Annotated in this window: 50 protein-coding genes and 4 pseudogenes (1 of these 54 cut by a window edge); 28 read left to right on the top strand and 26 right to left on the bottom strand. The window is 70.4% G+C overall.

Annotated elements, in window-relative coordinates; translation table 11 throughout:
• Positions 1-1,169, bottom strand: partial view of a SulP family inorganic anion transporter gene (locus ACWGI6_RS15045; RefSeq protein WP_453267899.1) — the 5' portion only. 337 nt of this gene lie to the left of the window's left edge; 1,169 of the gene's 1,506 nt are visible here — the first part of the coding sequence; the start codon lies at positions 1,167-1,169; its stop codon lies beyond the left edge, outside the window.
• A 405-nt stretch (positions 1,170-1,574) separates the two neighbouring features.
• On the opposite strand from ACWGI6_RS15045, the gene ACWGI6_RS15040 reads away from it, so the two are divergent.
• Positions 1,575-1,979, top strand: a complete 405-nt coding sequence (locus ACWGI6_RS15040) for a MerR family transcriptional regulator (RefSeq protein ID WP_453267898.1) — start codon at positions 1,575-1,577, stop codon at positions 1,977-1,979.
• Between the two features lie 233 nt (positions 1,980-2,212).
• On the opposite strand, the gene ACWGI6_RS15035 is transcribed toward ACWGI6_RS15040, so the two are convergent.
• Positions 2,213-2,749 (bottom strand): MarR family winged helix-turn-helix transcriptional regulator, encoded by a 537-nt coding sequence (locus ACWGI6_RS15035; RefSeq protein WP_453267897.1) that lies wholly within the window; start codon positions 2,747-2,749, stop codon positions 2,213-2,215.
• Here ACWGI6_RS15035 and ACWGI6_RS15030 point away from each other — a divergent pair.
• From ACWGI6_RS15030 to ACWGI6_RS15005, 6 genes and pseudogenes are all read left to right on the top strand, one after another.
• A pseudogene (locus tag ACWGI6_RS15030) lies at positions 2,696-2,962 on the top strand (hypothetical protein); the annotation flags it as partial. The gene ACWGI6_RS15035 and the pseudogene ACWGI6_RS15030 overlap by 54 nt on opposite strands.
• Positions 2,963-3,173: 211 nt before the next feature.
• Entirely contained in the window at positions 3,174-3,638 is a 465-nt protein-coding gene (locus ACWGI6_RS15025) for a CBS domain-containing protein (RefSeq protein ID WP_453267896.1), read from the top strand.
• Positions 3,639-4,151: 513 nt separating this feature from the next.
• Positions 4,152-4,701, top strand: a pseudogene (locus ACWGI6_RS15020) (LacI family DNA-binding transcriptional regulator).
• 345 nt (positions 4,702-5,046) lie between these two features.
• On the top strand, positions 5,047-6,288 hold the full coding sequence (locus ACWGI6_RS15015; protein ID WP_453267895.1) for a serine hydrolase domain-containing protein: 1,242 nt from the start codon (positions 5,047-5,049) through the stop codon (positions 6,286-6,288).
• Between the two features lie 291 nt (positions 6,289-6,579).
• Positions 6,580-7,662 (top strand): IS630 family transposase, encoded by a 1,083-nt coding sequence (locus tag ACWGI6_RS15010; RefSeq protein ID WP_453267894.1) that lies wholly within the window; start codon positions 6,580-6,582, stop codon positions 7,660-7,662.
• 618 nt (positions 7,663-8,280) lie between these two features.
• Positions 8,281-9,477 (top strand): aromatic acid exporter family protein, encoded by a 1,197-nt coding sequence (locus ACWGI6_RS15005; protein ID WP_453267893.1) that lies wholly within the window; start codon positions 8,281-8,283, stop codon positions 9,475-9,477.
• 60 nt (positions 9,478-9,537) lie between these two features.
• Here ACWGI6_RS15005 and ACWGI6_RS15000 read toward each other — a convergent pair whose 3' ends face one another.
• Positions 9,538-9,771 (bottom strand): hypothetical protein, encoded by a 234-nt coding sequence (locus ACWGI6_RS15000; RefSeq protein ID WP_453267892.1) that lies wholly within the window; start codon positions 9,769-9,771, stop codon positions 9,538-9,540.
• A 465-nt stretch (positions 9,772-10,236) separates the two neighbouring features.
• Here ACWGI6_RS15000 and ACWGI6_RS14995 point away from each other — a divergent pair, with 465 nt between their 5' ends.
• From ACWGI6_RS14995 to ACWGI6_RS14980, 4 genes are all read left to right on the top strand, one after another.
• Positions 10,237-10,392 carry a DUF6131 family protein gene (locus tag ACWGI6_RS14995; RefSeq protein ID WP_453267891.1) on the top strand — a complete coding sequence of 52 codons (156 nt, stop codon included), beginning with the start codon at positions 10,237-10,239 and terminating at the stop codon, positions 10,390-10,392.
• A 135-nt stretch (positions 10,393-10,527) separates the two neighbouring features.
• Positions 10,528-11,085 carry a hypothetical protein gene (locus ACWGI6_RS14990; RefSeq protein WP_453267890.1) on the top strand — a complete coding sequence of 186 codons (558 nt, stop codon included), beginning with the start codon at positions 10,528-10,530 and terminating at the stop codon, positions 11,083-11,085.
• Positions 11,086-11,298: 213 nt separating this feature from the next.
• Positions 11,299-11,631, top strand: coding sequence for a hypothetical protein (locus ACWGI6_RS14985; protein ID WP_453267889.1), 333 nt, complete (start codon positions 11,299-11,301; stop codon positions 11,629-11,631).
• 627 nt (positions 11,632-12,258) lie between these two features.
• Complete coding sequence (locus tag ACWGI6_RS14980; protein WP_453267888.1) at positions 12,259-12,543, top strand: aldehyde dehydrogenase family protein; 285 nt, start codon at positions 12,259-12,261, stop codon at positions 12,541-12,543.
• A gap of 77 nt (positions 12,544-12,620) precedes the next feature.
• Here ACWGI6_RS14980 and ACWGI6_RS14975 read toward each other — a convergent pair.
• Positions 12,621-13,166 (bottom strand): annotated as a pseudogene (locus ACWGI6_RS14975) (carbonic anhydrase); the annotation flags it as partial.
• A complete protein-coding gene (locus tag ACWGI6_RS14970; protein WP_453267887.1) occupies positions 13,082-13,384 on the bottom strand; it encodes a hypothetical protein in 303 nt (100 codons plus the stop codon). The gene ACWGI6_RS14970 and the pseudogene ACWGI6_RS14975, both read right to left, overlap by 85 nt.
• A gap of 754 nt (positions 13,385-14,138) precedes the next feature.
• Here ACWGI6_RS14970 and ACWGI6_RS14965 point away from each other — a divergent pair.
• Positions 14,139-15,269, top strand: a complete 1,131-nt coding sequence (locus ACWGI6_RS14965; RefSeq protein WP_453267886.1) for a polyprenyl synthetase family protein — start codon at positions 14,139-14,141, stop codon at positions 15,267-15,269.
• Between the two features lie 147 nt (positions 15,270-15,416).
• On the top strand, positions 15,417-15,656 hold the full coding sequence (locus ACWGI6_RS14960; RefSeq protein WP_453267885.1) for a hypothetical protein: 240 nt from the start codon (positions 15,417-15,419) through the stop codon (positions 15,654-15,656).
• 214 nt (positions 15,657-15,870) lie between these two features.
• On the opposite strand, the gene ACWGI6_RS14955 is transcribed toward ACWGI6_RS14960, so the two are convergent.
• The 4 genes from ACWGI6_RS14955 to ACWGI6_RS14940 form a co-directional block, all read right to left on the bottom strand.
• Positions 15,871-16,092: a hypothetical protein gene (locus ACWGI6_RS14955; protein ID WP_453267884.1), complete on the bottom strand. Its 222-nt coding sequence runs from the start codon at positions 16,090-16,092 to the stop codon at positions 15,871-15,873.
• Between the two features lie 112 nt (positions 16,093-16,204).
• Positions 16,205-16,360, bottom strand: a complete 156-nt coding sequence (locus ACWGI6_RS14950) for a hypothetical protein (protein ID WP_453267883.1) — start codon at positions 16,358-16,360, stop codon at positions 16,205-16,207.
• A gap of 819 nt (positions 16,361-17,179) precedes the next feature.
• A complete protein-coding gene (locus ACWGI6_RS14945; protein ID WP_453267882.1) occupies positions 17,180-17,539 on the bottom strand; it encodes a DUF6233 domain-containing protein in 360 nt (119 codons plus the stop codon).
• Between the two features lie 542 nt (positions 17,540-18,081).
• Entirely contained in the window at positions 18,082-18,684 is a 603-nt protein-coding gene (locus ACWGI6_RS14940) for a TetR/AcrR family transcriptional regulator (protein WP_453267881.1), read from the bottom strand.
• Positions 18,685-18,754: 70 nt separating this feature from the next.
• On the opposite strand from ACWGI6_RS14940, the gene ACWGI6_RS14935 reads away from it, so the two are divergent.
• The 9 genes from ACWGI6_RS14935 to ACWGI6_RS14895 all read left to right on the top strand — a co-directional run bounded on the left by ACWGI6_RS14935 (position 18,755) and on the right by ACWGI6_RS14895 (position 31,112).
• Positions 18,755-19,648 carry an NADP-dependent oxidoreductase gene (locus ACWGI6_RS14935; protein WP_453267880.1) on the top strand — a complete coding sequence of 298 codons (894 nt, stop codon included), beginning with the start codon at positions 18,755-18,757 and terminating at the stop codon, positions 19,646-19,648.
• Between the two features lie 253 nt (positions 19,649-19,901).
• Positions 19,902-20,354 carry a Ku protein gene (locus ACWGI6_RS14930; protein WP_453267879.1) on the top strand — a complete coding sequence of 151 codons (453 nt, stop codon included), beginning with the start codon at positions 19,902-19,904 and terminating at the stop codon, positions 20,352-20,354.
• Between the two features lie 1,441 nt (positions 20,355-21,795).
• A complete protein-coding gene (locus tag ACWGI6_RS14925; RefSeq protein ID WP_453267955.1) occupies positions 21,796-23,034 on the top strand; it encodes an IS110 family transposase in 1,239 nt (412 codons plus the stop codon).
• Between the two features lie 46 nt (positions 23,035-23,080).
• On the top strand, positions 23,081-23,440 hold the full coding sequence (locus tag ACWGI6_RS14920) for a hypothetical protein (protein WP_453267878.1): 360 nt from the start codon (positions 23,081-23,083) through the stop codon (positions 23,438-23,440).
• A 170-nt stretch (positions 23,441-23,610) separates the two neighbouring features.
• Positions 23,611-24,084, top strand: coding sequence for a TrmO family methyltransferase domain-containing protein (locus ACWGI6_RS14915; RefSeq protein ID WP_453267877.1), 474 nt, complete (start codon positions 23,611-23,613; stop codon positions 24,082-24,084).
• A gap of 1,198 nt (positions 24,085-25,282) precedes the next feature.
• Positions 25,283-25,465, top strand: coding sequence for a helix-turn-helix domain-containing protein (locus ACWGI6_RS14910; protein WP_453267876.1), 183 nt, complete (start codon positions 25,283-25,285; stop codon positions 25,463-25,465).
• Between the two features lie 45 nt (positions 25,466-25,510).
• Positions 25,511-26,716 carry a tyrosine-type recombinase/integrase gene (locus ACWGI6_RS14905; RefSeq protein WP_453267875.1) on the top strand — a complete coding sequence of 402 codons (1,206 nt, stop codon included), beginning with the start codon at positions 25,511-25,513 and terminating at the stop codon, positions 26,714-26,716.
• Positions 26,713-27,879, top strand: a complete 1,167-nt coding sequence (locus tag ACWGI6_RS14900) for an exonuclease SbcCD subunit D (RefSeq protein WP_453267874.1) — start codon at positions 26,713-26,715, stop codon at positions 27,877-27,879. Before ACWGI6_RS14905 ends, ACWGI6_RS14900 begins: the two co-directional genes overlap by 4 nt.
• Entirely contained in the window at positions 27,876-31,112 is a 3,237-nt protein-coding gene (locus ACWGI6_RS14895; protein WP_453267873.1) for an AAA family ATPase, read from the top strand. The genes ACWGI6_RS14900 and ACWGI6_RS14895 overlap by 4 nt, the downstream gene beginning before the upstream one ends.
• A gap of 31 nt (positions 31,113-31,143) precedes the next feature.
• Here ACWGI6_RS14895 and ACWGI6_RS14890 read toward each other — a convergent pair whose 3' ends face one another.
• Positions 31,144-31,590 (bottom strand): Lrp/AsnC family transcriptional regulator, encoded by a 447-nt coding sequence (locus ACWGI6_RS14890; protein WP_453267872.1) that lies wholly within the window; start codon positions 31,588-31,590, stop codon positions 31,144-31,146.
• Between the two features lie 214 nt (positions 31,591-31,804).
• Between ACWGI6_RS14890 and ACWGI6_RS14885 the strand changes: the two genes are divergently transcribed.
• Positions 31,805-32,671, top strand: coding sequence for an SDR family oxidoreductase (locus ACWGI6_RS14885; protein ID WP_453267871.1), 867 nt, complete (start codon positions 31,805-31,807; stop codon positions 32,669-32,671).
• Here ACWGI6_RS14885 and ACWGI6_RS14880 read toward each other — a convergent pair.
• The 5 genes from ACWGI6_RS14880 to ACWGI6_RS14860 form a co-directional block, all read right to left on the bottom strand.
• A complete protein-coding gene (locus ACWGI6_RS14880; protein ID WP_453267870.1) occupies positions 32,643-34,082 on the bottom strand; it encodes a GNAT family N-acetyltransferase in 1,440 nt (479 codons plus the stop codon). The genes ACWGI6_RS14885 and ACWGI6_RS14880 overlap by 29 nt on opposite strands.
• 78 nt (positions 34,083-34,160) lie before the next feature.
• The gene (locus tag ACWGI6_RS14875; RefSeq protein WP_453267869.1) at positions 34,161-35,855 is read right to left on the bottom strand and encodes a DUF885 domain-containing protein; all 1,695 of its coding nucleotides are present in this window, start codon (positions 35,853-35,855) and stop codon (positions 34,161-34,163) included.
• Positions 35,856-36,013: 158 nt separating this feature from the next.
• Complete coding sequence (locus ACWGI6_RS14870) at positions 36,014-37,411, bottom strand: GNAT family N-acetyltransferase (RefSeq protein ID WP_453267868.1); 1,398 nt, start codon at positions 37,409-37,411, stop codon at positions 36,014-36,016.
• 84 nt (positions 37,412-37,495) lie between these two features.
• On the bottom strand, positions 37,496-39,151 hold the full coding sequence (locus ACWGI6_RS14865) for an alkaline phosphatase D family protein (RefSeq protein ID WP_453267867.1): 1,656 nt from the start codon (positions 39,149-39,151) through the stop codon (positions 37,496-37,498).
• A gap of 357 nt (positions 39,152-39,508) precedes the next feature.
• Positions 39,509-40,351: an alpha/beta fold hydrolase gene (locus ACWGI6_RS14860; RefSeq protein ID WP_453267866.1), complete on the bottom strand. Its 843-nt coding sequence runs from the start codon at positions 40,349-40,351 to the stop codon at positions 39,509-39,511.
• Positions 40,352-40,530: 179 nt separating this feature from the next.
• Here ACWGI6_RS14860 and ACWGI6_RS14855 point away from each other — a divergent pair, with 179 nt between their 5' ends.
• Positions 40,531-41,424 (top strand): RNA polymerase sigma-70 factor, encoded by an 894-nt coding sequence (locus ACWGI6_RS14855; protein WP_453267865.1) that lies wholly within the window; start codon positions 40,531-40,533, stop codon positions 41,422-41,424.
• On the opposite strand, the gene ACWGI6_RS14850 is transcribed toward ACWGI6_RS14855, so the two are convergent.
• Positions 41,376-42,041, bottom strand: coding sequence for an aspartate/glutamate racemase family protein (locus tag ACWGI6_RS14850; protein ID WP_453267864.1), 666 nt, complete (start codon positions 42,039-42,041; stop codon positions 41,376-41,378). The genes ACWGI6_RS14855 and ACWGI6_RS14850 overlap by 49 nt on opposite strands.
• A 327-nt stretch (positions 42,042-42,368) precedes the next feature.
• Here ACWGI6_RS14850 and ACWGI6_RS14845 point away from each other — a divergent pair, with 327 nt between their 5' ends.
• On the top strand, positions 42,369-43,115 hold the full coding sequence (locus tag ACWGI6_RS14845) for a GntR family transcriptional regulator (protein WP_453267863.1): 747 nt from the start codon (positions 42,369-42,371) through the stop codon (positions 43,113-43,115).
• 129 nt (positions 43,116-43,244) lie between these two features.
• Here ACWGI6_RS14845 and ACWGI6_RS14840 read toward each other — a convergent pair whose 3' ends face one another.
• Together ACWGI6_RS14840 and ACWGI6_RS14835 are read right to left on the bottom strand one after the other, a co-directional pair.
• A complete protein-coding gene (locus ACWGI6_RS14840; protein WP_453267862.1) occupies positions 43,245-44,432 on the bottom strand; it encodes an ROK family transcriptional regulator in 1,188 nt (395 codons plus the stop codon).
• A gap of 416 nt (positions 44,433-44,848) precedes the next feature.
• The gene (locus tag ACWGI6_RS14835) at positions 44,849-46,549 is read right to left on the bottom strand and encodes a CocE/NonD family hydrolase (RefSeq protein ID WP_453267861.1); all 1,701 of its coding nucleotides are present in this window, start codon (positions 46,547-46,549) and stop codon (positions 44,849-44,851) included.
• 90 nt (positions 46,550-46,639) lie between these two features.
• Here ACWGI6_RS14835 and ACWGI6_RS14830 point away from each other — a divergent pair, with 90 nt between their 5' ends.
• Positions 46,640-47,377, top strand: a complete 738-nt coding sequence (locus ACWGI6_RS14830) for a TetR/AcrR family transcriptional regulator (protein WP_453267860.1) — start codon at positions 46,640-46,642, stop codon at positions 47,375-47,377.
• Positions 47,378-47,467: 90 nt separating this feature from the next.
• Positions 47,468-47,899: a hypothetical protein gene (locus tag ACWGI6_RS14825; protein WP_453267859.1), complete on the top strand. Its 432-nt coding sequence runs from the start codon at positions 47,468-47,470 to the stop codon at positions 47,897-47,899.
• A 13-nt stretch (positions 47,900-47,912) separates the two neighbouring features.
• Here ACWGI6_RS14825 and ACWGI6_RS14820 read toward each other — a convergent pair whose 3' ends face one another.
• From ACWGI6_RS14820 to ACWGI6_RS14795, 6 genes are all read right to left on the bottom strand, one after another.
• Positions 47,913-48,929, bottom strand: a complete 1,017-nt coding sequence (locus ACWGI6_RS14820; RefSeq protein ID WP_453267858.1) for a TolB family protein — start codon at positions 48,927-48,929, stop codon at positions 47,913-47,915.
• Between the two features lie 11 nt (positions 48,930-48,940).
• Positions 48,941-50,269, bottom strand: coding sequence for an MFS transporter (locus ACWGI6_RS14815; RefSeq protein ID WP_453267857.1), 1,329 nt, complete (start codon positions 50,267-50,269; stop codon positions 48,941-48,943).
• A gap of 1 nt (position 50,270) precedes the next feature.
• Positions 50,271-51,194 (bottom strand): alkaline phosphatase family protein, encoded by a 924-nt coding sequence (locus tag ACWGI6_RS14810; RefSeq protein WP_453267856.1) that lies wholly within the window; start codon positions 51,192-51,194, stop codon positions 50,271-50,273.
• A 174-nt stretch (positions 51,195-51,368) separates the two neighbouring features.
• Positions 51,369-51,926: a G/U mismatch-specific DNA glycosylase gene (gene mug, locus ACWGI6_RS14805; RefSeq protein WP_453267855.1), complete on the bottom strand. Its 558-nt coding sequence runs from the start codon at positions 51,924-51,926 to the stop codon at positions 51,369-51,371.
• Positions 51,927-51,937: 11 nt separating this feature from the next.
• Positions 51,938-53,380, bottom strand: coding sequence for an adenylosuccinate lyase (gene purB / locus ACWGI6_RS14800; RefSeq protein WP_453267954.1), 1,443 nt, complete (start codon positions 53,378-53,380; stop codon positions 51,938-51,940).
• A gap of 113 nt (positions 53,381-53,493) precedes the next feature.
• Positions 53,494-54,264 carry an SGNH/GDSL hydrolase family protein gene (locus ACWGI6_RS14795; protein WP_453267854.1) on the bottom strand — a complete coding sequence of 257 codons (771 nt, stop codon included), beginning with the start codon at positions 54,262-54,264 and terminating at the stop codon, positions 53,494-53,496.
• Between the two features lie 125 nt (positions 54,265-54,389).
• Here ACWGI6_RS14795 and ACWGI6_RS14790 point away from each other — a divergent pair.
• A pseudogene (locus ACWGI6_RS14790) lies at positions 54,390-54,500 on the top strand (TetR/AcrR family transcriptional regulator); the annotation flags it as partial.
• Between the two features lie 97 nt (positions 54,501-54,597).
• On the opposite strand, the gene ACWGI6_RS14785 reads toward ACWGI6_RS14790, so the two are convergent.
• Together ACWGI6_RS14785 and ACWGI6_RS14780 are read right to left on the bottom strand one after the other, a co-directional pair.
• Positions 54,598-55,617, bottom strand: a complete 1,020-nt coding sequence (locus tag ACWGI6_RS14785; RefSeq protein WP_453267853.1) for a hemolysin family protein — start codon at positions 55,615-55,617, stop codon at positions 54,598-54,600.
• Positions 55,614-56,957 carry a hemolysin family protein gene (locus tag ACWGI6_RS14780; protein WP_453267852.1) on the bottom strand — a complete coding sequence of 448 codons (1,344 nt, stop codon included), beginning with the start codon at positions 56,955-56,957 and terminating at the stop codon, positions 55,614-55,616. Before ACWGI6_RS14780 ends, ACWGI6_RS14785 begins: the two co-directional genes overlap by 4 nt.
• Positions 56,958-57,265 lie beyond the last annotated feature (308 nt).

The raw sequence follows: 57,265 nt of genomic DNA, 5'->3' as shown, positions 1-57,265 counted from the left end.
GTGATGGAGCCGATGACGACGCCGATGGCGAGGTTGCCGGTGGCGACCACGCAGGCGACGGTGATGATCATGACGGTGATCTCCCCAACGGGCAGCCGCTTGAGCGTCTTGGGAGCGATGGAGTGCCAGTCGAAGGTCGCGAAGGAGACCATCACCATCACGGCGACCAGGGCGGCCATGGGGATGTCGGAGACGACCGGGCCGAAGACGATGCACAGGACCATCAGGAACGCGCCCGCAAGGAAGGTCGACAGGCGGGTGCGGGCGCCGGACACCTTCACATTGATCATCGTCTGGCCGATCATGGCGCAGCCGCCCATGCCGCCGAAGAAACCGGTGACGATGTTGGCGATGCCCTGGCCGATCGATTCGCGGGTCTTGGAGGAGTGGGTGTCGGTGATGTCGTCGACGAGCTTGGCAGTCATGAGCGACTCCATCAGGCCGACCAGCGCCATGGCGAGCGCGTAGGGGGCGATGGTGGTCACGGTGTCCGCGGTGAAGGGAACATCCGGCAGGCCCGGTACCGGCAGGGAGGAGGGCAGGTCGCCCTTGTCGCCGACGGTCGGCACCGCGATGCCGGCGGCGACCGTGATGACGGTGAGGATGACGATGGAGACAAGGGGGGCCGGGATCACCTTGGTGACCTTCGGGAAGAACACCATGAGCGCCAGGCCACCGATGATCAGCGGGTAGACGGGCCAGGGCACGCCCGTCATCTCCGGCACCTGGGCCATGAAGATCAGGATGGCGAGGGCGTTGACGAAGCCGACCATCACGCTGCGGGGCACGAACCGCATCAGCTTGGCGACGCCCAGCGCGCCGAGGACGATCTGGAAGGCGCCCGCCAGGATGACCGCGGCGACCAGATAGCCCAGCCCGTGTTCGCGGTTGAGAGAGCCGATGACCAGCGCGACGGCGCCGGTCGCGGCGGAGATCATCGCGCGGCGTCCGCCGACGATCGAGATGGTCACGGCCATGGTGAAGGAGGCGAACAGACCGATGGCCGGGTCGACTCCGGCGATGATCGAGAACGAGATCGCCTCGGGGATCAGCGCCAGCGCGACGACGAGGCCGGCCAGGACCTCGGTGCGCCAGACCTTCGCGTCGGACAGCCAGTCGGGACGCAGGCCGCGCAACCGCGCGGCCGGGGACAGTGTGGACGTTGACAAGAGGAATACCTGTCGGGCTCGGGCACGCCCGGCGTCGTGGGGGCGTGCAGGAAAGCGCGGGGAGGCCGGGCGGCCCTCCGCGAAGCCCACGTACCGCGGGCCGAAGTCAGAAGGCAGCCGTGTGCGCGAGCTGGAATGTGCGCAGCTGCTCAGGGGCGAAGGATCACGGCGGGCAAGCGGCGGCGCTGGGCGTCATGGGCATGCGCACGCTCTCTCCTGCGGGCATCGGTCTTCGCCGGGGGCGTCGTCGGCCCCGACACGGCAGAGGTCGCGGAGGTATCCCGCACCATGGAGTGGGGACGGCACATGAGCCGACCCCGGCATCTCATGACTGTACCCTAACGTTACGGTAGAGATCGATGCTGGCCGCCTGTGGCCTCGGCGACAGAGAGGAAGGGCGCCCGCGTGAGCAGCGAGCACATGCAGATCGGCGAGGTCGCCGCACGGACCGAGCTGTCGCTGCGCACCATCCGGCACTACGAAGAGACCGGCCTGGTCCACCCCTCGGCCCGCTCCCAGGGCGGCTTCCGCCTCTATGCCCAAGCCGACGTCGCCCGCCTGATGGTCATCCGCCGGATGAAACCACTCGGCTTCACCCTGGACGAGATGCGCGCCTTGCTCGCCGCCACCGACCGGCTCGACTCCGGCGAGGAGTTGTCCGCCGCAGCTCGCGAGGAACTGCTCGAGCGGGTGCGTGGCTTCGAAGAGGCCGCACAGCAACGAGTGGACAACATGCGTACGCAGCTGGCATGGGCGGAGGAATTCGCGTCCACCCTGCGCGAGCGCCTCACACGAGCCTCCACCGTCTGACCTCCGCCCTGGGGAGGGCCCGCAACCTGTCCGGTGGTGGGTCGGCCGCTTCAACCCGCATGTTCGGCTGGGCTTTCGGAAGCTGTGCGGATGGCTTCGACTCGTCCGGTGGATCTCGCTGTACGCGAGTCGGCCGTGGTCGTCGACGCACAGAGCCCTCGGTCCGGACCGCCGTGCCGTGCGGCGCTGTCCGGGGCGGGCCTCTCCGGTGGTGCGGGGCGTGCCCGGATGCCTCAACTACGCCGCTCCGGCGCGGCGTCGGCCCATCCCAGGGGATGCAGTTCCAAGGCATCCACAGGCGGCTCGCCGCCCGCGTCGTTGAAGGCGGTGAGCGCGTCGATGAGCGCGGAGCGCTGCGCGGGAGCGAGGCGTTCGACGATGGTGCTGATCTCCGCACGACGGCGGGCGGTGACGTCCTCGACCGTGCGCCGCCCCTCGTCGGTGAGCTGGAGCAGGGTCTCGCGCCGATTGTCCGGGTTGGCCTGGCGGTCCGCCAAACCGGCCGCAATGAGCCGGTCCACCATGCGCATCGCGGTCGAGGGAGCGACCTGGAGCAGTTCGGCGAGCGCGACCAGCTTGGTGGCCCCCCGGGTGGAGAGCACCACCAGCATCCGGAACTGGGGAAGCGTCACCCGTTCCTCCACCTCGCCGAGTGACCGCGCGGACACCGCGACCAGCAGCCTTGACGCCGTGAGCACCGCTCGGGTCACCGCATCCTGGCCCCCATCACCAGCGACCTCGTCACGGCCATGGGCGGCTCCGGCGACCACGTCATGTGGTGGGCGCTCGCCATCGGCGCGGACCTCGGCGGCAACGCCACCGCCATCGGTGCCAGCGCCAACGTCGTCGTCCTCGGCATCGCCGAACGCAACCACACACCCGTCTCCTTCTGGCAGTTCACCAAGTACGGCCTCGTCGTCACCGCGATCACCGTGGCGGTCTCCGCGGGGTACGTATGGCTGCGCTACTTCGCCCTGGCCTGACCGATGACCACACGGGCGCAGGCAGCCGTGTCCGGGCCGGCGCGGCCGCAGGCCGGGGCGGCGTCAAACGGATGGGCCGGCAACGCGAGGACCGGAGCAGGCACCGCCGGGCCGAGCGTGCGGCGTATGTGTCGCGTCAACGTCATCGCCGGGAGCCCGGCGATGGGCGACGCTGGGACCAGGGACATTCCAAACAGACGAGGAGCCGACCGTGCGCGCACGAGATCTGGCCGTTGACTACGAATCGGTGAACGTCGACAGCGATGCCCTGGCAGCGGCGCGCCTGATGGCCGAGCACAAACTCCCCGGACTCCTGGTGCTCGACGAGCACGGCGAGCCCAGGGCGATCCTCCCGGCCTCCCAGATGGTCAAGGTCCTGGTGCCCGAGTACGTGATCGAGGACCCGACCCTCGCCGCGGTCGTCGACGAAAAGCACGCCGACCGGCTCTGCCGGGCCCTGGCCGGGCGCAGCGTCAGCGACTGCCTGCCCCGCGACGCACCCCCGCCCCCCATCGCAGATTCCGACGACACCGCACTGGAAGTGGCAGCCCTCATGGCCCGCGTACGCAGCCCACTGGTCGCCGTTGCAGAGAAGTCCAAGGACGGCACACACCTGCTCGGTGTGATCACCGCGTCCCATCTTCTGAACGAGCTTCTCGAATCATCCGGAGGCTGAGGCCGCACCCCCCTTGTCCGGGGATCTTGGCGCCGTCGCCGCTGACGGCTCCGGCAAGATGCTGGACGCTAAGGCCACCTCACTCCTGGCCATGACACTGATGATGCGGGCCGCCGGACTGGAGTTCGGTCAGCAGGGCGACGTGTGGGGACAGGCAGAAGCACACCGCCCCCTGGCGGACGATGTGACTCCGGATCAGGTCAGCGGCATGGTGAGCACCATGCGCCGCCTCCTTCTGATCGAGGCCCCCCTCATGCCTGTGCGCACCTGGACCGAAGGGCTGGAACACAACGGTCGTGCTCTCGCAGAGGCCGCGAGCGACGGGCGACTCACCCTGGGCGTGCGCGGGATCCTCGCGCGCCACGTCTTCTTCCACTGGAATCGCATGGGGTTCACGCCCCGGCAGCAGTCCATCTGGTCGCCCGGGAGGCCGTTCTCGGCTGCTGACCCACGCCGCGGCGCAGCCGGGCCCACCGGCTGCGTCGTCTCGGTGGCCCGCCGGCTGCGCCCGGCGTGGACGTCGTACGGACCGCCGACGACGAGGGCGCCCGCCAGGCCGTCGACCACCTGGCGGCACTCGGACACCGCGACATCGCTCATATCGACGGAGGCAGGGCACCGGGCACCGCCGACCGCCGCCGTGGCTACCGCACCGCGATGACCCGCCACGGCCTCGCCGACCACATCCGCGTCCTGCCCGGCGGACTCACCGAGGAGGACGGCGCCACGGCCGCCCGCACTCTGCCGGCCGCCCGTCCACGGCCCAGCGCGGTCCTCGCCTTCAACGACCGCTGTGCGACGGGCGTCCTCGACGCCTTCCTGCGCGCCGGTGTCCCCGTCCCCGACGAGATCCGTGGTCGGCTTCGACGACAGCCGCCTGGCCCGCCTCGCCCACATCGACCTGACCACTGTCGGACAGGACATCCCGCGCCTGGCGGAACTCGCCGTCGGCCAGGCCATCACCCGGATGGAGGCGGATGCGGTGCCGGGCCCCGGGACCGTCATCGCGCCGCGACTCGTGGTCCGCGCGACAACGGCGGCGCCGCGCCGGGCCCTGTCGTAACTCCCGTCGTCCGCCCGAGGGACAGGCCAGGCGTCGCCCGGCAGGCGCGAGGCCGACAACAGGGCCCCAGGGCTCCGGGCTGAGGGACCAAGGCTGAGGGGATCACCCGAACGGCGCCGACCGGATTGCGCCGGGCGCCGACGCGCGGCAGGGCGCGGGCGCTCCTATGCTGGAGGTTCAGGACCTTGCGGCCCGTGTCCCATGGCACTGTCGTGACCTGCGGCTTCTGTGCAGTCGCGCCGTAGGCGGACACATGTTCATCCCGCGCTCGCGCTCACACGGGTGTGCACACACGCTCGCGCTCGGAGTTGCGGAACGTGGCCTCGCATGGTGGGGAGTCACTCCATGACGCATTCCCGAATACGTTTGCGTCGGGCGGCCGCGACGGCTGCCGCGGCAGGGATGTTCGCACTGCCGATCGCGGGCGTGGCCGGATGCGGTGGCCCCGCCGCGTCGGCGAAACCGTCGCCGTCCGTTTCCACATCGGCGTCCCCGGACGAGGTCCGTGACATCACCCCTGGCGTGACGCGGCAGCTCGACACCGTCGTCCGGCGGATCATGCAGGAGGCGAACATCCCGGGTGTGACCGTGGGACTGTGGACGCCCGACGGTAACTATGTGCGGTCCTTCGGGCTCGCCGACCAGAGCAACGGCCAGGCCATGTTGCCGGATCTGCACATGCGGATCGGGAGCGTGACAAAGACGTTCACCGTGACGGCGCTGCTGCAGTTGGTCGACCGGCACAAGGTGAACCTGGACGATCCGATCGGGAAGTACGTCGAAGGCGTACCCAACGGAAGCAAGATCACCCTGCGCGAGCTGGCCGGGATGCGCAGCGGTCTGTTCAACTACTCCAAGGACGAGGCCTTCTACGAGGCGCTGACGAACGACCCACACCAGCCGTTTACCCCGAAGGAGTTGCTCGGCTACGCCTTCCAGCACCATGTGCTGTTCCCGCCGGGAAAGAATTTCAAGTACTCCAACACCAACCTCATCCTGCTCGGCCTCGTCATCGAGAAGGTCACCGGTCAGCAACTGCACGACTACATCAAGAAGGACGTCCTTGAACCGACCGGCCTGGACCACACGCTCCTGCCGGTCGACGCCACGTTCCCGGTCCCGCACGCGCAGGGATACACGACCCAGACCGCGAACGGCGACGTCCAGGACGCGGCCGACTGGAACCCTTCATGGGCCTGGGCGGCCGGCGCGATGATCTCCAATCTGCAGGACCTGCGCGTATGGGCGCGTGCGGTGGCCACGGGCAAACTGCCCGGCGGCGGCGACCTGATCAGTCCCGACCTGCAGAAGCAGCGGCTCACCACACCCCCGACCCCCATCCCGGGCATCGGGTACGGCCTCGGCATCTTCAGCGTCCAGGGGTGGATCGGGCACAACGGTTCGCTGCCGGGCTACGAGTCCCTGGTGGTCTATCTGCCGTCGGCACGGGCGACCCTCGTCGTCCTGTTGAACACCGACATCGACCATGACAACCAGGAGCCCACCACGCTTTTCGGCGAGGAGATCACGAAGATCGTCACGCCGGGCCACGTCTTCAACCTGCCCGCGGAGCCCGCGGCCAGGTAGACAAGGATGCCGGGGCCGGTGCGGGCGGGAGAGAGAAATCCAGTGCCCCGCCGCCGACCGGTTCTCACCAGGCAGTGCGCGCCGCCCCGTTCTCGCGGCGCGCGTTCCGTGACGAGTGAGGGTAGCCAGGCCGTGCGTGAGCGCATCGCTGTCGTCGTTCCCCGATCACGGTACGAGGCGATCCTACTAGTGAGCTGGTCTTGAGTTCTCGGGTCGCCACGTGAGTCGTGTTCTGTTTCAGATCTTGGCGTTCGGCTGAGGGGGTCGGTCTTCCCGCGCTGTGCTGGGGAGATGGGCGATACGAGGTTGGAGCCGTTGGTGTTAACAGGTGTCGAGCGGCTGATCTTGCAGAACTGGGCCAGGCGCCGCACGACCGCGCAGGGTCTGGCGAAGCGGGCACGGATCGTGTTGGCGTGTGCTGACGGGCTGAACAACACCGCGGCAGCCGCACGGCTGGCCACCGACCGCAAAACGGTGCGTCGGTGGCGCACACGGTTCCTGCGCGACCGGCTCGACGGGCTGTCCGACGAGCCACTGCCCGGTGTCCCGCGCAGCATCACTGACACCCAGGTGGAGGAGGTGGTGGTACGCACCCTGGAAGAGGCCCCGCAGGGGGCGACGCACTGGTCGAAGCGGGAGATGGCCCGGCAGGTGGGGATCTCGCCCATGAGCGTGCTGCGGATCTGGCGGGCGTTCGGCCTCCAGCCGTGGCGGACCGAGGTCTTCAAGATCTCCCCGGACCCGCTGCTGATCGACAAGATCCGCGACGTGGTCGGTCTCTACCTGGCTCCGCCGGCGAACGCGGCAGTGTTCGCGGTGGACGAGAAACCGCAAATCCAGGCACTTGAGCGGACCGCTCCGATGCTGCCTGGAGTGCCCGAGCGACGCAGCTTCGACTACGTCCGGCACGGCACCATCGACTTGTTCGCGGCGCTGAACACCGCGAGCGGAAAAGTGATCGGAAAGCTCTCGGCTCAGCACCGGGCCGTGGACTTCCGCGACTTCCTCGACGAGATCGACCGCCAGACCGAGCCCGGCCTGGCGGTCCACGTCATCTGCGACAACCTCCGCACCCACAAAGCACCTGTCGTGCACAAGTGGCTGCTTGCGCATCCCCGGTTCGAGCTGCACTTCACACCCACGTACTCATCCTGGATCAACCAGGTCGAGCGGTGGTTCGCCGAACTGCAACGGCGCTGCCTCGAACGCGGCGTGTTCTGCTCACCGGACGAGCTGACGGCCACGCTTGAAGACTGGATCAAGACCTGGAACGACCAGGCCCGGCCCTTCAGATGGACCAAGACCACAGACCAGATCATCGACCGCATCTGCCGCTACTGCGACAGGATCTCCGGACCAGCTCACTTGTCCTGAGTCGGGAATTCGCTGCGTAACTTGGTTCCCGTGTCGGCATCATGGGTGGATGGCGAGGATGGGACGGCCGAAGGCCGAGCTGGTGCTGACCGACGATGAGCGTGAGAGCTTGACCCGCTGGGCCAGGCGCCGGACTCGATGACCTTCGTGAAGCGCTGCACGTCGACTGTCCAGCCCCACTCCACGGCCTGACACCCGGCTGCTCGCTCATGTGGCGGTATGGCACTGGCCCGCTTCGGCGTGGGCGGAAGAGCGCAGACGCTTCAGCGCTCTGCCCGCAAGTGTGCGGTGCCCCAGCCCGTTCGGGATCTCGCCGCTGTGATCGCTGCTTCACTGGCACGGCACGGCACGGCACGGCACGGCACGGCACGGCACGGCACAGCACGGCACGGCGCGGCGCGGTGACGCCTTGCGCCCGGTGCATGGCAGCCCCGGAAATCAGGCCGTCACTCGTGGCCCGGCCAGTGTGCTGTTCACCGCCACCGACGCACGCAGGCCCAACCGACGTGACCCGCGATGGAGGACAACACCCTCCGATGTGGGTGTGTCTGATGTGGCGGGGCACGAGCTGGGCCGGGAGACTTGGCGCCTGGTCGGGCGCAGAAGCGGAGGGTGTGGATGGCTGGCTGCGCGGGCCAGGCGGAACCGTCGGAGGCAGGGCGGTTCGCCCGGATCGGTCAGTGGTGGAGTCGGGCGCTGGGGTCGGACGGCTATGAACGTCATACGGCGTTGTTGGTCGGCAAGAGCACGCTGGCCGCGACGATCGCGTGGGTAATCTCCTACAACCTCTTGAACGCACAGTCGCCGGCGTTCGCGCCGTTCTCAGCGGTGCTGATCATGCACGTCACCATCTACCAGACGCTGGTGCAGTCACTGCGTTATGTCGGTGCGGTGGTGGCCGGAGTGGCCGTGCAGATCGCCCTGGGCTTCCTGGTGGGGCCTGAGGTGGTGACGTTCGCGTTGGTGGCTCTGCTCGCCCTGGTGATCGGGCGGTGGCCGGCCTTGGGAGCTCAGGGCGGTCAGGTGCCCACGGCGGCGTTCTTCGCCTTTGCCACATACACCTCCGCCACGGGGTATCCGGAAAAGATCACCCAGCTGGGACAGATCGTCCTCCTGGTCCTCATCGGGTCCGTCGTGGCCCTCGCGGTGAACCTTGTGGTTTTGCCGCCGATGCGCTTCCGAAGCGCCGAATACAGTGTCCGCACCCTCGCGCACGCCTTGTGCGATCTGCTCGGAGACATCCATCCGGTGCTGTCAGCAGGCGAACTGGAGGAGGAGCAGACCGAGCAGTGGCGCGCTCGGGCTGCTCAGACCGGTGAGCTCATCACCCAGGCCCGGGCCGGCATGCGCACGGCGCGGGAGAGCCTCTATTACAATCCGCGCCGCCTCTTCCGCCGCCATCGCGGGCGCACGGGTTTCGAAAACTACGGGGCCGTGCTGGAAGCGCTGGAGCGGACGCTGTACCAGGCTGCCTCTCTCACACGCAGCCTCGACCAGTGGCGCGACACCGAGACCAACTACAACTACCGCATATTCCTCGAGCGCTATGGCACGTTCATGGCGGCCATCGCCGACAGCGCCCGCCTCCTCAGTGCCCTGGACGAGGACCACTTGGCCGACCAGGCCGAAGAACTGTGCCAACTGGCGGACCGGGCCCAGCACTGCCGCCGGCAGGTAAGTGAACAAGCCGAGAGCGACGGCCTGCCACTCGCCGACCCCACCCGCCCGTACGGCGTACTCGTCGTGGAGGCCACCCGGCTGATGGAAGAGTTCCAGCACACCAGCGACGTACTCCAGCGCTACGCCGACAAGTAGTACAGCAGCGATTCCTCACCGCCTGAGTCACACGGGACGGCTCTCATCCGGGCGTCGCGCTCACGCGTTGTCGGCGAGGCTGGTGTGGCCCTGGACGCGTGCACAGTGGGCGCAGCAGAAGAACTTGCCGTCGGTCTGGTGGCCGTGACCCAAAATGCGGCAGCCGCAGTTGTCACATACGGGCGCAAGCTTATGTGCCGCACACTCGAAACTGTCAAAGGTGTGAACGGCGCCTGCTGCATGGACCTCGAAGGCCATTTCATAGTCGTTTCCGCAGACCTCGCAAACAGCCATCACTCTCTCCTTCGTGAACATTTACTTGATCGAATCGACTGTGGGAGTAGTTCCCCCATGGCCGCACGGATTCTGGCGACCGGCGCGCCGAGAGGCCGGATGGCGTAGCGGTCTTTCGACGGCAGCCGGATGGGGGATTTGATGCCGCATCTGCCTAGGCAGGCGCGGGACGACTAGCCATTGCCGACCACCCGCGCTCATGCTGTCGGCGGGGGCTCATGCCATCGCCCAACCCGACCTGACCGGTGACCGCTTGGCCCGGAGATCGAGGGGTGAGCTCGTTCGCCGGACATGCCGGTGGCGGTGGAGGGTAGGCGACTTGTGACGAGGGCTGCGCAACCGGAAGGAGCCAGAGCAGCTACGGCCCTGCGCCCTCGCCTGATTGTCCCCGTCGGCACCAGTTGCCGTTGCCGAGGCCCGGGCTCAAAGTAAAAAAAGAACACCTATGCGAGATCGGAGCTGTCAATGGTCCTTCTCGGCATCATCCTTCTCGTCGTCGGATTCGTTACGGGTCTATCGATCCTGTGGACCATCGGCATCGTGCTCGTGGTCGTCGGCGCGATTCTGTGGCTCCTGGGTTCGACGGGGCACGCCGTCGCGGGGCGAAAGCACTACTGGTAGCGGGATCCCGCTGTCGGCAGCCACCGAGGCGAAATGTGCCGAAAATCAGCTACCTACCGACCGCGACGCTCAGCTACATCCGCCGATCAGGAATCGATCGGCTTTTCACGTCAGAAACTGCAAGCGGAGGACTCGATGTCCACTGGGACACTCATAGCCATCATTGTGGCTGTCGCGATCGTGCTTCTGGTGTGTGCACTGGCGGCATGGGTGATCATGCGACGCCGCCGGCTGCAGGCACGGTTCGGGCCGGAGTACGAACGGACCGTGGAGGCCAAAGGCAGCCGCCGGGCGGCCGAGCGCGATCTGCGCGAGCGCGAGGAGCGCCACGATGCGCTGCACATCAAGCAGCTGTCGCCCGGGGCCCGGGACCGGTACGCCCAAGAATGGGACCAGGTGCAGGAACGGTTCGTGGACCAGCCCGAGGACGCGGTCCATGAGGCCGACCGGCTGGTGACCTCGCTCATGAGCGAGCGCGGTTACCCGACCGAAGGGCATCACCAGCAACTGAGTGATCTGTCGGTGGAGCACGGGCGCACCCTGAAGCACTACCGCGCCGCCCACGAGGTCAATGGCCGCAGCACGCGGCACGAGGCGACGACGGAGGAGCTGCGGGGCGCAATGGTGCATTACCGCGCGCTGTTCACGGAACTGCTGCACAACGGCCAGAACTCGCGGGAGAGCGAGGCCTGATCCTGTTTGAGGCCGACAGGCAAGTGCGGCCCTGACGAAAACGGAGGCGGAAACATGAGGCGCAGAGATACATCCGAACCTGGAGCGGGCGGCCCGTCCACCGAAGACCTGGCAGGCACGCGACAGGACATGGGCAGTGCGGCCCAAGAGCCCCCGGTCGAGGCGCCACCGACCTTCCCGGGGGAGGCCACAGCAGCAGACCGGGGAGCCTCCATGCCCGAAGGCAACGGCCGGGGCGCCTCATCGGAGAGGAACCGGGATACCGAGGCCCAGGAGCCGGACGCTCCACTGCTCGGGCCCGAGCAGGAAGAGTTCCGCAGTCGATGGCAGCGGATCCAGAGCGAGTTCGTCGACGATCCGCGCGAGGCGGTTGGTGCGGCGGACACGCTGGTCGCCGAAGTCATGCAGGCGCTGGCCACGACGTTCTCCGAACACAAGCAAGGACTCGAAGGCCAGTGGCACCGCGGCGAGGAAGTAGCGACGGAGGAACTGCGCGTCGCCCTCCAGCGATACCGCTCATTCTTCAACCGCCTTCTCAACACCTGACGCGCCCCACCGGGCCGCCTCGCAGCGCAAGGGTGTCCGGTCGCCAGAGCCGACGGAGCGGAGCCGAGGCAGTAAAAACCTCGGTCCCGGGATGCGTCGGCACCAGGTCCGCAATGGCTACGGCGGTGGGGATATGCGCCACGCTCCGTGCTGCCCGCTCCCAACTTCGAGCCATGGTCAGCGCTCGCGACAGCGGCAGTCTGTGGCCACCTCCCTTCGCGCCCCGCCAGTCTCCGAACTGGCGGGGCGCGTGCGCTTTACGGAGTCACCGTGTTCATGGCATTGACCAGGTGGCGGATCGTCTCGTCTCTTTGGCTCAATACGCGTCGCAATGTCGCGCATGCGCTGCATTCACCCGCCGCCGCACGGGGTCCTGACCTGCCTTCTGTTCGGCGCTGGGAGAGGAGGTACTCGGCGGTGCGACGGGGGCCTCTTCGTCAGCCTGCTCGGGCAACGAGCGCCCTGCCCGGTCGTCACGGACTTCGCCTGAGCCGAGCAGCAGACGCACGCCATCCCCTGGGATACGTCGGCAGCGGTGGCCCCGTCTCTTGGCAGTGCGCCGCAGAGTGGGCAGTGAACAGGCGGTTCGGCGCCGGTGGGGTCCGCTTCGCTGCTGGAAGAGGCGAGGTGGTGTCGTCGTGTGGGCGAGTTCGTCTCGCCAGCCCACGCGATGCCGAATACCTGGACGGGGCGTACTGCCCTCCCACGGCGCTGGCCCGGGTGCCGGACGGCTCCGGCATCCTCACCGCGGAGCTGTTCGGCCCTGTGGCCACCGTGCAGGTCTTCGATGCCGAGGAGGGACTTCACCTCCCCGGAACGGGCCCGTTCCTTGCTCACGGTGAGGGCGGCGACTTCCTTGGCACGCTTCTCGGACGTGCCGCGCTCCTGGCCTGCTCCTTGATGTGCCCGTAAGGGCCCGGTTCGGGGTGATGTCTCCCGGCTGCCGAACCGGTGTAGCCCTGGGCCCTCCGGTGCGGCAGCCGAGCTGTTCAGGCGGCCGGGCCGGTGGTGGCCGCTTCTGTCTGCAAACCGTGAGAGGTGACCAGGCGGGCGCTGCCGTCGGCCAGCCGGTACGACAGGCCCACCACGGCCGCCCGTCCGGCGGCGACTTGGTCGGCGAGGGCCCGAGAGCGGTCCAGGAGCAGGTCGACGGTGTGCCGAATGTGCTCGGCGATGAGGTCGTCGTCGCTGGTGAGCCCGGCCGCGCGAGCGGCCAGGACGCTGGGCGTGACGCGTTCGATGACGTCGCGCACGTACCCGGAGGCGGCGACGCCGTCGGACAAGGCTGCACGGGTAGCTGCGACGGCGCCGCACGAGTCGTGGCCGAGCACCACGACGAGCGGGCAGTCCAGCACGCTCACCCCGTACTCGATGCTGCCCAGCACCTCGGGCCCCGCGACGTGGCCTGCGGTGCGGACTACGAACAGGTCGCCCAGGCCCTGGTCGAAGATTATCTCTGCGGCCAGGCGTGAGTCGGAGCAGCCGAAGAGCACGGCGAAGGGGCGCTGGCCGGGTGCTGTCTCGGCACGGCGTGCACCCGGCCCACCAGCCCCAGCGCCGGCGCGAGACCTTGTTGGCCGGTTGGGGTACTTGGGGCAGCGGGGTGCGGGCGGATGGAGGCGGTTTTCTTCGTCTGGCGGATCTTGTCGCCCAGGCCATCCAGGAAGGCTGCGTCGACGTTGTTGCGCATCGGGGGGAAGAGGTTGTTCTCCTCGTCATCGACGTGCGCGTTCACCTCGATGCGCAGTTTCACTATCAGCCGGTCGAAGTCCTTGTCCGTGGGCTCGTGATGCTGAGGCCGTTGAGCAGGTGCTCGATGCGGGCGTGGTCGGCGAGCTCCTTGGCTGCCAACAATCACATCCCCGCCATGCCCATGGCGCATCGCCCCTCCTCCGGACAGCCGGGCCCTCCGACTGACGCACCACGAGTCCCCGGACTCCACCCCCCAAGCCGACCTAGCCGGAATTGACCCAACTGCCTGACGTGCGGGCGTGGCACCCACACACTGCGGCTCGAAAAAAGGACCCTCAGGGCGGGTGCGATCCGTTCCGTGCCCAATGTCCCGGCCACCCTCACCGGCCGGCGGCCCTGTGCCCACCCCCACTCCCCGGGGCGCCCGGCGGCACAGGGCCGACAACCACCCCAACGGACGCCTCCTCTCTTCGAAGTAGCAGGCCCGCAGGCCGCACGGTCGGCGCAGTGCGACGTGGGGCCTCGCCAGAAGCCCGCATGCCGGAATGCGCCCACCGTGATCGACTGCGTAACGGCGCTGCGTTGCCTTGCCCTGCTGCCGCCAGCGCCGAACGCGCTCTCACAGAGGAGAGGGAATGCACCACACGGGGGCAGAGAAACCCTCCCGCACCCATCGTTCCCCGGGTTTTCCCAGGGGCTCGCAGCAGCCGGACCGTCTGGGCCGGGCCCGTGCCCGCGGTACCAGGCGCCGCCGCGCAGTCACGTGGCGAGGAGCAGCATCCGTCGACCGGGACGTGCCGGCCGCCGTCGGTTCCGTGCTCGCTGACGTCCTGCGCGACAGAATGGCTTCAGCCTGTGCCCTGGACGGGGTCTTCGGACGTGATGTCGCCGAACGCATCGCCCGGTTCACGCTCGACGGCGGCAAACGCATGAGGTCACAGTTCCTGTGGTGGGCCTTGCGGGCCTGCCGGGGAGGCCAAGACCACGATCAGATCCACCGCGCTTTGCGCATCGCTGCCGCACTCGAACTCATCCAAACCGGCGCACTCGTGCACGACGACCTGATGGACGCCTCCCGACTACGCCGCGGCAGACCCACCCTGCATGCCGACATCACCAACCAGTACGCCGCCGCTCATCGGCCGGGAGCAAGCGAACCTCTGGGTTCCGCTGCAGCCGTCCTTGGTGGTGACCTCGCGCTGGCCTGGGCAGACGACACCATCGCCCACCTCCAACTGCCACCAGAGACCGGCCGCCGGGTCCGGGACATGTGGACCGCCCTGCGAACCGAGATGGCCGCAGGCCAATACCTCGACCTGCACGCTCAGGCCACCGGATCGATGTCCCTGTCCGAGGCGATCCGCATCGCCTACCTCAAGAGCGGTTTGTATTCGGTGGAGCGGCCCCTCGCGCTCGGTGCCGCCCTGGCCGGCGCCGACGAAGCCATCACCCGGGCGCTGCGCGCAGCCGGCCGCAGCGCCGGAATCGCCTTTCAACTCCGCGATGATCTCCACGGCGCCTTTGGTGACCCCGAGCAGACCGGAAAGCCTTCGGGCGACGACATCCGGGAGGGCAAGCTCACCACTCTCGTTGCCGTCGCCCGCGCACGCGCCGTGGCCAACGGCGACGAGGGATCCCTTGCTGTGCTGGAAGGTTGTGTGGGTGCCCGCGACCTGACGCCCGCCGACCTCGCCGCGGTACGGCACGTACTCGTCTTCACCGGTGCCCGAAGTGCGGTCGAGACGAAGATCGTCCGGCTCGTCAGGCAAAGCATGAACCACCTGACCTCAGCCATTTTGGAACCCAGCGCCCGCCGCAGACTTCGCGGCCTGGTGTGCGCAGCGGCCGGCACACCCGCAACCACCGGATCATTCACCTCGCGGCCGACGGAAGAGGCGGGCCCGCCATCACCACCGTCAGGCAGTACCGCCGAAGCCGACCGCTAGTGACTGGCAGAGCGCGATGGCGATGGGGCAGGGGATTGCTTCCTGTCCGCGCCCGACCTCTTTCCGTGCATTCGGCGCAGCACGAGGAGCGCGGCCCGTAGCACGGTGATCTCCTTTGAGGACCGACGCCTGACCGAGGAGAACGCTGTGATCATCAAGAAGCTGCACGAAGCCGGGCTGCGCAGCGAGCACGCCTACTGCGCCGCTCTGGGTTCCATCGGCATCTCTTTCTTGAGCTGGGCCACCTCCGCCAAAATGGAGAAGTCGGCGGACGTGGACCGCGCCGACCGGTGGGGCATCTTCGTCGGCGAATGGGCCCCCACCTTCTTCGGCCTCGGTCTGGCGTTGGCACAGTATGAGAAGGACGGCCTCCTGCACCGGCGCTGACGGCACCGGCCGGAGCCGCTACCACGGGTTTGGGGTACACGCCGGTGCGCGCCTTGGCATCCCGGGCACCGGTCGGCCGACGGGAGCGCCCCTTGGTGCCGGTCTTCCTCCACGGCGGGACCGCCTCCATGTGGCGGCAGTGCCAGTCACGACTGCGACACATCGAAGAACCGCGGTCCGCACGGCCAGGCTGCACTATGCGCTTGCCGAGCGGTCAGACGGCTTCCGTGCCCCAGATGTGGGGCCCGCCCCCGCGCCATTTGATCGCTGGGTCGTTCAGCCGCACTTCCTCGGGGTCCAGACCGGCCCGGCGCAGGAACTCCAGCAGATCCACCACACCGTAGGCGACACCGAGGTCCACGTCAGCGACGCGCACCCAACGGCCGCCGGAGGGACTGGGCGGGTGCACCACGATGAGGGGCAGAGGCTTGGGCATATTCTCAGTCTGCCCAAACGCGGCCGCGGACGCCCTCCACGGACGCCAGCCAGGCGACGCCGTTCACCAGCCAGCAGGCTCGCGCGCGCGACGGCATGAAGTCGGCCGCCGGTTAGCCGACCCGTCCGGGGCGGTGCTTGACCGCGCACAGCCGGACCTCGCCCGGCAGCCGGTCGAGCCCGGCTGAGCGGCGGCCGTGCACCACCGCCTCGTCCGACAGCCGTCGGACGACGGTTTCCGGGTCGGCGCGCGGGGAGAGCGCCAGCACGGCCCGCACCTGCGGTTCGCCACGGCGGCTGGTCGGTCATCAGCACACCCGCCCCGACGCCGTCCAGCGCCTCTGATTCGACCGTGAGGGCAGCCTCCAGCGCCCGGCTGCGCAGCAGAGCGCACTCCTCATCGCCGCCGTCGACGAGGTTCGTGTGCAGCCGGGATTCCTCCGCCGAAACCGGAGCACCCCACAGAGTCGGATGAGAAGAGGCCCTCGGAGAAGAACGATGAGCCACTTCTCGGGCCTGGGCGGGAGGACTTCCGGATCACATGGCAGCGCCCTCAAGGCGAGTTCGTGGATGACCCACAAAAGGCCGTGGGTGCGGCTGATCAATTGGTTGCTGACGTCATGCACGCGCTCACCGTGATCTTTTCGGACCACAAACAGGGGCGCGAAAGGCCGTGGCAGGAGAGAAACCAAGTCGCGACAGAGCAACGGTGCGTCGAAAATCAACTGTACCGTTCGTTCTTCAACCGCTTGCTGAAGACGGGACTACCTTTCCGTGATCCTGGGTGTCCTTCATCGCGGAGGCCCCCGGCCTGGACGCGAGGCCGCGCCGCTCGTAGGAGGGCGTGCTGCTGACGCTGACGGGTGCCAGGGCCGTGTTGTCTCCGCACGCCGGCAGGAGGCTCCGATTGCGGCCGTATATCGCCGGGAGTACGTGACAGGCGCGGGGCTCTCCTTCATGCTGCCCCGGCGGGCGGTTCCGGACCACGTCAGGACCGACTCCGCGTGTGGCGGCAGCAGGAGCTTTCCGCTCGGAGCGGCTGGGCTCCATTCGCTCGACCGTTCGGGGTTCACGGCAATGGCTGGAGGCTAGGTGTACCCCTCGCCGAGTGCCAGCGCGGGAACGAGGACTGCAGCTGCGTCACACTCCTGGCAGGCTCGTGCGCCTGGCCGCATCAGGGCATCCAGAGGCTCCATGGCGCCCAGCTCCATCCCCCCTCCCTCCGCGTCCGGGCACCCCGCGTCGTGGACCAGGGTGCCGCCTCGGCGTACGGGGTCGGGTCGTACGACCCACCCCGACGGCTGGGGTGGGGGAAGCTCGCGAGGCAGCCGGTGGGTCGGGACCGAGGACAGGTCCACACCGTCAATCGGCTGGAGCTGCCCGGCTGTGACCCAGACCCGGTATTCGGCAGCCTCCACGCCGTCCTGCGTTGTCACCCATGACGGCATTCCGATGCGGTACCGCCATGGTGACGACCCCGTCGTCTCCTGCCGCTCGTATAGATGCACCCGCAGGGTCTGCTCGTCGGGCAGGACCAGCAGGTTCGGAGCGGGTGGCGGGCCGTTCACCACTGCCGAACCACTATGGTGCTCCGCTCTCCAATGCCCGGGCCCTGCTGCGCAGTGCGACACGGCCTGCGGTGGAGGCGGAGCGGGTCGACCAGTACGGATGCCAGAAGACCCGGCAGGATAGGTGGAGGAGTCGGCGGCGCAGAACGGTGGTGCCAGCAGTGGGCGGTGCAGCGGCCAGGGTGCGATATGTGCGGTGCCGGGCGCGGGCGGCGTCCAGCAGGTCATCTGGGTAGGCGGCGGACTCCATACCATTAATTCAATCAGATGTTCGAATTGCGTCGCATCCTGCCTGGTGAACGCCAGCCGATGCATCTGTGACTTAGCACTTCATCTGGCGGATGGGCGGTCGAGTTGGCGGGGCTGAGCGCATGAGATGGCGGGCCGCTCTCTCACATGCGCCGGGCCGCCCCGGAAACCGGCTACGATCCGGCTGCGCCGGTGGAGTTTCCGGAGGGGTGGGTGACGGCCCATGCCGCCTCGATCATCCGGAAGGTCTCGTCGAGCGCGGCCTGTGGGTCGGCCGCCTCACGGGCCAGCGAATAGGCGTCGATCACGAATCTGGCGATGGCCCGGCAGGCCGTGGTGGTCCGTGACAGGGCGGGATCGGCGGCCATGGCCGTTGCCAGTGCCTCTGCATGGCGCAGCCTCATGGACTCCTCGTACTCCCGCAGGGCGGGTGATGCGTCGATCATGTGCCAGATCGGGGTGGCGCTGTCCGCCGTGCAATGTCGCACCAGGGCCTGGACCTCGCGGCGCAGTGCAGGGATGAGCGGCTCGTGCGCCCGGTCGGTGACCGCCCGCGTGAGGCGTAGTTCGAAGTCTTCGTCCTGCTCGAACACCAGGGCCTCTTTCGAGGCGAAGTGGGAGAAGACCGTGGTGACGGCCACGTCGGCCTCGGCGGCCACGTCACGGATGCCCACCGCGTCGAAGCCGCGTTCCAGGAAGAGCCGCAGGGCGGTGTCGGCGATCTTCTGGCGCGTCGCGGCTTTCTTGCGCTCACGGCGCCCGTTCGGCACGGTCATGATCTGACACTACCAGATACAAAACCACAACAGATTTGAAACGCTACCCGTTAGTGTTACTGTCTGCCGCATGAGGAAAGTGAGCTTCGCCGAGTTCGGCGGTCCGGACGTGCTGCAACTCGTGGACGCCCAGGAACCCCACGCGGACCCCGGTCAGGTACGTATCGCCGTGCGGGCGGTGGGCGTGAATCCCGTCGACTGGAGGATCCGCGAAGGCCAGATCCTGGGGGCGCATCCGATCGAGTTGCCCTCCGGAGTCGGGCTGGACGCCTCCGGGGTGGTGGACGAGGTCGGCGAGGGCGTAGAGGGGGTCGAGGTCGGCGACCATGTGTTCGGCGAAGGATCAAGCACCTATGCCGAGTTCGCCGTGCTGTCGGCCTGGGCCCGTATGCCCGAGGGGCTGACGTTCGAAGAGGCGGCCGGGTACCCCTCCGTGGTGGAGACGGCGCTGCGCATCGTCCGCGAGGTCGGCGTGCGGTCCGGACAGACACTGCTGGTCAGCGGAGCGTCCGGGGGAGTCGGATCAGCGGTTCTGCAGATCGCCCACGCCCGCGGCATCGTGGTGATCGGCACAGCTGGGGCCGCGAACCAGGGCTATTTGCGCGGCTTGGGTGCCCTCGCCACGACATACGGCGAGGGCTGGGTCGAGCGAGTGCGGCAGCTCGGCCGTGTCGACGCAGCTCTCGACCTGGCCGGCTCGGGTGTGATCCGCGAGCTCGTCGAGCTGACCGGGGATCCACAGAAGGTGATCTCCATCGCCGATCTCGGCGCGCCGGCGCTCGGTGTCCGGTTCTCCGGCGTAGCCGGGAGCGTGCCGGAAGCGCTCGCCGAGGCCGTCGACCTCATCTCGCGGGGAAAGCTCCGTATCCCGATCGAGAAGTCGTACACGCTGGCCGAGGCCGCGGCGGCGCACATCGACAGCCAGGCCGGCCACACTCGCGGGCGCCGGGTCCTGATCATCTGAAAGCCAGCCCTGCCCTGCCCGCCGACTCATGTGCTCAGCCCCGCCAACTCGGCCACGCATCCGCCAGATGAAGGGCTCAGTCACAGCATCGTCTGCGGCCATCCGTACTCGATCTAGTCGAGGCGAGGCCCGGTTCACGCTCTGCGTGACGGCCACGATTCGCGACCGAGGCCCCGGCCGGCCACGAACCGGTCCGGGGCCGGAGGCTGGCGGTCGGGGTGCGATCAGCCGGGATCGGCGGTGCGATGGGGTCATGGCGCAGACCATCGCGAAGCGGACGATCACCTGGGGCCTGGTGAACATCCCCGTGACCGTCCACGCCGCGACTGCCCCGCATTCTGTCCCTCTCCACCAGGTGCACACGCGGTGCGGCGGCGGCCGGATCCGGCTGCGGCGCGTCTGCGAACGGGAGGGGGTGGAGGTCCCTTACGAGGAGGTGGCCCGCGGTTACGATGCCGGCGACGGGCGCGTGGTGGTGCTTTCGGAGGACGACCTCGCCGACCTTCCGCTGCCGGCCTCGCCCCGCGCTATCGAGGTCCTGGCCTTCGTGTCGGCGGACCGCATCGACCCGCTGCTGCTGCACAAGCCCTATTACCTCGGCCTCGGCGACCCCGCCACGGCCAGGCCGTACGCCCTCCTTCGCGATGCCATGGACGACGGCGGCCTGGCCGCCGTCGCCAGGGTCGCTGTGCGCACCCTTCTCTGAACTACGAGTGGTGCCGGGAGGTGTGGTCGCGGGTAAGAGCACTGCGGCAGCGGACGGAGCCTGGGTGGTCTTCGAAGACGAGGCCGGCCACACGATGACGCCGCCGCGCGCCGGGGGTCATGTGCGCCCCATTCCTGAGGTGGCACCACAAGCGAGTTCGTACTGGGCGCCCTGCCCGGTGTCAGGATCCGAAATTTGAAGCACCGAACCGGCATTGGTACGCAAGGAGGCGGAGGGGGAACTGTCGGCCGGATTGCCTCGGACCGGGTGATTTCTCGCCACCTCACCAACATCAAAGGCCAATTGAGCAGTACGTTGGATCGATATCCGCCCGAGATATCCACTGGGCGAGTTGGTCAATGTGGTCAAAGATCGCTTTCAGTGGTGGGGGCGCAGGATGGCGCGCGAGAGAAATGAGCGGCTGGTCGCACTCCTCCTGCAAGCTGACTGGTCACGGGCACAGGCCGCCGCCGCGGCCGCCGAGACGCTGAACGGCGAGGTGCGGGAGAACTCCAGGATCGGACGCTCCCACGTGAGCATGTGGGTGGGAGGCGTCCAACCGTCGGGGATCGCGCCCGCTATCTTGTGCCAGGCGCTGTCCCGTCGATTGAAGCGTGAGATCACGCCACAAGAGATCGGGTTCGCAGCTTCCACCTCGCCAGCGCAGGAGGCGCTGGACTGGCGCGTCGATCCGTTGATAGCGCTGAACGACTTTGGGAGTGGCGTGGACACGGACCGGCGTCGGCTGTTGGCGGGTGGGGTGTACTCCGCGGCGGCCCTGATCCTGCCAGACGAAACGTGGTGGGACGCCATGGCCCAACCGCCGGCCGAGGATCACCCTGCGGGTAAACGCGTCGGCCGCGGAGATGTCGAGACCGTACGGGAGCTGACCCAGGCGTTCTCGCGCATGGATCAGCGGCGCGGCGGCGGCCACAGACCGAGGCGCTCGACTTCCTCCGGGGCCGCTTCGCCAACGACCAGACGCGGCGCGCCATGTTCTCGGCCTCCGCCGAGCTTGCGTACGTGTCCGGCTGGATGGCCTTCGACAACAGCGAGCACACGGTCGCGCTCCAGCGCTTCAACACCGCGGTGAAGCTGGCGGCCCGATCCGGCAACGCCCCCCTGTGCGGGCACATCCTGCGAGCCATGGCACACCAGGCACTAGACATGGGCTTTCGACGCGAAGCCCTCCAGATCGCGCAGGCTTCAGTGCACGGCGAGCGGTACGCGGCCGCCACCCCCCCATTACCTTCTTGGTGGCCCCGCAATGGGGCGCCCGGCCTCCGGAGTTGGCATGACTTTCTCCCCCTGTCGAACGCATCGCCTGGGGGGTGGTGTCACCGGCTCCGGAGGCACTGACAGACCGCTGATTAGGGGCATGACCACCGGCCTCTTCGCAGGTCGGGAGGCTCTTCGTAATGTGGATGTGGCGATCGGTGCCATGGGACGGCCGGGCGGGAACGACCAGAGGACGCACGTGATCGACGTCAGCGAGATCGGTGCCTTCCTCGGCCTGGACGTCGGCAAGGGCGAACACCACGCCACCGCCGTCACCCCGGCCGGGAAGAAGGCCTGCGACAAACGGCTGCCCAACAGCGAACCCAAGCTCCGCGAGGTCTTCGCCAAGCTTCAGGCCAAGCACGGCACCGTGCTCGTGGTCGTCGACCAGCCCGCCTCGATCGGCGCCCTGCCGCTGGCCGTGGCCCGGAACATGAACTGCGAGGTCGCCTATCTGCCGGGCCTGACGATGCGGCGGATCGCCGACCTCTACCCAGGCGAGGCCAAGACCGACGCCCGCGACGCGTTCATCATCGCCGACGCTGCCCGCTCGATGCCGCACACGCTGCGGTCCATCGAGCTCGCCGACGAGACCGTCGCCGAGCTGGAGATGATCGCGGGCTTCGACGACGACCTGGCCGGCGAAGCCACCCGCATCAGCAACAGGCTGCGCGGGCTGCTGACACAGATCCATCCGTCGCTGGAACGGGTACTGGGCCCGCGAGTACAGCACCCAGCCGTGCTCAAGCTGCTCGATCAGTTCGGTTCCCCGGCCCAGATCCGCAAGGCCGGACGGCGGCGGCTGGTTGGCCTCATGCGGCCCAAGGCACCGCGGATAGCCGAGCGGCTGGTCGAGGACATCTTCACCGCGCTGGACGAGCAGACCGTGGTCGTGCCCGGCACGGACGCGGCCGCACTGATCGTCCCCAGCCTCGCCAGTTCGCTCCAGGCGGTGCTTGACCAGCGCAAACTCCTCGCCACCAGGATCGAGAAACTGCTGGAGGCCCACCCTCTTTCCAAGGTCCTGACGTCCATGCCGGGAATCGGCGTCAGGACCGGAGCCAGAATCCTCATCGACGTCGGCGACGGATCCGGCTTCCCGTCCGCCGCCCACCTCGCCGCCTACGCCGGACTCGCACCGGCAACCAGAAGCTCGGGCTCGTCGATCCGAGGCGAACAGCCCTCCCGGCGAGGAAACAAGCAGCTCAAACGAGCCTTCTTCCTCTCCGCGTTCGCCGCCCTGGCCGACCCGGCATCCAGGGCCTACTACGACAAGAAGATCGCCCAGGGAAAACACCACACCCAAGCCCTCCTCTGCCTCGCCAGACGACGAGCCGACGTGCTCTTCGCCATGCTCCGCGACGGCACCCTCTACGACCCCCAACCCGCCCCCACAGGTTGACGAAACCCATAGGGGCACCCCCCCCCGCGAGCGAGCGCTCCTCGGCGTGGTGCACGCGCGAACCCTCGCGGCGAACGGCCGCAACCATGAGGCTGCACAGGCCCTCCTGCGCGCTGAGGACGATCTGTCGAAAGCACACGACGGAATCATGGAGCCGGACCGGACGTTCTTCTTCGGCGAGGCGTCCTTGGCGCACGAGACCGCATGCACCCTGCGGGACCTTGGCGATCATCAGCGGGCGGTCATGGAGTTCCGGCGCTCCGTGCGCACGCGCGGGGCTGCGTTCCGGCGTACGCACGCGGTCACTCTCGGGTACATGGGCGCGACGCAGATCGCCCAGGGCGGTGTCGAGGAGGCGTGCGCGACGTGGACCAGCGTCTTGGATGCGATGGAGGATGGGATCTGATCTACTCCGGCCGGGCCCGGCAGAGGGTCGTCGACATGCGGCACCTGCTGTCGCCCTACCGTAAGCGCGGCATTCCTGCCGTGGGCGTGCTCGATGCCCGCGCGGCCTCGTACCTGGCCCAAGTAGATTGATCACACATGTCGCTGCGATCGAGTCGAAGGGCTGGGGCCATGGCTTTGGAGATCAAGCCGATCGGGGAAGTTGTCGCGGGCAGCACCGAGGTCGCCGATGACTACTGGGGCGGCGTCGAATCAGTGATCCAGCTCGACGAGGACGAGTTCCCCACCGACTCCGTACAGGGCCTTGAGGAGTTTTCCCACCTGGTGGTCGTGTGGCACTTCGATCAGGCGTCACCCGATGATGTCGAGTACTACGCCCGCAGTCCGCGGGGAAACACGCAGTGGCCGGCCACCGGGACGTTCGCTCACCGCAACCACCGGCGCCCCAACCAACTGGCGCAGAGTTTCCCGCGCCTGCTGGAAGTCGACGGCCTCCGACTCCGGGTTACCGACCTGGACGCCGTGGTCGGCACGAAGATCTATGACGTGTCGCCGTTCTTCACCGAGATGGGGCCACGAGGCACGGTCCGCGAGCCCGTCTGGCCCAGCGAGATGCTGGCGGACTACTGGGCAGCCAAGGGCTGAGCCGGCCGCGTGGCAGAACTGGCTGCCTCACAGCGGATCTTCCACCTCTGTCTGTTGCGCCTTGTGGCCGTACATCGGGATCTTGGCGAAGGGATCGTTGGATGACTAGGGGCAATCCGCCCACAGCAGACGAGAAAGAGGGCCAAGAGACTGGAACCCTCCCCCGGACCATGTCAATGTACAACGTCCCCGAAACACCAGGTCAGCGAAGGGGTAGAGCTTAAGCCCGCACACGTCGAACAAAGACCGACAGACAGCTGGGCATGCTCGCATGCGACCCCTTTCGCAGTTCATCGCCTATCCGAGCCCCGACATGAGGAGTTCAACTATCCCGCACTTCGTTCCTGGCGCCTGACTGCCCCCAACCCTTGGCGCCCGCGACCCTGAACCACGCACGAGCGAAAGGGCTACTGCGCCCTCCACGGCACTGTGTCTCTGTATCTGAGCGGCCGGACTGTTCGGCGAGGACCCGGTGCAGTGCTGCTGCCCGTGCTCGAGAGGTCCACGCGCACTTCACGGTCCGCCCCGGAGCCGCAACGCGACACGTGGCCCGAGCCGTTGGAGCTTCCGAACGCGTTGTGACCTCGACCCACTCACCGACCACGGGCCGCTGGTGTTCGGACGGCGCGACTTCCGCTCACCAGCCCTACCGGCTAGCCCCCTGAACTCCGTCCGCGAGCAGCGGCCAGTGAATGTCCCGGTGCAGGCCCGCAACATAGACCACGTTCGCCGGTTAGCCAAACCGGCGAACGTGACGACCATTGAGGGTGTTCGCATTCGCCTGCACTTGGCGGTGGAGCTGTGGCGGATGCAGGTGACGGTGCCGCAAAGACGCAGGGAGGTAATGCGCGGCTCTCGGCGACTGCTGCCCTGAAAGAAGCGCGTGTTTGCTGAAAGGCGGCGATGTCTCGCCGAACCGGCGGGGAACTCTGCGTTGTTGATTCCGCTCTGTCGCCCCGCGCGCTCTCCGCAAGGAACCCCAGCTCATGTGCCGATCCGCAATTTCCCCTGCCCTAGTTCGCCCAGGAGTGCCCTTTGGTGAATTTGTCGAAAGAGCCTCAGAGGGGCGGTTGCTCCGCCCACTGAAGCATGTGCACGTGCGCGGAGTTGAATCCGGTATTCCGCTAGGAGTCGCCTGGGTGGAACTAAATTCAGTTTGGCTGATTGATTCTGTAGAGGTGGATGCGCGGGTGGCGCCTTGACCGCCGGGGGGAGTAATCGGCTGCTGACCCCGGAAGAGGTGGCGTCCTGGCTCAAGGTCAGCGAGATCACCGTCAAAAACAAGTACCGGTCATGGGGGCTCAAGGCTCAGAAGGTAGGCCGCCTTCTGCGATTCCGTGAGCGCGACATCGTCGCCTACCTCGAGGAAAACTACGGGTAACGGCTGATCAGCCATGCCTCGGCAAGGAAAACTGCAAGGAGTGTAATGGCAACCATTTTCCAAAAATGCAGGATCAAGGGTGACCCTTGTGGGCGGTCAAGGTGTGGTCACCCCTGGACCGTCCGCTACCGGGAGCCGGGCGGGAGATCTGGGAGTCAGCGTGAGAAGACTTTTCCTACCAAGAGGGAGGCACGGGACTATGGCATCAAGGCCGAAAACGATAAGAGGGAGGGAAGCTATCTGGATCCCAATGCAGGAAAGATCTTGGTGAGGGATTATTCCCGCGAGTGGCTGTCACGGCGCGCGATTAAAGAGACGACGCGGAGGAATTATAGAAACTTCTTCGAGAATCATTTGATCCCTAGGCTGGGTTCGAAGATGCTATTTAATGTCATATCGTCAGACATCGAGAAAATGTGTCACGCGATGTGTGAATCTGGTCTATCCCGCCGCACGGTCTATCAGTCGAATATGGTGCCCTTGCGTTCGCTCTTTAGGTCAGCGGTTGCGGAGAAGCGTATTTCTGAGTCCCCGGTTGCTCTGGCTTCCCTGCCCAGGGTGAAGACAAAGCGGGTGGACGAGAAGTCACTTCCCAATGGTGAGGCGGTCGGCGAGCTAGCCAGTGCCATGAGGGACGACTGGGCCGTCTCTGTGTGGCTCATGGCGGGTTGCGGTCTGCGGATCGGGGAAGTGCTGGCTCTGCGCGACACGGACCTAGCGGATGGCACGATGCGGCTACGGCGTCAGTTCGTGCGAGTGAAGCGTGACGGCGTGTGGAAAGCGGAACTCTCTCCCCTCAAGGCTCGGGAGGAAGGTGAGTGGCGAGACGTTCCGATTCCGTCATTCGTGGAGCGCGCTCTGCGGCTTCACCTGCACGACCACGGAGTGGGCGAGGATAGATATCTACTCCATGCTCATCACGGCGGCCATGTTCTGGATTCGAATTACCGGACCGAGTTCAGGCGTGCGGTTATCAAAGCTGGATTCGCAGATGAGCCATGGACAGCGCATACACTGCGACACTTCTTCGCCAGCAGCGCCATCGCCGGCGGATTGTCATTGCTTGAGGTCTCTCGCTGGCTGGGGCACGCCAGCATTCAGATCACTGCTGACATCTACGGTCACTTGACTCCAGACGCGGGTGCGAGAATGAGGTCCGTGAGGGACGGGGGGCTTGCCGCAGCCAAGGCCGACCGTGCTGACCCGAAGCCTATGGAGGGGACGAACATGCAGGTCGGAGCTGTTTCGTGAGAATTCTGCACACCTCCGACTGGCATTTGGGACGGTCCTTCCACCGGGTGAGCCTGCTCTCCGCCCAGCGCGCGTTCCTGGATCATCTCGTGGAGACGGTGCGCGACCGGGACATCGATGTGGTGCTGGTGGCCGGCGATGTCTACGACCGTGCGGTGCCGCCGCTGGCCGCCGTCGAGCTCTTCGACGATGCCCTGCACCGGCTCGCCGCCCTCGGGGTCCCGACCGTGATGATCTCCGGCAACCATGACTCCGCCCGCCGGCTGGGTGTCGGCTCCGGGCTGATGGAGCAGGCCGGAATCCATCTGCGGACCGACCCGGCCGGCTGTGGCACCCCCGTGCTGCTCTCCGACGCCCACGGCCCGGTGGCGCTCTACGGACTGCCGTATCTCGAACCCGCCATGGTGCGCGACGCCCTCGGTGCCCGGCGGGCCGACCACGCGGAGGTGCTGGGCGCGGCGATGGACCGGGTGCGGGCCGACCTCGCCGGCCGGCCCGCGGGAACCCGCTCCGTGGTGCTTGCGCATGCCTTTGTCACCGGCGGTGCGGTCAGTGACAGCGAGCGCGATATCACCGTCGGCGGGGTCGCCTCCGTTCCCGCGGCCGTGTTCGACGGGGTGGACTACGTCGCCCTCGGGCACCTGCACGGCTGTCAGACCCTCACCGAGCGGGTCCGCTACTCCGGATCGCCGCTCGCCTACTCCTTCTCCGAGGCCGGTCACCGCAAGTCGTCCTGGGTCGTCGATCTCGACGCGGACGGCGCCGTGCACGCGGAGCGGGTGGACTGCCCGGTGCCGCGGCCGCTGGCCCGTGTCCGGGGACCGTTGGAGGAGTTGCTGGAGGACCCGGAGCAGGTCCGGCACGAGGAGTCCTGGGTCGAGGCGACGCTCACCGACACCGTCCGTCCGCACGAGCCCATGGCCCGGCTCGCCCGGCGCTTCCCGCACATCGTCAGCCTCGTCTTCGATCCCGACGACGGGCCCACCCGCTCGCTGGCGTCGTACGCGCAGCGGTTGCGTGGGCGCAGCGACCAGGAGATCGCCGAGGACTTCGTGGAGCACGTACGGTCCGGCCGGGTGGCCGATGAGCAGGAGCGGACCGAACTGCGTTCGGCGATCGACGAGGTGCGCGTCGACGACATGGCGGCCGAGGTGGCGCGTTGAGGCTGCACCGGCTCTCCGTCACCGCCTTCGGACCCTTCGGCGGCACCCAGACCATCGACTTCGACCTGCTGTCGCGGGACGGTCTGTTCCTGCTGCACGGCCCGACCGGCGCGGGCAAGACCTCGGTCCTGGATGCGGTGTGCTTTGCGCTGTACGGGTCGGTGCCCGGGGCGCGGCAGAGCGGCCAGGCCCTGCGCAGCGATCTGGCCGACCCGCTGACCCTCACCGAGGTCGTCCTCGAACTGACCGTGGCGGAACGGCGGTTGGAGATCACTCGGCTGCCCGAGCAGCCACGGCCCAAGAAGCGGGGCAGCGGCACGACGAAGGAGAAGGCGCAGAGCAGGCTGCGGGAATTCGTGCCGGCGGGGGCGGACGCCGGGGGAGCGGCGGACGGCGACGGGCCGGCGGACGGTTCGGGTGGTCACTGGAAGGCCTTGAGCCGCTCGCACCAGGAGATCGGCGAGGAGATCGGCCAGCTGCTCGGGATGAGCAAGGAGCAGTTCTGCCAGGTGGTGCTGCTGCCGCAGGGCGACTTCGCGCGCTTTCTGCGGGCCGACGCGGAGGCCCGCTCCCGGCTGCTGGGGCGGCTCTTCGACACTCGGCGGTTCGCGGCCCTCGAAGAGCAGTTGAATGCCCGCCGCAAGGCCGCCGCTGACACGGTCATGGCAGGCGACGAACGGCTGCTGGCGCTGGCGCACCGGATGGCGCAGGCGGCCGGTGAGAGCGCCGATCTCGCCGATCCGTCGGTTCCGGCGCCGGACCGGGCCGCACCGGGCGCACCGGCGCGCGGACGCGGTGCCGCGGCGGCCGGCGGGCGGGGCCGGGCGTCGGCGACGGCCACGGCGAGGGCGACCGTGCCGGGGCAGGCCGGGCCTGTGGAGGGCGGCGGACGGGGCGGACCGGCCCGTACCGCGGCCGGGGAAGACCCAGCCGCACCGGGCCCCGGCGAGCCGGGGTTCGCGGAAGCGGTGCTGGTCAGGGCGGCCGTCGCCCGGGTGAGCGCACGGGAACGGCTGGCGGTCGCACATGGTGCGGTGCACGCCGCCGAGGCCGCGGAGCACCAGGCGGCCCGGCGGTGGGAAGAGGCCCGTGAGCGCGACCGGCTCCAGCAGCGGTACGCGGACGCCCGGCGACGGGCCGCCCGGCTCGATGCCCGTGCCGAGGAGCGGGAGCGCACCCGTGCCAGGCTGGAGCGGGCCCGTGCGGCCGCGGAGGTCGCGCCCGCGCTCGCCCTGCGCGATGCCGCCTGGCACGAGCTGGACGCCGCACAGCGCGCCGAGCGGCAGGCCAGAAGCCCGCTGCCGTCTGCTCTCGCCGATGCCGAGGGTGATCAACTCACCTCGGTGGAACGGCAGTTGAGGGAGGATCTGGGCTCCCTCGGGGCGGCCCGGCGGGCCGAGCGGCGTGCCGCTGACATCAGCCGGGAGCGGTCCGGCCTCGACCGTGAGGCGCGCGCCGACGAGCAGACGCTGCTGGACGCCGCCGAGTGGCTCGCCGCATGGGGCGAGGCCCAGCACGCCCACCAGCAGCGCATCGAAACGGCGCAGGAGGCCGCCACCCGGGCCGAACAGCTCGGCGCCCGGATCGAACCGGCCGCCGAACGGTGGGAGGCGGCCCGTCGCCGTGACCGGCTCGATGCCGACGTGCGGTCCGCGCAAGGGGAGCTGCTCGCCGCCAGGGAGCGGTCAGCGGCGGCCCGCGAGCACTGGCTCGATCTCAAGGACCGCAGGCTGCGCGGGATCGCCGCCGAGCTCGCGGACGGACTGCGCGACGGTCAGGCGTGCGCGGTGTGCGGTGCGACCGAGCACCCCGAACCGGCCAGGCCCGGAGCGGGACATGTCGACCGGACGGCCGAGGAGGCCGCACTGGAGGCTCACCGCCGGGCCGAGGAGGCCCGGCAGCAGACAGAGGCGCACTGCCAGTCGGCCAAGGAGGCGCTGGCCGCCGCGGCCGCCACGGCGGGGGACACCCCGGCCGGTGAACTCGCCGCCCAGGTCGAGGAGTTGCGCGCCGACTTCGCCCGCGCCCATGCGCTCGGCGCCGACCTCCATGCCGCCCGCGAGGCGCTCGGACGCGCCGAGCGGGAGTACGAACGGCGCCGGGCCGAGCAACAGCAGGCCGAGCGCCGGGCCGCTGCCCGTACCTCCCACCGTGAGGCGCTGGACCGCGAACGGGCCGCCCTGGAAGAGGAGCTGACCCGGGCGCGGGGCGACTGCCCGAGCGTGGCCGACCGGGCCGCGCGGCTGGAGCGGCAGGTCGCCCTGCTCGGCGCGGCGGCGGAGGCGGCCCGTACGGCCGGCGCCTGCGCCCAGCGGCTCAAGGACGCCGACGCCGGGCTGTCCGACGCCGCCTACCGCGCCGGCTTCGACACCCCGCAGGCCGCGGCGGAGGCCCTGCTGCGGGACGACGAATGGCGGGTGCTGCAGCAGCGGCTCGACGACTGGCAGGCCGAATCCGCCGCTGTGGAGGCGGAGTTGGTTGATCCGGAGACCGCCGCCGCGGCGGCGCTGCCGCCCGCGGACCCGGCCGCCGCACAGACCGCGCACCAGACCGCGGCAGCGCGGCTGCGTACCGCCTCCGCCACCCACGCCGCGGCCCGGGACCGCTGCACCGAACTCGACCGGCTCTCCGCCGACGCCGACGACGACGCCCGCGCGCTGGCCCCGCTGCGCGCCGCCCACGACCGCGTCGCCCGCCTCGCCGCACTCGCCTCCGGTACGTCCACGGAGAACGAGCGGCGGATGCGCCTGGAGTCGTATGTGCTCGCCGCCCGGCTCGAACAGGTCGCGGCCGCCGCCACGGCCCGGCTGCACCGGATGTCCGCCGGCCGCTACACCCTCGTCCACTCCGACGAACGGGCCGGCGGCGCCCGGCGCTCCGGCCTCGGCCTGCATGTGATCGACGCCTGGACCGGGCGCGAACGGGACACCTCCAGCCTGTCCGGCGGCGAGACCTTCTTCGCCTCGCTCGCGCTGGCGCTCGGCCTCGCCGACGTCGTCACCGACGAGGCGGGCGGCACCCGGCTGGACACCCTCTTCATCGACGAGGGGTTCGGCAGCCTGGACGAACAGACCCTGGACGAGGTGCTGGACGTCCTGGACTCACTGCGCGAACGCGACCGCAGCGTGGGCATCGTCAGCCATGTCGCCGATCTCAAGGCACGGATCCCCGCCCAGCTGGAAGTCGTCAAGGACCGTTCGGGATCCACGGTCCGGCACCGCGTACGGGGCTGAGTCCGCCGCGCGGGGCGTCACGAGCCGCCGGTCACCGGCTGACGGGACGGCGGGCCAGCGGCGAGGAGTAGACGACGCTGGTGGTCACCGCGCCCAGTGCGCCGATCCGGCCGGACAGCTCCTCCAGATGCTTCATCGACCCGGCGGCGACCTTGATGACGAAGCAGTCGTCGCCCGTGACGTGGTGCGCCTCCAGAATCTCCGGCGTCGTCTCCAGCAGCTCGTGGAACGGCTTGTAGTTGCCGTTCGGGTAGCGCAGCCGAACGAAGGCCAGCACCGGCAGCCCGATGCGCTCCGGGTCGATCACCGCCGCATAGCCCGAGATCACCCCGGCTTCCTCCAGCCGGCGGACCCGTTCGGTGACCGCGCTGGCGGACATGTTCACGGCGCGGGCCAGCTCGGCGTAGCCCGCGCGGCCGTTGTGCTGCAGGACATCGAGGATGCGCCAGTCGGTGGCGTCGGGGGAATAACCGGTCATCCGCGCTGTCTAGCAGTGGAATCACCGGCAGATCAAGGGTTACGCCGGTGATCATCACTTCTCGGGCCGGGGGGCGGACCGTAAATTGGCGGTCATGCTCCCACAGACGCCGCGGCCCGCCGCCACCAGCCCCGCTACCGTCCCTGCCGGCGGGAGCACGCCGCCCGGAAAACCGGATGACACCGCTACCGGGCGCCCATGACCCTGCTGTGTCATGACCTACGACGACAGCCGTCCCGCCGAAGGCTCCCGCCGCGCCACGGACGCCGATGTTCCGCGCCGCGACCCGCTGCCGCTCCTCGGCCGTACCGCCCTGGTCACCGGGGCGAGCCGACGCCGCGGTATCGGCTACGCCGTCGCCCGGCGGCTGGCCGCATACGGCGCCGGCGTCTATCTGCACCACCATGTCCCGCACGACGCCCGGCAGCCCTGGGGAGCGGACCCGGGCGGCCCGGACGCGGTTGTCGCCGGAGTACGTGAACTCGCCGTCCCGGGAGCGGTGGTGGCCCAGGGCCCCGCGGATCTGGCCCAACCGGACGCCCCCGCCTGGCTCCTCGACACCGCGGCCGAGGCGCTCGGCGGCAGGCTGGACATCCTCGTCGCCAATCACGCCCTCAGCGGCAGTGACGGTCCCCTCGACACCCTCGACGCGGCGATGCTCGACGCGCATTGGGCGGTCAACACCCGCTCGGTGATCCTCCTCGCACAGGCCTATGCGCGCCGGCGCCCACAAGGGCTGCCGGGCGGCCGGATCGTGCTGATGACCTCCGGACAGGACCTGGGCGACGGCATGCCGGACGAGATCGCCTACGGCCTGGCCAAGGGGGCGCTGGCCTCGGCGACCCGCAGCCTCGCCACCACCTTCGCCGACCTCGGGGTGACCGTGAACACCGTCAACCCGGGCCCGGTGGACACCGGTTACGCGGTCGGTGCGCTGCGCGAACAGGTCGCCGGGCGCTTCCCCGGCGGGCAGTGGGGCACGCCCGACGACCCGGCCCGGCTGATCGCCTGGCTCGCGACCGACGAGGCGGGCTGGATCACCGGCGAGGTGATCAACTCCGAGGGCGGCTTCCGGCGCTGACCCCGACCGGGGCCGCGGCCCCGTCGATCTCGTAGGCCCGCAGCCCCTCGCGCTCCCCGACGAACCGGAAGCCCGCCCGTTCCAGCACACGCTGGGACGACACGTTCTCCGGCTCCGTCAGGGCGCACACCGTCCGTACGTCGGGGCGGGCGGCCGCCCAGCCGGCCAGCAGCCGCGTCGCGTCGGTCGCCCATCCGGCGCCGCGGGCGGACGGGGAGAGGTCGTAGCCGAGCTCCACAAAGCCGTCGGAATCCGGCGGGCCGTGAAAGCCGATGCTGCCGAGCGCCGTCCCGTTGGCCGCGTCGGTCAGGACGAAGACGCCCCAGCCGGGCCGGTAGTTGCCGGCCGTGGCGGCGCGTACGGCGATACCGGCGCCGCCCGAGGTGGTCTCGGGCGGTGTGCCGTCGATCCAGTCGAACCCCGCGGACTCGCCGTCCGCGACCCGCGCGGCGGTGGCCGGCAGCAGCGCGCGCAGCGCCACCCGGCCGGCCGTGAGCGCCAGCGGGTAGCCGGCGCCCGCGGTGACCAGCGCCTCGAACAGCGGCCGGTGGTCCACACCCGCGGGCAGACCGCTGACCTGGCCGTCGCCGACCTCCACCACCCGCCACACGCCGTCGGTGCGCAGCGCCAGATCCGTGGTGACGAAGCGCAGGCCCAACGCCCGTACCGCAGGCGCCACCTGGGTGAGGTCGGGGACGGGGCGCAGCTCCGGGGTGTCGGGGTGCGGGCCGGTCAGCACCGGCTCGCCGTCGACCCACCACACCCGCGCCTCACCCACCGCATCGAAGGACTCGAAGGCGCGCAGCACCACGCCCCCGGTCAAGAACTCCTCCTGCAGGGCGACGAAGCGGCCGACGACCGCGGCCAGCCGCTCGGTGTCGTGCGCGTCCGGGACATGGGCGGCCTCGTCCCATTCGTGCTTACGGGACTTGACCCAGTCCTTGACGACGAGCGGACGGGGCCGGCCCGGCGCGCCGAACGCTTCGGCAAGCCCCGCCAGCGCCGCCCGTTCCGGGGCCCGGCCGGGTGCGCAGGGGAGCCAGACGCTGTGCGGGGTGAGCGCGCGGAAGGTGTCGTACCAGCCCGGCAGCTCATGGGCGGAGCGGTATGCGGCGGGGGAGGTCAGCAGACGGCAGCCGCGGGTGGTGAGCACAGCGGACAGCTCGGCATAGCGGCCCGCGGGCAGCATCCAGCCGCGGTACCAGACCGGTCCGGCGTCGCGCGGCACCCGTGCCACCGCGGCTTCGGCGTCCCCGGCGGTCAGTGCCTCGTGGTCGAGCACCGCGGTCGCCGCGCCGGCCGACTGCGCCGCGGTGGCCTCGGCCGCGAAGTGCGGATCGGTGCGCCGGGGACGCAGCGGGTCGCCGGGGAGCAGAAGGAGCGGCCGGTCCGCCGCGAGATCCACTGTCATGTCAGCGGACCCTACGGACGGCGGCGGCCGGCCACAACACCGTGCGAAGTGGCCGGCCGCCGTACACCCGAGCCGAGGTCAGAGCGCCGACAGCTCGCTGAGCAGATCGTCCAGGCCCAGCGAGCCCTGCGACAGCGCCGCCATGTGCCAGGCCTTGAGATCGAAGTCCGCGCCGTGCCGGGCGCGGGCCGCCTCCCGGCCCTGCAGCCACACCCGCTCGCCGAGCTTGTAGCCGATGGCCTGCCCGGCCATGCCCTGGTAGCGGATGATCTCGCTCTCGACGAAGTCGGCGGGGCGGCTGCTGTGCCCCGCGAAGAACTCGTGTGCCAGCTGCGGCGTCCAGCGCTCGCCCGGATGGAAGGGGGAGTCCGCCGGGATCTCCAGCTCCAGATGCATCCCGATGTCGATGATGACCCGGACCGCCCGCATCATCTGCGCGTCCAGATACCCCAGGCGCCGTTCGGCGTTGGTCAGAAAGCCCAGCTCGTCCATGAGCCGTTCGGCGTACAGCGCCCAGCCCTCGGCGTTCGCGCTGACGATGCCCACCGTCGTCTGGTAGCGCGAGAGCGTGTCGGCGACATGCACCCACTGCGCCAGCTGGAGGTGATGACCGGGTACCCCCTCGTGGTACCAGGTGGAGACCAGGTCGTACGCCGGGAAGCGGGTCTGACCCATCGTCGGCAGCCAGGTGCGGCCGGGACGGGAGAAGTCCAGCGACGGCTGGGTGTAGTACGGGGCGGCGGCGCCACCGGGCGGGGCGATCCGCGACTCGACCTGCCGCACCCGCTCCGCCAGCTCGAAGTGGGTGCCGTCGAGCCCCTCGATGGCCTCGTCCATGAGCGACTGGAGCCACTGCCGGGTCTCCTCGACGCCCTCGACCGCCTCGCCGTGCTCATCGCACCAGGCCAGCGCCTCCCACGGTGTCTTCGCGCCGGGCAGGACCTTCTCGGCCTCGGTCTCCATCTCGGCCAGCAGCCGGTGGAACTCGGACCAGCCGTACGCGTACGCCTCGTCCGGGTCGAGGTCGGCGCCGTTGAAGTAGCGGGCGAGCCGGGCGTAGCGCTCCCGGCCCACCACGTCCGGCGCGCCCTCGATGGCCGGGGCGTAGCTGTCCCGGAACCAGTCACGCAGCTCCACCAGGGCGCCGGCCGCCAGCTCGGCGGCCTCGGTCAGCTCGGCACGCAGGGTGTCCGGGCCCGGGTCGGTGAACTCGGCGAACCAGCTGCGGTCCGTGCCGATCCACTCGTCCAACTGGCCGATGACGGTACGGACTTGGGTCGGTCCGGCGGGCAGGTCCCGCTTCAGGCCGGCGTCGAGCGCGGCGCGGTAGCCCTCCAGTGCGGCAGGTACGGCCCGCAGCCGCTGGGCGATCGCCGCCCAGTCCTCGTCGGTCTCGGCCGGAGTGATCGTGAAGGCCTCCCGGACGTGGTGCAGCGGCGAGCTGAGGTTGCTGACCGTGCGCAGGCCCTCGCCCGCCTCATGGACCGCCAGCTCGGCGGTCAGCCGCTCGCGCAGCAGGCGCGCGCAGATCTGTTCGGCGGCAGCGTCCGCGCCCGGCCGGGACTCCGCCTCGGTGAGCTTCTCCAGCGTCGTACGGGCGAGCTGGGCCACCGCTTCCTGGCCCGTCGGTGAGAAGTCGGGGAGCTTTCCGGAGCTCTCGGCGATGCCGAGGAAGGTTCCGGTGATCGGGTCCAGGTCGATGAGGGCGTCGACATAGGCATCGGCGACCTGGCGGGGCAGCGGACCGCCCCCGGAAGTAGTGGTGTTGGACATGCGTCCATCCTCGTACGGATGGCCCGCCGCGTCACCATCATGAGCGCGTACGTTGCTGTCGCTTTGCGGCGCCACGGCCTTTGCGCGACGGCGCCGGCCGGGCGTCGGTACGCCCGGCCGGCGGTGTCGGTGCTCGGCGTGGCGCCGTGGGGTGATGCTCAGCGGCGCCCCGTGCCGTCCTGGATCCGTACGCTCTCCCGGGTCTCCCGTCGCGCGGGCATCCCCGACGGGCGTGCGGTGATCACCAGCGTGCCTTCCTCGATCTGGTAGTCGAGCGGCAGCCCGAGGCCGCGCATCGCCGTCACCATGCCGGTGTTCGAGGCCTGGGTGATCGCATAGACACTGTCGCAGCCGGTCTCCGCCGCCATCGTCACCAGCCGGCGCAGCAGCTCGGCGCCGATGCCGCGCTGCTGCCAGGCGTCCTCGACCAGCAGCGCGACCTCGGTCTCGTCGCCGTCCCACAGCAGATGGCCGAGCGCCACCAGCCTGCCGGAGGCGGTCTCCACCGCGAGGGTGCGGCCGAACCGCGGGCTGAGCAGATGGCCGAGATAGCGGTCCGCGTCACCGATCGGGCCGTGGTAGCGCAGCCCCAGGGTCTTCGAGGAGCAGCGGTCGTGCATCTCGCGGGCGGCGGCCAGATCGGAGGTGTCGGCGCGGCGGACGGTGATCTCGTTGCCCTCCGGCAGCGTCAGCACATCACGCCGCGGCGGCACCCGCTGGCCGAGTCTGGCGTCCAGGTCGACCAGCGCGCGTACCCGGGCGAACTCGGTCGGGGTGAACGGCAATTGCGGCCTTTCGATGGTGAGCGAGCCCCCGGAGGGGTCGCGGAACTTCATCAGGTGCTCCTCCAGCACGCCCTCCGTGGGGACCTGCTCCGCGAGCGGCCGGCCGTGCAGCGAGCGCGCGGGCACCGAATGGATCGTGCAGCGCCCCAGCAACTGCCGTAGCGCCATGGGGAGTTCGGAGGAATCCAGCGCCGTGCGGGTCGCCAGGTCCAGCATCCGGGTCGGCGCATCGACGAGATCGTGCGCATCGGCCCGCTCCAGCCAGCTGTGCGCGCCGCCGGCGCCGGCCACCGTGCGGGACAGCTCTCCGGCCGTCAGCGCATCGGGCGCGCGCAGCAGGAATTCGTCGACCGTGCCCTCGGACAGCGGGTGGGTCTGCAGGCTGAGGATGTCCACCCGCCGCGCGCCCAGCGCCGTGCACAGCACGGCCAGGCTGCCCGGCTCGTCCCGGACCGTGGTCCGCATCCGCCACAGCACCGTCTCCTCGCCGTCGGCCCCAGGGGCCTGCCCGGTCGGGGACGCCGCCGTGGCGCCGATATCGGTCGGCGGCGGTGCGTTTTCGTGGCGTCGTGACCACCAGATGTGGAAGCCGGTCGTGGCCAGCAGGGCGACCGCGGCGGAGCACAGCATCACCGGGCCCGACGGGCCGTGCGCGACGGTGTTGGCCAGGGCGTCGGCCACCGCCACGGCGGTGAACAGGGCGGCCAGCTCGACGACGTCCCGCCGCCAGTGATGGCGGCGGACGGAATTGGCAGAGGATGCTTCAGTCATGCACACAAGCCTGGCGCACAGGTGTTGCCTGATCGCCAACACATTGTGTCCGACGGGTAAAAGACGCAATCGACGCATTGGCCTCTACTGTCCTACCTGTCCCGGTTGCAGCACCTTGCTGAACAAAACGTCGCCGCCCTCCTGACGCAGCCGCACCGTCATCTCCCCGCTTCCCCCGTCGATATCGACCTCGCCGAAGTACTGCGGGCTCTCCGCGGGAGAGGTGTTGGCACGGTCCGGTGCCTTGATGAACGGCTGCTCGGGCCCGAATGTTCCATCCAGTTTCAACGCCTGGAATCCGCCCGCGTTGAGCGGACCCGACACGAACTCCCAGAACGGCTCGAAGTCCTTGAACGCGGCCCGCTCCGGCGCGTAGTGCTGCGCCGCGGTGTAGTGGACGTCCGTCGTCAGCCATACCGTGCCGGTCACCCGGTCGTGCTTGATGTGCCGCAGCAGCTCCGCCAGCTGCAGCTCGCGCCCCAGGGGCGCGCCCGGGTCGCCCTGGGCCACCGCCTCGAAGTTGGTCTTGCCGTCCGGGACGACCAGCCCCAGCGGCATGTCGGAGGCGATCACCTTCCACACCGCATGTGAGCGGGAAAGCTCTCGCTTGAGCCAACGCAGCTGCTCCGCCCCGAGAATGCCCTGCGGATCGTCGGTCTGCCGGCCCGGCGAATTGGCATTGCGGTAGCGGCGCATGTCCAGCACGAACACATCGAGCAGCGGACCGTGGTGCACCACGCGATAGACCCGGCCGCCCCGGTCGGGCCGCAGCGTACGGATCGGGAAGTACTCGCTGAACGCGCGCAGCGACCGCGCGGACAGCACATCCGTCTCCTTCACCGTGTACCGGTCGTCGTCGAGCAGCTGGCCCGGGTACCAGTTGTTGTGCACCTCGTGGTCGTCCCACTGGGTGATCGTCGGCACCTGCGCATTGAAGCGGCGCAGATTGTCGTCCAGCAGGTTGTAGCGGAACGCGCCACGGAACTCCGCGAGCGTCTCGGCGACCTTCGCCTTCTCCTCGGTCGTCACATTGCGCCAGATCCGGCCGTCCGGCAGCGTCACCCGCTCGGGGATCGGGTTGTCGGCGTAGATGTTGTCGCCGCTGCACAGGAAGAAGTCCGGGTTCCGGCGCCGCATGTCCTCGTAGATGCGGTAGCCGCCCCGGTCCGGGTTGATGCCCCAGCCCTGCCCGGCCAGATCGCCCGACCAGTGGAAGCGGACGCCCTCCCGTCGCCCGCCACCGTCCCGGGCGAAGTCTCCCCGGGACGACTCCGTCCGGGGGGAACCCCACCGCGGTGTACCGGTGGGATTGCGGCCCGTGGGCGCCGTGCGGAAGGTGCCGGTGACCGGCTCGCCGGTGCGCCGGGGATCATCCGGGTCCGCGAGCAGCACCCGGTAGTGGATCTGCTCACCGGAGGGCAGGCCGTGCAGCGAGGTCACGCCGGTGAAGTCCGTCCCCGCCCCGATCACCGGGCCGTGCCAGGACCTGGCGTTACGGAACGACTCCGTCGCCGCGGTCTGCACCACCATCCGGGCCGGCCGGTCGGACCGCACCCACACCAGACCCGAGGACGTGGTCACATCCCCGACCTGCGCGCCCCAGTCGGCGCTCGGCCGCCCGCTGCGGGCCTGCGCCGGCGCGGCACAGGAGATTGCGGGCAGTGCCAGCACCGCCGAGCCGGCCGCCGCGCCCTGCAGCAGCGACCGCCGTCCGAAGCCGCCGCCGGATCCCTGCGCCATGTCCAACCTCCATGCCTCGACCGACTTCACTGCCGCCCCGTTCGTATCGCTGTCCGGTGCCCCGCAGTCGAACGGACGATGAACAGCGGCCCGTTCGCGGCCCGCGGTGCGCCCTTCGGCCGGGCGGGTCGGGGCCCTGCGACCCACCGGACCCGGGCCATGGTCGCAAGACCACGGGCCGATCGCCAGGACGTTGCCGGGACGTTTACGGTCCCGGTTCGCGCCGCCGCAGCGGAGGCTCCGGGGAAGGTGACACCGCGAGCCGTCCCACGCTTCCGCCGCGCTCCGTATCGCCGGCCCGTGATCCGGCCGCGGCCGAACGTCTCCGGAAGCAGCGCCTGGGCCTGGTTGAGCCGTTCAGGCCGCCTCCTGGGTCACGGTGTCGAGGATGACCCGCGCCACCAGCGCCGGATCGTCGTGCATCGGCACATGCCCGCAGCCCGGCAGCCGAACCAGCCGCGCGCCCGGAATCGTGTGCTTGGCGCGCACGCCCTGGCGGCGCAGCAGCAGGCGGTCCCGGCTGCCCCAGCCGATGGTCACCGGGAGGTCCGGCACATCGGCGGTGAACCGCACCTCCCGGCCGGCCGCCAGCGTCGGCACGAAACCGGGTCCCTCGCGCAGCGCCCGGGTCTCCGCCACGACGGCTGCGGCCGAACGACGGCCGGGGTGGGCGTAGATGGTGCCGGTCAGCGAGGCGCGGCCGAGCGCGGTGCGGGCCAGGGTCTCCACCACCGGGTGGGGCAGTGCCTGTGCCCCGGCGTACATGCCGCGCAGCACGCCGAAGGCGTACCGCCGCTCGGCCGGGGTCCAAAAGCCCGCGGGCGAGAGGGCGGTGACCGACCGGACGGCCCGCTCGCGGCCCAGCTCCAGGGCGAGCAGCCCGCCCAGCGAGTTCCCCACCACATGCGGACGGTCGACCCCGAGCTCCTCGAACGCCGCGATGAGCAGCGGGACGACCGACGACAGCTCGTAGGAAGAACCGCCGGGCAGCGCGGGGGAGGCGCCGAAGCCCGGCAGATCGAGGGCGATGACCTCATGGGAGGCGGCCAGGATGTCGCAGACCGGGCGCCAGGCCTGGAGATGGTGGCCTATGCCGTGCAGCAGGACGACGGGGTCGCCCGCGCCCTTGCGCTCGTACGCGACCGTGAACGGCGGCCGGTCCGCGGGGGTGACACGGGCGAAGGAGACCGGGGTGGCCATCAGAACTCCTTGAGGGGTGCGGTGGTGCCTGGCATGCGCTGACACGATGCCAGCTGAGGCTACTGAGCGGTATGGGGCGGCCGGGGCGTGTACGGGATGTGCCGCACACCACGCTCCCGCTCCGCCGCACAGTGCGGTTTCCGCTGGACACGGCGGAGGCGGGCCGGTGGGATGGAGGGGTGCTGAGCGATTCCACGACCGATCTCACCGATGTCTTCGAGGAGCACCGCCCCGTGCTGTTCGGGGTGGCCTACCGGATGCTCGGCCGGGTGGCCGATGCCGAGGACGTGGTGCAGGACGCATGGCTGCGCTGGTCGGGAGCGGACCGGGCGGAGGTGCGCGAGCCGCGCGCCTTCCTCGTACGGATCACCACCCGGCTGGCCATCGACCGGCTGCGCCAGGTCCAGTCGCGGCGCGAGTCCTATGTGGGCCCCTGGCTTCCGGAGCCGCTGGTGACCGACCTCGGCGGTACCACCCCGGACACCGCGGACCGCGCGGTGTTCCACGAATCCGTCACCCTCGCGGTGCTCGTCGTCCTGGAGTCGCTCTCCCCTCTGGAGCGCGCCGTGTTCGTGCTGCGCGAGGCCTTCGGCTATCCGTACGCGGAGATCGCCACCGCCCTCGACCGCAGTGAGGCCGCGGTACGCCAACTGGCGGGCCGCGCCCGGCGGCATGTCGAGGAGGGCAGACCCCGCTTCGAGGTCGATCAGGACCGGCAGCGCGAGCTGACCGAGCGGTTTCTGGCCGCGGCGGCCGGCGACGATCTGGCGGGGCTGCTGAACCTGCTGGCGGCGGACGCGCGGCTGGTCGGGGACAGCGGAGGGAAGGCCAAGGCCCCGCTGCGGATCATCGAGTCCGCGGACAAGGTCGCACGCTTCCTCTTCGGCGTCGCCAGCTCCGTGCCGCCCGGCATGGAGTTCACCCTCCTCGAACTCAACGGCGGGATCGCGCTGTTGGCGCACCTCGGGGGTGTGCCGGACTCCGTCATCCAGCTCGGCGTCCAGGACGACAAGATCCAGACGGTCTATGTCGTCCGCAACCCGGAGAAGCTGGCGTCCCTCGCGACCAGCTGAGCGGCGGCCCGCAGACCGGTCCGCGGGCCGGCCAGCACCGGCACACCGACATCGAGCCCCTCGGCCGCCGGTGCCATGGAGGCCTGCGCCAGGACGATCACGTCGGCGTCCCGGATCTCCTGGGCGGCGGAGGCGACCGCCGCCAGATAGCCGTCGCTGTCGCCGGCCTCGAAGCGCTCCCAGGCGCCCGGCACCAGCACGGTACGCACGGTGATCCCGCGGCCGGCCCGGTCGGCCTCCTGCGTGATCAAGGCCTTCGTGGGGACGAGGGTGCTTTCCACTGTGGCGAGTACGGCGATACGCGGGCCGGTGGCGACGGCGGCCGCGGCCATCGGACGGTCCACCCGGAGGACCGGGAGGCCCAGCGCCGCACCGGCAGTCTCGGCGACCGAACCGATCGTCGAGCATGTGCACAGCGCTGCCCGCGCACCGTGGCGGGCCGCCGCCGCCAGCTCGGCGGAGAGGTCGTCCGCCACGGCGTCGGGTCCCTGCGCCCTTGCCCGGTCCAGGAGTTCGGGGCGTACGAGGTGATGCATCGCCAGGCCGGGGGCCTCCTCGTCGCGCAGGGCGTCGAAGACCGGGACGTGAACGGGCGAGGTGTGCAGCAGGGCGAGCATGCTGGTGACGGTAGCGAACCGTGGTGCGGAGCGCGTGGCCGGGGCGGCGGGTGCGGGCGGTCGCCGAGAGCCGAAACGGATGCCGGATTGGTCTTGACCAAGGGTGGAGGCAGCCATATCGTCGGGATACTGCAACAACCTTTAATAAAGAAGCGCTCATAATCGGGCGCGCAGGCGGGCCCGCGAGGTGCGGACGCGCAGGCGGGCACGCGACGGTGCGGGCCCGCGAAGATCGGGTGCGCAGGAGGGCCGCGAAGACAGCGCCTTGCGTGTGGGCCCGAGCCCCATGGGGGCGCAGCCCCGGTAACGGCCAGTGCGGAGGACAGGGTGGGGACCACGCAGCTCGAAACGGTGCCGGAGCCGAAGTACTGGCACCTCAAGACCGTGCTCAGCGATGCGCTGGACTCGGAGTTCGCGGTCGGCGAGATTCTGCCCAACGAGCGTGATCTGGCGGCGCGGTTCGGTGTCGCCCGGGCCACGCTGCGGCAGGCGCTCGAACAGCTGGAGCTGGAAGGCAGACTCCAGCGCCGCCGTGGAGTGGGCACCACGGTCGCACCGCCGCGGGTCGGCGTGGCCGTCGACCCCGTCCGCCACACCTGGCCGGGCGCCGCGGGCGACGACTGGCAGCCGGTCGACGCCGTTGAGAGCGAAACGGTGCCCGCCGCGGTGGCCGGCCTGCTGGCGACGGCCCCCGGCGAGCCGGTGCACATCGTCCGACGCAGCAGGGTCACGCACGGTCAGCCCGTCGCCGCCGAGTTGCTGTACGTCCCGGCGGCCGCGGTCCCGGACTGTGTGCGGGCGGCCTCGCTCGGCGCCCCGGCCCGGGCCCGCGCGGTGCTGCACGAGCTGCAGACGCTGGAGCTGGACGGCCAGGACCGTACCGTCGAACTCGGCTCGGCCCGTGCGGAGGACGCCAAGCAGCTGGACCGGCTGCCCGGCGCGCCCGTCCTGGTGGTCACCACCCGCTATGTCTCCGGGGGCCGCACGACCGCCGTTGCGGTCTCCACCTACCGTGCGGACACCTGCCGTCTGACCTTCGGCGAGAGCGACGCGGTCGCCCTGCTCGCGGGCTGAGCCGCCCGGGGCCGAGGTACGGGCCCACTCCGGACAGCGCTCCGGGGTGGGCCCGTTCGCGTGTGGCCGCAGCCGGGGGGCGGCCCGACATGCGCCGCGGGGTAACGGCATCCCGTACGGCCCTTCGGGTCAGCGGCGGCCCGTCACCGCGTCGCGGCGCGGATGACGGCCCGTCACCGTCCCCTCCACCGCGAAGAGTTCGCCCTCCACATGATCGAGTGCGAGCCGCAGCGCCCCGGTGGCGACCGCCGCCTCGCCCAGCTGTGACAGGGCGACCTGCGGCGGGCGCAGACAGTAGCGCGCCAACTCCCCGCGCAGCGGCTCCAGTACGCCGTCCAGCCTCGCCGCCCAGCCGCCGATCACCACCAGCTCCGGGTCGAGGGCCAGCACCAGGGCCGCGACATCGTGCACCAGCCGGCGGAGGAAGCGGTCGACCGCCTCCCGGGCCTGTGCGTCGCCCCTCCGCGCCGCCGTGAAGACGGCCGCGACCTGCGCCTCGTCCAGGGGGTGCAGCGGCTCGCCGGTCGTCGACAGCAGCTTTTCCGGGGTCGCCTCGCGGCCGAGCAGATGCAGGGCGCCGATCTCCCCGGCGGCCCCGCCGAAGCCGCGGTGCAGGCGTCCGCCGATCAGCGAGCCGGCTCCCGGGCTGAGCCCCGCCAGCACGAAAACGATGTCATCGGAGCCGGTGGCCGCCCCCAGCCAGTGTTCGGCCACCGCGGCGGCATTCGCGTCGTTCTCGACCAGCACCGGGCAGCGGAACGACCGCCGCAGCCGCTCACCCAGCGGCAGTCCGGTCCAGCCCGGCAGCGCCGTGCTCAGCCGTACGGTCCCGTCCGCCTCCACGATGCCGGGGCCGGCCACGCCGACGGCCCGCAGCGAACTGCGGGGCACGCCCGTGCGGCGCAGCAGATCGGCCACCACGGCCCGGACCCGCTCCAGCCGCTCATCGGCCGGTGCGGTCTCCTCCACGGGGCGCTGCGCGGTGTCCAGCACCCGGCCGCTCAGATCGGACAGCAGGGCCGCGATGCGGTGCGGCCCGATCTCGATGCCCAGCAGATGACCGGCCTCCGTACGGAACCGGAACCGGCGGGCCGGCCGCCCCTGGCGGCGCGTCTCGCCCTCCTCGGCGGCCGCCTCGACCACCAGGCCGGTCTCGATGAGCCCCTCGACCACGCCCTCGACCGTCGGCCGGGACAGGCCCGTCACCTGGACGAGATGGGTGAGCGTGGGGGAGTCCGCGGCGCGCAGCGCGTGCAGCACCACAGCGGAGTTGATCCGTCGCAGCAGGGAGGGGTCCCCGCCGGTGAGCCGCCCCAACGTTCGTCTCCCTCACTTTGCGTGTGTGGCGGATCGTAGCCGGTCACCGGGTGGGCGGCGAGCCCCGGAGCGGGCGGCCGGGCGGCGCACCGGTGGCTCGCCGCACCATGGCCCGAGGCCGCCTCGCCGAACCGCACGGACGCCGTCCAGGGCACGGCTCCCGGTGCGCGTCCTGAGCACCCACGCGGGCCGATGGCTGGCCCTGCCCGTACCCGCACCCCAACCGCACCCGCCCACGACGGACGCCGCTGCGCGACAGCGCGTTCCGTACGGGCCCACGGCCGTACGTGACCATGCTCCGTCCGGAAGGTGGCACCGCAGTGAACTCGTCGTCGAACGACCGTCTCGCTCCATGTCGTCCACCGGTGCGGACGGCGCCTTCGCCGCCCATGACGGCGAAGGCGCGGGTGCTCCCGTCAGCTGTCAGAGGCCGGGCCGGCGAACTCCCCGTCCGCGACGGGGAGAACGAGTGCGGACGGGTGGTGGAGCGAGACGTCGGCCGGTATGAGCCGGGTGGCCGTCGCCGGAGGTTCGCCGGTGCCGGTGTTGCGGGCGAAGCGTGGGTGGGCGCCGCCGCTGACCTGCAAACGGATCCGGTGTCCGGCGGGGAAGCAGTAGGCCGTGGAACTCATCGCCACCGTGACGGCGGCCGGTGCGGTTCCGGTGGGTTCCGTGGTGTCGACGGGCTGCAGCCTTCGCAGACCGTCGCAGACGTTGGTGGAGCGGCCCCGGCCGTCGACGTCGCAGAGTCGGGCGAAGATGTCGGCGTGCCCGGTGTCCGTGCTGACCCGTAGTTCCACGCCGACCGGCCCGAAGAGGTGGACCGGCTCGGTCAGCGGTGCGGTGGTGAAGGTCAGCACGTCGTCCCTGGCTTCCAGGGCGGTGTTGTCCTGACACCCGGCCTTGGGGGACAGCAGGGGGCCGCCGACCGAAGGGGTCGGGTCGGCCGGGTCGTAGCGGAAGGACAGCGGCGCCGACGCGTTCTCGGGCATCCGGGTGCGCAGTGTGCCGTCGCCGTCGAGGTACCAGCGGTGGCCCGGCGTCGCGGGGGGCCAGTCGGGGAGGTCCTGCCATGCCTGCCGGCCGCCCACATGGACGCGCGCCCTCGTCTTCCGCAGGCCTGACGGGTCGTCGCACAGGTGGGCCCGCAACCAGGCGAGGCTTTCCGAGAAGACCTCGGGCCAGCCCTGCTGCAGTGCGGAGTGGTGCGTCCAGGGGCCGACGAGCAGGGCGGTGTCGCAGCCGGCGCGCCGCAGCCTGCCGTACTGCTGCAGGGTCTGGTCGAGGAGCACATCGTGCCAGCCGGTGATCAGGCCGGTCGGTACCTGCACACGTGCGGCCACGGTCCCCAAGTCCGCTCCTTGCCAGTGCGCGTCCTCCGGGTCGGGGTGGGCCATCGCCTCCTCCAGGAACGGCACCCGTCCGCCCAGCCCGGGCGCATACGTCTCGCCGAGGGGAAGGGTGCGCGTGATCCTGCGTGCGTGGCGTTGCAGCCGCAGCGCGGCCCACAGAAACCTCGCTGTGCCGCGGTGCTGATACACCCGGCCCATGGAGGTGGCAAGGGCGCCCTCCAGGGCGAACGCGCCTCCTGGGTAGAAGTAGCCGTGCAGGTTGTGCAGGCCGACCTGGACCACCATCGCGCGCAGTTCCGGCGGCGGGTCCGCGGCGAGCGCCCACTGCGCGTAGCCGAGGTAGCTGGCGCCGATCGTGCCCAGCGCGCCGGAGAACCAGGGCTGCTCGCGCAGCCAGGCGACGGCGGCCTGCCCGTCGGCGGCCTCGTGTTCCCACAGCGCGGACTCGCCGCCGGATCCCCCCGTGCCGCGGCAGCTCTGCAGGACGACGTGGAAGCCCTGTTCGGCGAAGAGCACGCCGTACATCGGCGCCCAGGGGAAGTGCCGGCCGTACGGCGAGCGGACCAGGAGCGTGGGGAAGTCGCCGTCGGCCAGGGGGAAGTAGTGGTCGGTCAGCAGTGCGCTGCCGTCGGCGGCCGGCACCACGAGGTCGGGCTCGTAGGCGATGTCGTGGAGCTTGGGAGGCAGGCCCCGGAAGGAGCGCCGCATGACCCGGGCGTGCAGGGGCGGCTTCTTCGCTGACGCGTGGTGTGTCGCCGTCGTCATGGGGCCTCGATTCCTGGGCAGGTCATTTCCAGTACGTTGTACGAGAATAGCGTGTGGTGGGATGGCCGCAAGGAATGAGGAGAGGTTGCCGTGCCCCGTACAGGCTCATCCGGCCGTCCTGCCGGTGTGGATCCCGAGCTGCTCTGGTCGCAGGCCGAACGCCCGCGACGGGGCAGGCCGCCGGCGCACAACCGCGCCGCGATCACTGCCGAGGCCGTTGCCCTCGCCGACGCCGAAGGACTCGCCGCCGTCACGATGCGCGCGGTCGCGTCCCGGATCGGGGCGGGCACGATGTCCCTCTACAGCTACGTCCCCAACAAGGAGACACTGCTGGAGCTCATGATCGACCACGTGAGCGGCGACCACCGGCTGCCGCCCGGCCCCTCCGGCAACTGGCGCGCCGACCTTCGGGAGATCGCCCACGAGCAGCGCGCGATCATGCACCGTCACCCCTGGCTGCCCGGCGCACTGCCCGCACAGCAGACGCTCGGCCCGAACACCCTCGCCGTCTGGGAGCACACCCTCGCCGTGCTCGCCCCCGTCGGCCTGGATGCCCGGGCGATGCTGGAGACCTTCAGCGTGCTCACCGGCTTCGTGGCCAGCCACGTCCTGTACGAACTCGCCCAGGAGCGGACGGTCGAGGCCGCCGGCCGCACCTCTGGCGAACTCCTCGACACGCAGGCGCGCCACCTCCGGTCCGTTGCCGCCGGAGGCGGTTTTCCTCATCTTGCGCAAGCCCTGGAGGCGACGAGCGGCGACCCGGCCCCGCAAGCCGCTTTCGACCGTCTTCTCGACCGCATGATCAACGGCCTCACGGCAGCGACATGACCCCGGCGCCGGCGTTCCCGGCAGCGCGCCGAGGTGCGTCCGCACGGTCCGGGAAGGCCAATTGTCAGACCCGGGCGGTTTACTGACGGCATGACCATTGACGCATATCTGGCCGCCATAGACCGGTTGCGGATCCGGGAGTTCCCCGCCGTTCCGGGCCGGTCCGCCATGGTCGAGAGCGGGCCCGGGTTCCACATAGCCGGCCTGCGGGTCAGTCAGGATTTCTGGGACGCGGACCTCGCCGAGGTGGCCGAGGCCGCGGAGGAGTTCGAGGACGAGCTGACGGCGCTGGTGCAGGCGCTGTCCTTACGGTGGGGCGAGCCCGAAGCCATCGATCTCGCCGACCACTTGGAACGGACGGCGAGGGGGATACCCGTCCGTCCGCCGCTGGACACGCTGTGCGGATATGTCCCGCAGATGCACGGCTGGCGGGTGGAGGGCCGCTGGATCGGGGTGGGCGTGGGGCAGGGCGACCGTGAGCTGCCCTTCCAACTGCTGGTGGCGGTGGGGGAGGGGAGATGAGGCGGATGCGGTGTCAGCGGGGGAAGACGGGAGCGAGCGCAGCGGTGACGAGCAGGTGCGGGGTGCCGGTGCCGTCGGCGGGGACGGTCCACAGGTCCGAGCCGAAGTCGCCCGGCAGGGAGTAGACCAGGGTGTGGTCGTCGCGCCAGACGGCCTGGTCGTCGACGTTGCGCTGTTCGCCGGTCGCGGTCTCGCGCAAGGTGCGCAGATCGAGCACGTACAAACGCCATGGGGCGTCCGGGTCGGCGCCTTTGACGCGCTTCTTGTACGCCAGGCGGCTCCCGTCGGGGGACAGCGACGGGCACTCGACGTTCGGGTGCAGCGCCCGGAGGGTGCGGGTGGTGCGGTCGCCGCGGACGAGGTAGGTCTTTCCGGCCGTCGCGGCGGTGGCGTAGAAGTGGGTGTCGTCGGCGAAGGTGACGCCCCAGATATTGATGTCGGCCGCGTGCACCGGATGACCGTCGACGGTCAGTGCATAGGTCTCCAGGTTGAGGTCCGGATGCCGGCCGCGGGTGTCGACGACGGAGGTGCGGGTGGAGAAGGCGGATCCCGCGTAGGAGTCACCGCTGACGAAGACGGTCCAGGCGACGGTACGGCCGCTGGGGGAGACCCGGGCGCGGGTGGGGGTGCCGGCCAGGTCGTAGTGGCGCAGCGGGTGCAGGTGGTGGTCGAGGACCACGGCCCGGTAGGTGTCGCGGAGCGTGCCGTGGACGGCCTGGAGACAGAGGCCGGTGCCGCCGGCCGCGTGGAAGCGCAGGCAGCGGATGCCGGATGCGGTGCGCGGGCCGGTCGGTCGGCCGGCCGGGACGGCGCTGATCTCGTCGCGGTGCGGGCCCCAGGCCATGGTGCGGAACAGGCTGCGGTGCGGGTCGTCCAGACGTACGGCTCCGGAGGTCACCGCGGGCCCGCCCGCCCGGGTGTGGTCCTTGCGGGCAGCGCGCCCTGCGGCGTGCAGGGTCGCGCCGACAGCGACGCCGCCGAGCACGAGGACGGTGGCGAGCAGGAGGTACAGGCGCGCTCGGCGGCTCAAGGGGGTGTGGTTCACCGTGCTTGCTCCGAGGGGGAGTTCGGGGCCGGCGCAGGGACCGCACGGCGCAGAAGGGATGCGCTGAGGGCCGCGGCGAGCGCCAGGCCGACGGCGGCGGACAGGACGGCGGTGCGGTCACCCCAGGCGGTCCAGGCGGCGCCGAAGGCGAGGGAACAGACGAAGCGAGCGGCGGTCTGGCCGGTCTGCACCACGGCCAGCCCGCTGCCGCGGGCATCCTCGGGCACCGCATCGGCGGTCGCCGCCGCCAGCACTCCGTCGGTCGCCGCATAGAACGTGCCGTGCAGCACCAGCACGGCACAGACAAGCGCCGCACCGCCGGCCGGCGGTGCCAGCAGCAGCCCGTAGGCACACAGCAGCGCCAGATGGCCGGCCAGGAACAGCCGCCGGCGGCCGATCCGGTCGGCGACGGCCCCCAACGGCACCGCCAGCAGCAGAAATGCCGCGGCCGTGCCCAGCGGAAGCAGCGGGAACCACGCCGTCGGCAGATCCAGCCGCCGCTGCAGCGTCAGATACAGGAAGGAGTCGCTGACGGTGGTCAGCCCCAGCAACACCGCACACCCCGTCAGCCGGCGTACCTCCGGCCGCCCCAGCAGAGCGCGCACCGGCGTCCGGGGACCGGCCGGAGCCCGCTCGGCGGCGTCCTTGGCGGCGGCCGGGGCGCGGCGCGGGACGAACAGCAGCAGGACGACCACGCCCAGTACGGCCACACAGAAGCTGACCGTGAAGACCGCGTCATAGCCTTCCGCCGCCGCCCGCAGCAGCACGAACGCCACCAGCGGCCCGCACAGTGCGCCCGCCGTGTCCATGGCCCGGTGCACCCCGAACGCCCGTCCACGGGCGCCCGGTTCGGCGGCGAGGGAGATCATCGCGTCCCGTGGCGCGGTCCGCAGGCCCTTGCCCGTACGGTCCACCGCCAGCACCGCCCCGATCAACGGCAGCGAGTGCACCACCAGCAGCAACGGCTTGCAGAGGGCGGAGAGTCCGTATCCCACCGCGGCCACCGCCTTGTGACCGCCGCCCCCGCCCCGGTCCGACAGCCGGCCACCCACCAGCCGGACCAGCGCACTCACCCCGTTGTAGACCCCGTCCAGCACACCGAACCCCCAAGGGGACAGGCCGAGTTCGGTGACGAGGTACAGCGGGAGCACGGCGGTGACCATCTCCGAGGAGATGTCGGTGATGAGGCTGACGGTGCCCAGGACGAGCACCGTCGAGGGGAGGGTGGACGCGGCGCGCCGGCCCGGACGGCGGTCCGTTCCGGCGCGCCGTTCACCCGGCGACGCAGCGGCCGAGGGGGCGGAGCGGCGGTCCGCGAGATACACCTCAGCCGGCCCAGATGCCGCTGATGTCCTTGGCGTCGGCGGCGTTCCCCGCATGCGAGGTGCCGTACATGTCCTCAAGGGTGCGCAGTACGTCGTAGTGGTTGTAGGCGGTGGCGGAGGTGGCGCCGGCCGTGACCGGCTGGCCGTAGAGCACGGTGGGGATGCGGTTGCCGCTGAGCCGGTTGTCCTCGTCGAAGGTGAGCAGCAGCAGGCTGTTGTGGGTCTTGGCCCAGTCGGCGTAGGCCTTCAGATGGTCCTTCAGCCAGGTGTCTCCGGTGGACACCGAGCAGTCGTGCATATCGCTGCACAGGTTCGGGACGACGAAGGAGACGGTGGGCAGCTTCGAGAAGTCGGTGGGGAAGGCGTCGAAGGTGTGCGCCGAGCCGGTGGAGACATTGCTGAAGCCGAACCACGGGTTGTGCTTCTGCGCGTACTTGCCGCTCTTGCAGGTGGTGGAGCCCTCGGACGGCAGGGACTCGTTGTAGCTCGCCCAGGACTTGCCGGCCGACGTCACCTCGGAGGCGAGGTTGGGGGCATTGCTGAACCCCGGGTCGACGCAGCTGTCGTCGGTGACGCCCTGGGTGTCGCCGGAGAAGAGGGCGTAGTAGTTGGGCTGACTGGGGTGGGTCTCGGCATAGGACGCGGTCAGGCTGGCGCCCCCGGAGACCAGGGAGTTGATGTACGGGGCGCCGGAGCTGCCGATCACCTGGCTGTAGGCGTGGTTCTCGAAGACGACCACGACCACATGGTCGGGGGTGGGCACGGCGGCTGCGGCCGGCTCGGCGCCGAAGCCGGTGCCCGCCCAGAGGCCGAGTCCGGTGGTGGCGAGGGCGAACGCCCCGGCGAGCGCGCCGGCCCTGCGACGGCGCGAGCGGCGGATGCGGTGGGAGGAGGAGGCGGAAGGCGGGGACGACGGAGCAGGCACGGGGGCCTCCGTACGGGAGAGGGGGGTGCGCGGGCGGCGATAGCGTAGAACCGCCACGCTGGCATGTACACGGCTTGTAGATGACGCGCAGCCGAACGGTGGCCGAGCGCCCGGTGCCGCCCACAGGCGCGGCGCGCGGTCCCTCACCCGCGCCGGGCACCCGCCGTCAGCGTCTCACGCGTCGTCGTCGGCCGCGAACGCCGCCGCGCGCAGCCGTCCGTACTCCTCCGCCAGGGTCGCCGGCGTCCAATGGGCGTTCAGCCCGCTCGGGTTGGGCAGCGCCCAGATACGGGTGCCGCCCAGTGTGCGCTCCTGCGGGCCGATCGCGGCGTGCTTGTCGTTGAAGGCGACGCGATAGGCCGTGACACCGGCGACGGCGAGCCAGCGCGGGCGCAGCCGGGCCACCTTCTCGGCCAGCAGCCGGCCGCCCTCGCGGTACTCCTGTGCGGTCAGCTCGTCGGCCTTGGCGGTCGCCCGGGCCACGACGTTGGTGATGCCGAGGCCGAGGGTGAGCAACTCCTCCTGCTCGGCGGGCCGGAACCGGCGCGGGGTGAACCCGGCGGCGTGCAGGACCGGCCAGAAGCGGTTGCCGGGACGGGCGAAGTGGTGGCCGGTGGCCGCCGTCATCAGCCCGGGATTGATACCGCAGAAGAGCACGCGAAGGCCGCTCGCGGCCACGTCCGGGACGAGGCGGTCGCGAGCGGCTTCCAGCTCTTCGGGGGTGAAGCGCACGGGCCCTCGCGTCAGAGGATCGAGCCGGGGGTGTACGCCGCGGCCTCCGGGTGCTGCTTGGCGATCTCCTCGATCCGGGCGACGACGGACGCCACCTGGCCGGCCGCCGCGCCGGTGAAGGAGAGCTTGTCCGCCATCAGGGCGTCCAACTGCGCCTTGTCCAGCGGGATCCGCGCATCCGCGGCCAGCTTGTCCAGCAGCTCGTTGCGCTCCGCGCCCTGCTCGCGCATGGCCAGCGCCGAGGCGACCGCGTTCTCCTTGATCGCCTCGTGCGCCTCCTCGCGGCCCACACCGGCACGTACGGCGCCCATCAGCACCTTCGTGGTGGCGAGGAAGGGCAGGTAGCGGTCCAGCTCGCGGGCGATGACGGCGGGGAAGGCGCCGAACTCGTCGAGCACGGTCAGGAACGTCTCCAGCAGGCCGTCCAGCGCGAAGAACGAGTCGGGCAGCGCGACCCGGCGCACCACGGAGCAGGACACATCGCCCTCGTTCCACTGGTCACCGGAGAGCTCACCGGCCATCGAGGCATAGCCGCGCAGGATCACCATCAGGCCGTTGACCCGCTCGCAGGAGCGGGTGTTCATCTTGTGCGGCATCGCCGAGGAGCCGACCTGGCCGGGCTTGAAGCCCTCGGTGACCAGCTCGTGCCCGGCCATCAGACGGATGGTCTTGGCCAGCGACGAGGGGGCGGCGGCCAGCTGCACCAGCGAGGTCACCACGTCGTAGTCGAGCGAGCGCGGGTAGACCTGGCCGACGGAGGTGAAGGCCTGGCCGAAGCCGAGGTGCGCGGCGATCCGCTGCTCCAGGTCGGCGAGCCTGGCTGCCCCGTGAGGTCCGCCGCCGAGCAGGTCGAGCATGTCCTGAGCGGTGCCGACCGGGCCCTTGATGCCGCGCAGCGGGTAGCGGGAGAGCAGGTCCTCCAGCCGGGCGTACGCCACCAGCAGCTCATCGGCCGCGGTCGCAAAGCGCTTGCCCAGCGTCGTGGTCTGTGCGGCGACATTGTGCGAGCGGCCCGCCATCACCAGCTCGGCGTGCTGGGCGGCCAGCGAGCCCAGGCGCGCCAGCACGGCGACCGTACGGTCCCGCATCAGCTCCAGGGACAGCCGCACCTGCAGCTGCTCGACGTTCTCCGTCAGGTCGCGGGAGGTCATGCCCTTGTGGACTTGCTCATGGCCGGCGAGGGCGTTGAACTCCTCGATGCGGGCCTTGACGTCGTGCCGGGTGACCTTCTCGCGCTCGGCGATGGAGGCCAGGTCGACGGTCTCCAGGACCCGCTCGTAGTCGGCCAGGGCCTGCTCGGGGACCTCCACCCCCAGGTCCTTCTGGGCGCGCAGCACGGCAAGCCACAGCTTCCGCTCCAGCTTGACCTTGTACTCGGGGGACCACAGGACGGCCAGCTCCGTGGAGGCATAGCGGCCGGCCAGGACATTGGGGATGCGAGGCTTCGCAGACACAGCAGTCACGTGGTGAGAGTCTACTGGCGGTTTACGCAGGCCAGCGCCCCGGTCCTGGCTGTACGTTCCTCCAAGCCGCGCCGGCCGGTGCGGCACCGGCGAAGAGCGGACGTTCAGCCCTCGTACGGCAGCAGCTCGGGGCGCTTGGCCGGGCGGCCGTCCCCCGACGAGCGGCCGGTGAGCCGCCGGCCTATCCACGGCACCAGATGCTCGCGCGCGAAGCGCAGATCCGCGGCGCGCCGCGCACCCCAGCCCGGCGGCGCGGCGGCCGGCAGCGGCGCGTCCCAGTCCGACTCGGCGGGCAGTCCGAGCGCCTGCCAGACGGCCTCCGCCACCCGGCGGTGCCCCTCGGCGTTCAGATGCAGCCGGTCATCGGCCCACAGCCGCGGGTCGGACAGCGCCTGCGAGGCGTACAGGTCCACGACCACCGCACCGTGCCGCGCTGCCACCTCGTCGATCCGTGCGAACAGCTGCTCCATGCGCGGCCGGAAGCGCGCCAGCACCGGCCCCTGCCGTCCCGGGCTGCGCATCAGCACCAGCCGGCCGCCGCCCCTGGCCAGCTGCCCGGCGGCCTCCTCGAACCGCGCGCACACCTGGTCCACCTCGCACTTGGGCCGCAGGACGTCATTGAGCCCGCCGACCAGCGTCACCAGGTCGGCGCCCATCGCGGACGCCGGCCCGCACTGCTCGTCGGCGATCTGCCCGATGAGCTTGCCGCGCACCGCGAGGTTGGCGTACCGGAAGCCGGGCGAGCCGGCCGCCAGCCGGGCGGCGAGCAGATCGGCCCAGCCGCGGTACGAGCCGTCCGGCCGGCCGTCCGACATTCCTTCGGTGAAGCTGTCGCCGACCGCGACGTAACTGGTGTAACGAGCATTCATTTCCATGGCCCGGCGATCCTACCGCTCGACATACCGAGCGGTATGCCCCGGCCCCCCGAGATGCGCGTAGCGCCTGCGGTGTACGGCCCGATCTCGTCGAAAGGGCGAGGAGGAGTACGGGTGGACGCGCGATGACTCCTCGCCGGGGTGCCGGTCCCCACGCGGTGACCTTCACCGAGCGGGGCCGCCGGCAGCTCATCGACGCCACCCTCGACCTGATCTCCACTCGCGGTTACCCCGCCACGTCGCTGTCGGCGATCGCCGAGCGGGCCGGGCTGTCCAAAAGGCCGCGGTGCTCCACCACTTCTCCTCGAAGGACAGCCCGACCCGGGCCCCTCGTCAGGCCGCGGGCCGCTGCAGCACCAGCTCCCGGAGCACGTCCTCCATCGTCACCAGCCCGGCCAGCCGCCCGTCGTCGCCGATCACCGCGGCCAGATGCGTACGGGATCCGCGCATCGCCGTCAGCACGTCGTCCAGCGGCGTCGAGGCCTTGACCCGGGCGATCGGGCGCAGCGCGGACACCGGGAACGGCACAGTGCGGGGGGTGGCGTCCAGCGCGTCCTTGACGTGCAGATAGCCGAGGATGCGGCGGGTGTCGTCGACGACGGGGAAGCGGGAGAAGCCGGACTCGGCGGCCAGCTGTTCCAGCTCCTCGGGGGAGATCCCCATCCGCGCGGAGACGACCTTCTCGACCGGCAGCACCACGTCCCTGACCGGGCGGCGGCCCAGCTCCAGGGCGTCCCGCAGCCGCTCCTGCGCCCGCTCGTCGAGCAGTCCGGCCGCCCGCGAATCCTCGACCATCTTCGCCAACTGGTCGTCCGAGAACGTCGCGGCGACCTCGTCCCTGGTCTCCACCCGCAAAAGCTTGAGCAGCACATTGGCGAGTGCGTTGATCGCGAAGATCACCGGGCGCAGCGCCCGGGTCAGCGCGACCAGCGGCGGCCCGAGCATCAGGGCGCTGCGGACCGGCTCGGCCAGTGCGACGTTCTTCGGCACCATCTCGCCGAAGAGCATGTGCAGATAGGTGGCCAGCGACAGCGCGATCACGAACGAGATCGGGTGGATCAGCGTCTCCGAGATCCCCACCGCATGGAACACCGGCTCCAGGAGGTGCGCGATGGCCGGCTCGGCGACCGCGCCCAGCACCAGGGTGCACAGGGTGATGCCCAGCTGGGCGGCCGCCAGCAGGGCCGAGACATGCTGCAGACCCCACAGCACGCTGGTCGCCCGGCGGTCACCGCGCTCGGCGTACGGCTCGATCTGACTGCGGCGCACCGAGATCAGGGCGAACTCGGCGCCCACGAAGAAGGCGTTGACGACCAGCGTCAGCAGACCCACGAAAAGCTGTAGCGCGGTCATCGGCGGGCCTCCTTCTCCTGCTCGCCGGTGCTGCCGAGGCGCGGGGCGTGCAGCAGCACGCGCGCCGCGCGGTGGCCGGTGGCATCGAGCACATCCATCCGCCAGCCCGCCACCTCCAGGGCGTCGCCGGCGACCGGTATCCGGCCGAGTTCGGTGGCGATCAGGCCGGCGAGGGTCTCGTACGGGCCCTCCGGCAGCCGCAGGCCGATCCGTACCAGCTGGTCGGTGCGGGCGGCGCCGTCGGCCTGATAGACGCTGCGGCCCTCGGCGTCGGTGCCGGCCGGCGCCAGATCGGGGGTCTCCATCGGATCGTGCTCGTCGCGGACCTCGCCGACCACTTCCTCGACGATGTCCTCCAGCGTCACCACGCCGGCCGTACCGCCGTATTCGTCGATGACCACGGCCATCGTGCGCTTGCCGGAGAGCCGGTCCAGCAGCCGGTCCACGGTCAGCGTCGTGGGCACGAGCAGCGGCTCGCGCACCAGCTCGGAGACCGGGTGCCGGGGACGGCGCTCGGCCGGGACGGCGAGGACGTCCTTGATGTGCGCCACCCCGACGACGCTGTCCAGGCTGCCGCGGTAGACGGGGAAGCGGGACAGCCCGGTCGCCCGGGTCGCATTGGCCACGTCCTCCGCGGTGGACTGCACCTCCAGCGCGATCACCTGCACCCGCGGCGTCATGACGTTCTCCGCGGTCAGATCGGCGAGATTGAGGGTGCGGACGAACAGCTCGGCGGTGTCGGGCTCCAGCGCGCCTTCCTTGGCGGAGTGCCGTGCCAGCGCCACCAGTTCCTGCGGGCCGCGCGCCGAGGCCAGCTCCTCGGCGGGCTCCAGGCCCATCCGGCGGACCATGCGGTTCGCGGCGTTGTTGAGATGCCGGATCAGCGGCTTGAAGGCGGCGCTGAAGCCGCGCTGGGCGGTGGCCACCTTCTTCGCGATGACCAGCGGGTTGGAGATGGCCCAGTTCTTCGGGACCAGCTCGCCGACGACCATCAGGACGACCGTCGAGATCGCCGTTCCGAGCACCAGGGCGGCCGACTCCGCCACCGAATGGGGCAGGCCCATCGAGTCCAGTGGGCCCGCCAGCAGGGTGGCGATGGCCGGTTTGGACAGCATGCCGATGACCAGGCCGGTGACGGTGATGCCGAGCTGGGCACCGGAGAGCTGGAAGGTGAGGCTGCGGACCGCCTTGAGGGCGCTGTCCGCGCCCCGGTCATGGCGCTCGGCGGCGCGTTCGAGGTCGCTGCGCTCGACGGTCGTCAGGGAGAACTCGGCGGCGACGAAGACACCACAGGCCAGGGTCAGAAGGAGTGCCACGCCCAGGAAGAGCAGGTCGGTCATCGAGTCACCTCCGTCCCATGATCGAACAGGATCGGGAGGTTCGCGCTCTGTCGAAAGGATGATCGACAACTAGGAGGCTCGTCCATGGCTGGACGCTCACACACCTTTCACTCGGGGGAGGGGAGACTCCATCGTAAAGGAGCGGCAAAGGTGGTGGTCGGGGGCGAGCCCGCCCCCCCCCCCCCGGGGGGGGGGGGGGGGCGGGCCTCCAACCCCCCACCAACTTGGCCCGGGTGCCCGCGGCGGTGGCGCCCGCCGCCGCACTGCGGAACGGAGCCGAGCGGCAGCTCGCCGCGCTGCCCAGCGTG

It is taken from the genome of Streptomyces sp. NPDC054786, assembly GCF_053611685.1.
The sequence above is the reverse complement of the archived record's forward strand: the minus strand, read 5'-3'. Positions and strand labels throughout refer to the sequence as shown.

What these genes read in the sequence shown, in the direction of transcription:
- ACWGI6_RS14870 (WP_453267868.1), bottom strand. Translation starts at nt 37,411, where the DNA reads ATGACTGAAGCATCCTCTGCCAATTCCGTCCGCCGCCATCACTGGCGG.
- ACWGI6_RS14935 (WP_453267880.1), top strand. Translation starts at nt 18,755, where the DNA reads ATGAGGAAAGTGAGCTTCGCCGAGTTCGGCGGTCCGGACGTGCTGCAA.
- ACWGI6_RS14795 (WP_453267854.1), bottom strand. Translation starts at nt 54,264, where the DNA reads ATGGAAATGAATGCTCGTTACACCAGTTACGTCGCGGTCGGCGACAGC.
- ACWGI6_RS14860 (WP_453267866.1), bottom strand. Translation starts at nt 40,351, where the DNA reads ATGGCCACCCCGGTCTCCTTCGCCCGTGTCACCCCCGCGGACCGGCCG.
- ACWGI6_RS14865 (WP_453267867.1), bottom strand. Translation starts at nt 39,151, where the DNA reads ATGGCGCAGGGATCCGGCGGCGGCTTCGGACGGCGGTCGCTGCTGCAG.
- ACWGI6_RS14885 (WP_453267871.1), top strand. Translation starts at nt 31,805, where the DNA reads ATGACCTACGACGACAGCCGTCCCGCCGAAGGCTCCCGCCGCGCCACG.
- ACWGI6_RS14955 (WP_453267884.1), bottom strand. Translation starts at nt 16,092, where the DNA reads ATGCCCAAGCCTCTGCCCCTCATCGTGGTGCACCCGCCCAGTCCCTCC.
- ACWGI6_RS14825 (WP_453267859.1), top strand. Translation starts at nt 47,468, where the DNA reads ATGACCATTGACGCATATCTGGCCGCCATAGACCGGTTGCGGATCCGG.
- ACWGI6_RS14905 (WP_453267875.1), top strand. Translation starts at nt 25,511, where the DNA reads ATGGCAACCATTTTCCAAAAATGCAGGATCAAGGGTGACCCTTGTGGG.
- ACWGI6_RS14850 (WP_453267864.1), bottom strand. Translation starts at nt 42,041, where the DNA reads ATGCTCGCCCTGCTGCACACCTCGCCCGTTCACGTCCCGGTCTTCGAC.
- ACWGI6_RS14925 (WP_453267955.1), top strand. Translation starts at nt 21,796, where the DNA reads ATGGGACGGCCGGGCGGGAACGACCAGAGGACGCACGTGATCGACGTC.
- ACWGI6_RS15015 (WP_453267895.1), top strand. Translation starts at nt 5,047, where the DNA reads ATGACGCATTCCCGAATACGTTTGCGTCGGGCGGCCGCGACGGCTGCC.
- ACWGI6_RS15005 (WP_453267893.1), top strand. Translation starts at nt 8,281, where the DNA reads ATGGCTGGCTGCGCGGGCCAGGCGGAACCGTCGGAGGCAGGGCGGTTC.
- ACWGI6_RS14930 (WP_453267879.1), top strand. Translation starts at nt 19,902, where the DNA reads ATGGCGCAGACCATCGCGAAGCGGACGATCACCTGGGGCCTGGTGAAC.
- ACWGI6_RS14985 (WP_453267889.1), top strand. Translation starts at nt 11,299, where the DNA reads ATGCCCGAAGGCAACGGCCGGGGCGCCTCATCGGAGAGGAACCGGGAT.
- ACWGI6_RS14990 (WP_453267890.1), top strand. Translation starts at nt 10,528, where the DNA reads ATGTCCACTGGGACACTCATAGCCATCATTGTGGCTGTCGCGATCGTG.
- ACWGI6_RS14890 (WP_453267872.1), bottom strand. Translation starts at nt 31,590, where the DNA reads ATGACCGGTTATTCCCCCGACGCCACCGACTGGCGCATCCTCGATGTC.
- ACWGI6_RS14945 (WP_453267882.1), bottom strand. Translation starts at nt 17,539, where the DNA reads ATGCCGTCATGGGTGACAACGCAGGACGGCGTGGAGGCTGCCGAATAC.
- ACWGI6_RS14780 (WP_453267852.1), bottom strand. Translation starts at nt 56,957, where the DNA reads ATGACCGACCTGCTCTTCCTGGGCGTGGCACTCCTTCTGACCCTGGCC.
- ACWGI6_RS15010 (WP_453267894.1), top strand. Translation starts at nt 6,580, where the DNA reads ATGGGCGATACGAGGTTGGAGCCGTTGGTGTTAACAGGTGTCGAGCGG.
- ACWGI6_RS15000 (WP_453267892.1), bottom strand. Translation starts at nt 9,771, where the DNA reads ATGGCTGTTTGCGAGGTCTGCGGAAACGACTATGAAATGGCCTTCGAG.
- ACWGI6_RS14835 (WP_453267861.1), bottom strand. Translation starts at nt 46,549, where the DNA reads ATGACGACGGCGACACACCACGCGTCAGCGAAGAAGCCGCCCCTGCAC.
- ACWGI6_RS14875 (WP_453267869.1), bottom strand. Translation starts at nt 35,855, where the DNA reads ATGTCCAACACCACTACTTCCGGGGGCGGTCCGCTGCCCCGCCAGGTC.
- ACWGI6_RS14995 (WP_453267891.1), top strand. Translation starts at nt 10,237, where the DNA reads ATGGTCCTTCTCGGCATCATCCTTCTCGTCGTCGGATTCGTTACGGGT.
- ACWGI6_RS14880 (WP_453267870.1), bottom strand. Translation starts at nt 34,082, where the DNA reads ATGACAGTGGATCTCGCGGCGGACCGGCCGCTCCTTCTGCTCCCCGGC.
- ACWGI6_RS14915 (WP_453267877.1), top strand. Translation starts at nt 23,611, where the DNA reads ATGGCTTTGGAGATCAAGCCGATCGGGGAAGTTGTCGCGGGCAGCACC.
- ACWGI6_RS14940 (WP_453267881.1), bottom strand. Translation starts at nt 18,684, where the DNA reads ATGACCGTGCCGAACGGGCGCCGTGAGCGCAAGAAAGCCGCGACGCGC.
- ACWGI6_RS14785 (WP_453267853.1), bottom strand. Translation starts at nt 55,617, where the DNA reads ATGACCGCGCTACAGCTTTTCGTGGGTCTGCTGACGCTGGTCGTCAAC.